Annotated in this window: 53 protein-coding genes and 1 pseudogene; 26 read left to right on the top strand and 28 right to left on the bottom strand. The window is 70.9% G+C overall.

Going from position 1 to position 56,492, the window contains the following annotated elements; genetic code table 11:
- The first annotated feature begins 211 nt into the window (after positions 1–211).
- Positions 212–487, top strand: a complete 276-nt coding sequence (infA, locus tag BM396_RS22875; RefSeq protein ID WP_012320343.1) for a translation initiation factor IF-1 — start codon at positions 212–214, stop codon at positions 485–487.
- On the top strand, positions 484–1,452 hold the full coding sequence (locus BM396_RS22870) for a DMT family transporter (protein WP_051976076.1): 969 nt from the start codon (positions 484–486) through the stop codon (positions 1,450–1,452). Before infA ends, BM396_RS22870 begins: the two co-directional genes overlap by 4 nt.
- On the opposite strand, the gene BM396_RS22865 is transcribed toward BM396_RS22870, so the two are convergent.
- Complete coding sequence (locus tag BM396_RS22865; RefSeq protein ID WP_043382873.1) at positions 1,422–1,724, bottom strand: hypothetical protein; 303 nt, start codon at positions 1,722–1,724, stop codon at positions 1,422–1,424. The genes BM396_RS22870 and BM396_RS22865 overlap by 31 nt on opposite strands.
- Positions 1,725–1,883: 159 nt before the next feature.
- Between BM396_RS22865 and BM396_RS22860 the strand changes: the two genes are divergently transcribed.
- Positions 1,884–2,489, top strand: coding sequence for a sulfite oxidase-like oxidoreductase (locus tag BM396_RS22860; protein WP_043346730.1), 606 nt, complete (start codon positions 1,884–1,886; stop codon positions 2,487–2,489).
- Entirely contained in the window at positions 2,464–3,213 is a 750-nt protein-coding gene (locus BM396_RS22855; RefSeq protein ID WP_081948670.1) for an FAD-binding oxidoreductase, read from the top strand. The genes BM396_RS22860 and BM396_RS22855 overlap by 26 nt, the downstream gene beginning before the upstream one ends.
- 133 nt (positions 3,214–3,346) lie before the next feature.
- On the opposite strand, the gene BM396_RS22850 is transcribed toward BM396_RS22855, so the two are convergent.
- Positions 3,347–4,444 (bottom strand): calcium:cation antiporter, encoded by a 1,098-nt coding sequence (locus BM396_RS22850; protein ID WP_043346728.1) that lies wholly within the window; start codon positions 4,442–4,444, stop codon positions 3,347–3,349.
- Positions 4,445–4,793: 349 nt separating this feature from the next.
- Between BM396_RS22850 and BM396_RS22845 the strand changes: the two genes are divergently transcribed.
- Positions 4,794–6,545: a DEAD/DEAH box helicase gene (locus BM396_RS22845; RefSeq protein WP_043382876.1), complete on the top strand. Its 1,752-nt coding sequence runs from the start codon at positions 4,794–4,796 to the stop codon at positions 6,543–6,545.
- A 53-nt stretch (positions 6,546–6,598) separates the two neighbouring features.
- Here the strand turns inward: BM396_RS22845 and BM396_RS22840 are convergent, their stop codons facing one another.
- A complete protein-coding gene (locus BM396_RS22840) occupies positions 6,599–7,486 on the bottom strand; it encodes a hypothetical protein (RefSeq protein ID WP_043382878.1) in 888 nt (295 codons plus the stop codon).
- A 277-nt stretch (positions 7,487–7,763) separates the two neighbouring features.
- Here BM396_RS22840 and BM396_RS22835 point away from each other — a divergent pair, with 277 nt between their 5' ends.
- The 7 genes and pseudogenes from BM396_RS22835 to BM396_RS22805 all read left to right on the top strand — a co-directional run bounded on the left by BM396_RS22835 (position 7,764) and on the right by BM396_RS22805 (position 13,159).
- Entirely contained in the window at positions 7,764–9,245 is a 1,482-nt protein-coding gene (locus BM396_RS22835) for an ATP-binding protein (protein WP_043382949.1), read from the top strand.
- Positions 9,242–9,916: a response regulator gene (locus BM396_RS22830; protein ID WP_012320334.1), complete on the top strand. Its 675-nt coding sequence runs from the start codon at positions 9,242–9,244 to the stop codon at positions 9,914–9,916. Before BM396_RS22835 ends, BM396_RS22830 begins: the two co-directional genes overlap by 4 nt.
- 3 nt (positions 9,917–9,919) lie before the next feature.
- Positions 9,920–10,618, top strand: a complete 699-nt coding sequence (locus BM396_RS22825) for a TenA family protein (protein WP_170867495.1) — start codon at positions 9,920–9,922, stop codon at positions 10,616–10,618.
- 16 nt (positions 10,619–10,634) lie between these two features.
- A complete protein-coding gene (locus BM396_RS22820; protein WP_043382881.1) occupies positions 10,635–11,444 on the top strand; it encodes a DJ-1/PfpI family protein in 810 nt (269 codons plus the stop codon).
- Between the two features lie 114 nt (positions 11,445–11,558).
- A complete protein-coding gene (locus BM396_RS22815; RefSeq protein ID WP_043346719.1) occupies positions 11,559–12,020 on the top strand; it encodes a tellurite resistance TerB family protein in 462 nt (153 codons plus the stop codon).
- Positions 12,021–12,035: 15 nt separating this feature from the next.
- Positions 12,036–12,440 carry a CidA/LrgA family protein gene (locus BM396_RS22810; protein ID WP_043346716.1) on the top strand — a complete coding sequence of 135 codons (405 nt, stop codon included), beginning with the start codon at positions 12,036–12,038 and terminating at the stop codon, positions 12,438–12,440.
- 3 nt (positions 12,441–12,443) lie between these two features.
- A pseudogene (locus BM396_RS22805) lies at positions 12,444–13,159 on the top strand (LrgB family protein).
- Between the two features lie 4 nt (positions 13,160–13,163).
- Here BM396_RS22805 and BM396_RS22800 read toward each other — a convergent pair.
- Positions 13,164–14,261, bottom strand: coding sequence for an NAD(P)/FAD-dependent oxidoreductase (locus BM396_RS22800; protein ID WP_043382883.1), 1,098 nt, complete (start codon positions 14,259–14,261; stop codon positions 13,164–13,166).
- Between the two features lie 312 nt (positions 14,262–14,573).
- Here BM396_RS22800 and BM396_RS22795 point away from each other — a divergent pair, with 312 nt between their 5' ends.
- Positions 14,574–14,981, top strand: coding sequence for a Ros/MucR family transcriptional regulator (locus BM396_RS22795; RefSeq protein WP_043346732.1), 408 nt, complete (start codon positions 14,574–14,576; stop codon positions 14,979–14,981).
- A gap of 39 nt (positions 14,982–15,020) precedes the next feature.
- Here BM396_RS22795 and BM396_RS22790 read toward each other — a convergent pair whose 3' ends face one another.
- The 3 genes from BM396_RS22790 to BM396_RS22780 all read right to left on the bottom strand — a co-directional run bounded on the left by BM396_RS22790 (position 15,021) and on the right by BM396_RS22780 (position 19,354).
- Positions 15,021–17,693, bottom strand: coding sequence for an MGH1-like glycoside hydrolase domain-containing protein (locus BM396_RS22790; RefSeq protein ID WP_043382885.1), 2,673 nt, complete (start codon positions 17,691–17,693; stop codon positions 15,021–15,023).
- A 103-nt stretch (positions 17,694–17,796) separates the two neighbouring features.
- The gene (locus BM396_RS22785; protein ID WP_043346708.1) at positions 17,797–18,579 is read right to left on the bottom strand and encodes a fumarylacetoacetate hydrolase family protein; all 783 of its coding nucleotides are present in this window, start codon (positions 18,577–18,579) and stop codon (positions 17,797–17,799) included.
- Positions 18,580–18,688: 109 nt separating this feature from the next.
- On the bottom strand, positions 18,689–19,354 hold the full coding sequence (locus BM396_RS22780) for an HAD-IA family hydrolase (protein ID WP_043346706.1): 666 nt from the start codon (positions 19,352–19,354) through the stop codon (positions 18,689–18,691).
- Positions 19,355–19,564: 210 nt separating this feature from the next.
- On the opposite strand from BM396_RS22780, the gene trpA reads away from it, so the two are divergent.
- The 4 genes from trpA (at position 19,565) to BM396_RS22760 (ending at position 23,847) form a co-directional block, all read left to right on the top strand.
- Entirely contained in the window at positions 19,565–20,404 is an 840-nt protein-coding gene (gene trpA / locus BM396_RS22775; protein WP_043382887.1) for a tryptophan synthase subunit alpha, read from the top strand.
- A gap of 80 nt (positions 20,405–20,484) precedes the next feature.
- Complete coding sequence (gene accD, locus BM396_RS22770) at positions 20,485–21,381, top strand: acetyl-CoA carboxylase, carboxyltransferase subunit beta (RefSeq protein ID WP_043346702.1); 897 nt, start codon at positions 20,485–20,487, stop codon at positions 21,379–21,381.
- Between the two features lie 7 nt (positions 21,382–21,388).
- Entirely contained in the window at positions 21,389–22,714 is a 1,326-nt protein-coding gene (locus BM396_RS22765; protein WP_043346700.1) for a bifunctional folylpolyglutamate synthase/dihydrofolate synthase, read from the top strand.
- A 233-nt stretch (positions 22,715–22,947) separates the two neighbouring features.
- On the top strand, positions 22,948–23,847 hold the full coding sequence (locus tag BM396_RS22760; protein ID WP_043346698.1) for an outer membrane protein: 900 nt from the start codon (positions 22,948–22,950) through the stop codon (positions 23,845–23,847).
- A gap of 120 nt (positions 23,848–23,967) precedes the next feature.
- Here the strand turns inward: BM396_RS22760 and trxA are convergent, their stop codons facing one another.
- Both trxA and addA read right to left on the bottom strand, forming a co-directional pair.
- A complete protein-coding gene (trxA, locus tag BM396_RS22755) occupies positions 23,968–24,291 on the bottom strand; it encodes a thioredoxin (protein WP_010682902.1) in 324 nt (107 codons plus the stop codon).
- Positions 24,292–24,495: 204 nt separating this feature from the next.
- On the bottom strand, positions 24,496–27,993 hold the full coding sequence (addA, locus tag BM396_RS22750; protein WP_043382927.1) for a double-strand break repair helicase AddA: 3,498 nt from the start codon (positions 27,991–27,993) through the stop codon (positions 24,496–24,498).
- Between the two features lie 115 nt (positions 27,994–28,108).
- Here addA and minC (BM396_RS22745) point away from each other — a divergent pair, with 115 nt between their 5' ends.
- The 5 genes from minC (BM396_RS22745) (at position 28,109) to BM396_RS22725 (ending at position 32,020) form a co-directional block, all read left to right on the top strand.
- Positions 28,109–28,873, top strand: coding sequence for a septum site-determining protein MinC (gene minC, locus BM396_RS22745; RefSeq protein WP_081948672.1), 765 nt, complete (start codon positions 28,109–28,111; stop codon positions 28,871–28,873).
- Between the two features lie 198 nt (positions 28,874–29,071).
- Positions 29,072–29,800, top strand: a complete 729-nt coding sequence (minC, locus tag BM396_RS22740) for a septum site-determining protein MinC (RefSeq protein ID WP_043382925.1) — start codon at positions 29,072–29,074, stop codon at positions 29,798–29,800.
- Positions 29,801–29,813: 13 nt separating this feature from the next.
- Positions 29,814–30,629: a septum site-determining protein MinD gene (gene minD / locus BM396_RS22735; RefSeq protein WP_043346690.1), complete on the top strand. Its 816-nt coding sequence runs from the start codon at positions 29,814–29,816 to the stop codon at positions 30,627–30,629.
- On the top strand, positions 30,626–30,967 hold the full coding sequence (gene minE / locus BM396_RS22730; protein WP_043346685.1) for a cell division topological specificity factor MinE: 342 nt from the start codon (positions 30,626–30,628) through the stop codon (positions 30,965–30,967). Before minD ends, minE begins: the two co-directional genes overlap by 4 nt.
- Positions 30,968–31,135: 168 nt before the next feature.
- Positions 31,136–32,020: an alpha/beta fold hydrolase gene (locus BM396_RS22725; protein WP_043382924.1), complete on the top strand. Its 885-nt coding sequence runs from the start codon at positions 31,136–31,138 to the stop codon at positions 32,018–32,020.
- On the opposite strand, the gene BM396_RS22720 is transcribed toward BM396_RS22725, so the two are convergent.
- Positions 32,010–33,446, bottom strand: coding sequence for a cytochrome P450 (locus BM396_RS22720; RefSeq protein ID WP_051976078.1), 1,437 nt, complete (start codon positions 33,444–33,446; stop codon positions 32,010–32,012). The two genes, BM396_RS22725 and BM396_RS22720, sit on opposite strands and share 11 nt — an antisense overlap.
- A 77-nt stretch (positions 33,447–33,523) precedes the next feature.
- Positions 33,524–36,172, bottom strand: a complete 2,649-nt coding sequence (locus BM396_RS22715; RefSeq protein ID WP_043382920.1) for an ABC transporter transmembrane domain-containing protein — start codon at positions 36,170–36,172, stop codon at positions 33,524–33,526.
- 429 nt (positions 36,173–36,601) lie between these two features.
- Between BM396_RS22715 and typA the strand changes: the two genes are divergently transcribed.
- Positions 36,602–38,425, top strand: a complete 1,824-nt coding sequence (typA, locus tag BM396_RS22710) for a translational GTPase TypA (RefSeq protein ID WP_043346753.1) — start codon at positions 36,602–36,604, stop codon at positions 38,423–38,425.
- A gap of 422 nt (positions 38,426–38,847) precedes the next feature.
- On the opposite strand, the gene BM396_RS32900 is transcribed toward typA, so the two are convergent.
- The 5 genes from BM396_RS32900 to cysK form a co-directional block, all read right to left on the bottom strand.
- Positions 38,848–39,006 (bottom strand): hypothetical protein, encoded by a 159-nt coding sequence (locus tag BM396_RS32900; RefSeq protein WP_164706369.1) that lies wholly within the window; start codon positions 39,004–39,006, stop codon positions 38,848–38,850.
- Positions 39,003–39,317: a hypothetical protein gene (locus BM396_RS22700; protein ID WP_043382916.1), complete on the bottom strand. Its 315-nt coding sequence runs from the start codon at positions 39,315–39,317 to the stop codon at positions 39,003–39,005. Before BM396_RS22700 ends, BM396_RS32900 begins: the two co-directional genes overlap by 4 nt.
- Positions 39,317–39,496 (bottom strand): hypothetical protein, encoded by a 180-nt coding sequence (locus tag BM396_RS22695; RefSeq protein WP_043382914.1) that lies wholly within the window; start codon positions 39,494–39,496, stop codon positions 39,317–39,319. The genes BM396_RS22700 and BM396_RS22695 overlap by 1 nt, the downstream gene beginning before the upstream one ends.
- Positions 39,497–39,587: 91 nt before the next feature.
- Positions 39,588–40,085: a hypothetical protein gene (locus tag BM396_RS22690; RefSeq protein WP_043382913.1), complete on the bottom strand. Its 498-nt coding sequence runs from the start codon at positions 40,083–40,085 to the stop codon at positions 39,588–39,590.
- Between the two features lie 304 nt (positions 40,086–40,389).
- Positions 40,390–41,364 (bottom strand): cysteine synthase A, encoded by a 975-nt coding sequence (cysK, locus tag BM396_RS22685; RefSeq protein WP_043346761.1) that lies wholly within the window; start codon positions 41,362–41,364, stop codon positions 40,390–40,392.
- A gap of 338 nt (positions 41,365–41,702) precedes the next feature.
- On the opposite strand from cysK, the gene BM396_RS22680 reads away from it, so the two are divergent.
- Positions 41,703–42,593, top strand: a complete 891-nt coding sequence (locus BM396_RS22680) for a TAXI family TRAP transporter solute-binding subunit (protein WP_051044653.1) — start codon at positions 41,703–41,705, stop codon at positions 42,591–42,593.
- A gap of 12 nt (positions 42,594–42,605) precedes the next feature.
- On the opposite strand, the gene BM396_RS22675 is transcribed toward BM396_RS22680, so the two are convergent.
- Positions 42,606–43,133 carry a GcrA family cell cycle regulator gene (locus tag BM396_RS22675; protein ID WP_091994958.1) on the bottom strand — a complete coding sequence of 176 codons (528 nt, stop codon included), beginning with the start codon at positions 43,131–43,133 and terminating at the stop codon, positions 42,606–42,608.
- A 438-nt stretch (positions 43,134–43,571) separates the two neighbouring features.
- On the opposite strand from BM396_RS22675, the gene BM396_RS22670 reads away from it, so the two are divergent.
- Positions 43,572–44,759, top strand: a complete 1,188-nt coding sequence (locus BM396_RS22670; protein ID WP_043382908.1) for a patatin-like phospholipase family protein — start codon at positions 43,572–43,574, stop codon at positions 44,757–44,759.
- Positions 44,760–44,855: 96 nt separating this feature from the next.
- On the opposite strand, the gene BM396_RS22665 is transcribed toward BM396_RS22670, so the two are convergent.
- The 3 genes from BM396_RS22665 to BM396_RS22655 all read right to left on the bottom strand — a co-directional run bounded on the left by BM396_RS22665 (position 44,856) and on the right by BM396_RS22655 (position 47,126).
- Entirely contained in the window at positions 44,856–44,984 is a 129-nt protein-coding gene (locus tag BM396_RS22665; RefSeq protein WP_043354815.1) for a hypothetical protein, read from the bottom strand.
- Between the two features lie 95 nt (positions 44,985–45,079).
- Positions 45,080–46,492, bottom strand: coding sequence for a pyruvate kinase (gene pyk / locus BM396_RS22660; RefSeq protein ID WP_043382905.1), 1,413 nt, complete (start codon positions 46,490–46,492; stop codon positions 45,080–45,082).
- Between the two features lie 139 nt (positions 46,493–46,631).
- Positions 46,632–47,126, bottom strand: coding sequence for an SRPBCC family protein (locus BM396_RS22655; RefSeq protein ID WP_051976077.1), 495 nt, complete (start codon positions 47,124–47,126; stop codon positions 46,632–46,634).
- A 134-nt stretch (positions 47,127–47,260) separates the two neighbouring features.
- Between BM396_RS22655 and BM396_RS22650 the strand changes: the two genes are divergently transcribed.
- Positions 47,261–48,556, top strand: coding sequence for a lytic murein transglycosylase (locus BM396_RS22650; protein ID WP_081948671.1), 1,296 nt, complete (start codon positions 47,261–47,263; stop codon positions 48,554–48,556).
- A gap of 7 nt (positions 48,557–48,563) precedes the next feature.
- Here BM396_RS22650 and BM396_RS22645 read toward each other — a convergent pair whose 3' ends face one another.
- The 8 genes from BM396_RS22645 to BM396_RS22610 form a co-directional block, all read right to left on the bottom strand.
- Complete coding sequence (locus tag BM396_RS22645) at positions 48,564–49,352, bottom strand: aldolase (RefSeq protein ID WP_043382902.1); 789 nt, start codon at positions 49,350–49,352, stop codon at positions 48,564–48,566.
- A gap of 94 nt (positions 49,353–49,446) precedes the next feature.
- A complete protein-coding gene (locus tag BM396_RS22640) occupies positions 49,447–50,463 on the bottom strand; it encodes a 5-oxoprolinase subunit C family protein (RefSeq protein ID WP_043382899.1) in 1,017 nt (338 codons plus the stop codon).
- Positions 50,463–51,194 carry a 5-oxoprolinase subunit B family protein gene (locus BM396_RS22635; RefSeq protein ID WP_043354799.1) on the bottom strand — a complete coding sequence of 244 codons (732 nt, stop codon included), beginning with the start codon at positions 51,192–51,194 and terminating at the stop codon, positions 50,463–50,465. The genes BM396_RS22640 and BM396_RS22635 overlap by 1 nt, the downstream gene beginning before the upstream one ends.
- Positions 51,191–51,952 (bottom strand): LamB/YcsF family protein, encoded by a 762-nt coding sequence (locus tag BM396_RS22630; protein ID WP_043382896.1) that lies wholly within the window; start codon positions 51,950–51,952, stop codon positions 51,191–51,193. The genes BM396_RS22635 and BM396_RS22630 overlap by 4 nt, the downstream gene beginning before the upstream one ends.
- Before the next feature lie 28 nt (positions 51,953–51,980).
- Entirely contained in the window at positions 51,981–53,252 is a 1,272-nt protein-coding gene (locus BM396_RS22625) for an MFS transporter (RefSeq protein ID WP_043382894.1), read from the bottom strand.
- Positions 53,253–53,295: 43 nt separating this feature from the next.
- Positions 53,296–54,111 (bottom strand): putative hydro-lyase, encoded by an 816-nt coding sequence (locus tag BM396_RS22620; RefSeq protein WP_043382891.1) that lies wholly within the window; start codon positions 54,109–54,111, stop codon positions 53,296–53,298.
- A gap of 165 nt (positions 54,112–54,276) precedes the next feature.
- Positions 54,277–55,170, bottom strand: a complete 894-nt coding sequence (locus BM396_RS22615; RefSeq protein WP_043382889.1) for a LysR family transcriptional regulator — start codon at positions 55,168–55,170, stop codon at positions 54,277–54,279.
- Positions 55,171–55,674: 504 nt separating this feature from the next.
- Positions 55,675–56,492 (bottom strand): outer membrane protein (locus BM396_RS22610; RefSeq protein ID WP_091955457.1); only part of this gene is annotated, 818 nt, incomplete at its 5' end.

The raw sequence follows: 56,492 nt of genomic DNA, 5'->3' as shown, positions 1-56,492 counted from the left end.
AAACCGGCGAAACGTGTCGATGACGGAACGGGTTCGGCGTCCGTGACTTGCGGCGGGTTCCCGCGGGGACTACATGCGGGCGGTGCTGCTGAGCTGGCGCGGGCGGTCCACCGGATCGGATCCGCGCCCTGCGGCGTTTCCCGAGCTCGATGACAGCTGAACACGCATTGCCGGAACGCCTGCTGCCGGACGGTCCGACTGGAGAAGGTGCATGGCGAAAGAAGAATTGATGCAGTTCGACGGTCTCGTGATCGAGATCCTGCCGGACGCGCGCTACCGCGTGCAGCTCGACCAGGGCCACGAGATCGTGGCCTACACGGCCGGCAAGATGAAGAAGAACCGCATCAAGACGCTGGCCGGCGACCGGGTCACGGTCGAGATGTCGCCCTACGACCTTGAGAAGGGGCGCCTCGTGTTCCGCCACAAGGACGAGCGCTCGTCCGGCCCCCGTCCGCCCGTGCGGGGCGGCCAGTTCCGCCGCCGGTGAGGATCCGGGGCGCGAGCCGGGCTTCCCCGGCCGCGTCCGCCTACCTGCTGCTGACCGTCACGGCGCTCCTCTGGGCCGGCAACGCCGTCACCAGCCGCTGGGCGCCCGGCCACGTCTCGCCCCAGGTCATCACGACGCTTCGCTGGGCGGTCGCCTGCCTGGTCCTCATGCCCTTGGCCGGCACCCGCCTCCTGGCCGCTTGGCCGGAGCTTCGGCCCCACTGGCTGCGCATCCTGCTGATGGGCGGCCTGGGCTACACGGCCTTCAACTGTCTGTTCTATGCGGCCGGCGTTCATACCGGCGCGATCAACCTCGCCCTGTTCCAGGGGGCGATCCCGGTCCTGGTGATCGTCCTGAACCGGCTCGCCTACCGGGTGCCGGTCACGCCTGGGCAGGTGCTCGGCGTCGTTCTGACGCTGATCGGCGCGGGGCTCGCCGCCACCCATGGCGACTGGTCGGTGCTGACGAACCTCGCCTTCAACCGCGGCGACGTGCTCGTCTTCGCGGCCTGCCTGCTCTACGCGGGCTACACGGTCGTCCTGCCGACGCGCCCGAAGGTGCCGGCGCTCGTGTTCTTCGCCGCGATGGCCATCGCGGCGTTCGTCACATCCCTGCCGCCCCTGGCCGTCGAGTGGGCGACGGGGCACGCCGTCTGGCCCAACCGCGCGGGCTGGATCATGGTCGCCTTCGTCGGCCTCGGGCCTTCGCTTCTGGCGCAGCTCTTCTTCATGCGCGGCGTCGAGCAGATCGGCCCGAATCGCGCCGGCCTGTTCGTCAACCTCGTGCCGATCTTCGGCGCGATCCTCGCCGTCCTGCTGGTCGGCGAGCCGTTCGGGGCGACGCAAGCGCTCGCCCTGGCCCTGGTGTTGGCCGGGATCGCCTGCGCCGAGCGCCTGAAACCGGCGCTCGCCGCGGAGGCGACTCCGGAAGCCGCTTATTCGCAGACGCGAACGCGGCGGATGTAGACGTCGCCGTAGGGATCGATGGTCCGGCGGCGCTCGAAGTGGCAGACCGGGCCGTAATCCTCCTCGACGTAGACCGGCGGCGGGGCGCGGTAGACCGGGCGGCCCGGATAGTAGCCGTTGTTGGCCGACGCGATGGCGCCGCCGACCGCCAGGCCGCCGAGCACGCCGAGGGCGGCCGCGCCGCCGGCACCGATCCCGTCGCGGGCCTGGGCGGCCGGTGCGAGGGTGGCGAGGCTCCCGACGACCAGGCTCGTCGCGAGAAGGTACTTCATGACATCCCCCTGAAAGCAGGCGATTCGCGCCGATCGATCGGCACAGTCCTGCTAGCACACCCGAGCTTTGGGGCGTTTGTTCGGCCGCACATGCCGGCTTGACGCGAGGTGCTCCGCCGCACCAAACCCGGGGGGAGAGCGAGAGGGGCGGCGACCGGCATGGTGACACGGGGCTTCGTCGGACGCAGGCAGCCGCCGGAAACGGGCGCGCGCCTGCCGCCGGGTCAGTATCTCACCGACGATTTCCCGATCCTCCAGATCGGCCCCAACCCGACCGTTGACCTGGCCACCTGGACGTTCACGCTGCGCGCGGGATCGCGGCCGATCAAGGCGTGGAGCTGGGCGGAATTCGAGGCGCTGCCTCGCACCACCTGGAAGGGCGACATCCACTGCGTCACCAAGTGGTCGAAGTTCGACACGACCTGGGAAGGCGTCAGCTTCGACGACCTGCTGGCGGATGCCGGGATCGAGGCGCCGACGAACTTCCTGCTCGCGGAATCCCACGACGACTACACCACGAACGTGCCGGTGGCCGACCTCGTGGGCGGCCGGGCCCTGGTGGCGACGCGCTACGAGGGCCAGCCGATCCATCCCGATCACGGCGGCCCGGCGCGGCTCTTCGTGCCGCACCTCTACTTCTGGAAGAGTGCCAAATGGGTGAAGGGCCTGCGCTTCACCCAGGTGGACACGGCCGGCTTCTGGGAGCTGCGCGGCTACCACATGTACGGGGATCCATGGCGTGAGCAGCGCTACATCGGTGATTGAGTCGGTGATCGAGCCCGTCGTCTTCCGCTGGCACGAGGCGGAGATCACCGCGCTCTCGCCGGTCACGCCGCACGTGAGGAGCGTCCGTCTGCGCTGCAGCCTCGCCGAGGCTTACCGGGCCGGGCAGCACGTCGATGTCCGCCTCACCGCCGAGGACGGCTACCAGGCGCAGCGCAGCTACTCCATCGCCTCGGCCCAGGACGGCAGCGGCACACTGGAGCTGATGATCGAGGCCCTGCCGGACGGCGAAGTCTCGGGCTGGTTCTCGCATTTGGCCGAAATCGGCGACCGGGTCGAGCTGCGCGGGCCGATCGGCGGCTCGTTCTCCTGGGACGGCCCCGATGGCGGGCCGCTGCTCCTGGGCGGCGGCGGGTCGGGCGTGGTGCCGCTCCTGGCGATGCTGCGGCGGCGGGCGCAGGGCTGGCGGCAGATCCCGGCGGCGCTGATCTATTCGGCCCGCACCCGGGCGGAGGCCATCGCGGTGGCCGAGCTGGAGCGGCTCGCGGAAGCCGATCCCAACTTCTCCCTGCATCTTGCGACGACGCGCGAGCCCGGCGGCAAGCGGATCGACGCGCCCCTCGTCGCCGATGCCCTCGCGCGGATCGGGGCGCCCGGGAAGGTCTTCCTCTGCGGCTCCAACCGGTTCGTGGCCGCAGCCTCGGACCTGATCCTGGCGGAGGGCGTCGCGCCGGGCCTGATCCGCACCGAGCGCTTCGGCGCCTGAGCGCCGGGGCCCCGCGCCGGCATGGCGGGGCGAAGGCGGAGTCGATCGGGTCCCCGTCTGCAGGACCTGACGGAGCCCGTCTCGAAGTGCGCAGAGGAAAGGCCGTCGGTGACGAACCCGATTCCTAAGAGGATCACGGGCTGAAGATCAGCACGAGGTAGACGAAGAACAGCACGAGATGCACCGCGCCCTCCAGCACGGTGGTGCGCGAACCCGAGAAGGTCTGCGCGCTGAGGATCAGCGTGACGGCGAGGAGGGTCATCTCGGTGGGCTTGAGGCCGAGCACCACGGTCTGGCCGGTGAGCAGCCCGATGGTCAGGATCGCCGGCACGGTGAGGCCCACCGTCGAGGTGGCTGCGCCGAGGCACAGATTGATCGCCCGCTGGAGTTCGTTGCGGGCCACAGCCTTCAACGCCGAGATCCCCTCCGGGGTGAAGACGATGGCGGCGATCAGCACGCCGCCCAGCGCCGAGGGCGCGCCGAGGGCCGCGATGCCGTGGTCGAGGATCACCGCGAGGCTCTTGGCGAGGATCACGATCGGCAGGACGTTGGCGAGCAGCAGCCCGATATGCTTGGCGATGCCGCCCCCCGAGATCGAGTCGGCGCCGTGGGGCGCCTCGGCGCTCTCGCGGGCTTCCGCATCGATGAAGAAGTCGCTGTGGCGGCCGGTCTGGATCAGCAGAAACACGCCGTAGAGCGCGAGGGTGAACACCGAGAACGTCACCGCCTGCAGGATCGTCAGGGTGCCGTCGCTGGTGGAGCTGGTGAAGTTCGGGATGATCAGCGCGATGGTGGTGAGCGGGATGATCACCGACAGGAAGGCCGAGGCGCCCTGAAGGTTGTAGCGCTGCTGGTGATGGCGCAGGCCGCCGACCAGGAGGCCCAGCCCGACCACGCCGTTCAGCACGATCATCAGGACCGCGAACATCGTATCGCGCCCCAGCGTCGGCGCGTCCTTGGCCGACAGCATCACGGCGGAGATCAGCGCCACCTCGATGATGACGATTGAGAGGGTCAGCACCAGGGTGCCCAGGGGCTCGCCCAGACGGTGGGCCAGTTCCTCGGCCTCGTGCACCACCCCGAAGGCCGCCCAGACGATCACCGCGAGCAGCCACGCGAACAGGCCGCCGGCGAAGAGCGGCCGCGACAGGTCTCCGAGCCAGTCCTTGCCGAACCACGCGAAGGCCAGAACCGTCGCCCAGGCTACCGCCACCCGCAGGGCTGCCATCATGATGAACGTGTACTCCGGTCGGGGCGCGTCGCGGCTGCGACAGGCGAAACTTGACCGTGCCTTAGCAGGTCGCCGCACCAGAGTCGGCCCTTCGTCCCGGCTTCGTCCCGGCTTCGCACCGCTCGCAAGGACGCGGTCCACGGCCCATCGTGAGGGCGGAGGTTCGAGCACCCCGCAACCGGCGCGTCCCGGATTGAGCGCCTGCAACCGCCCCATGCTGCGGCGGGAGTGGTCAGGCGGCTCGCGACGCGTTACCGTCTTGGCACCCGAATAAAGTCCGGCGCCTGATTCCCCCGCCGCGCGATGGCGCGCTGCCGGGCGCGGCACGGCCGTTGAGAGTTTCCGAAGCTTGCCTTTCCCGACCCTGCCCGCCCCCCTCGCGCGGGCCCTGAGCGACCGCGGCTATGCCGATCCGACCCCGGTCCAGGCCGCCGTGCTTGAGGCCGCCGCCGGCTCCCGCGACCTCCTCGTCTCGGCCCAGACCGGCTCCGGCAAGACCGTGGCCTACGGCCTCGCCATGGCCAGTATCCTGATCGGGGAGGCCGACCAGTTGCCGCCCCCGGCGGCGCCCCTGGCCCTCGTGATCGCCCCGACCCGGGAACTCGCCCTGCAGGTGCAGCGCGAGCTGTCCTGGCTGTACGGACCCGCCGGCGGCCGCGTCGCGGCCTGCGTCGGCGGCATGGACCCGCGCCGGGAAAGCCGGATGCTGGCGGAGGGCACCCACATCGTGGTGGGCACGCCGGGGCGCCTGCGCGATCACCTCGAGCGCCGCAACCTCGACCCGACGGCCCTGCGGGCCGTGGTCCTCGACGAGGCCGACGAGATGCTCGATCTCGGCTTCCGGGAGGATATCGAGTTCATCCTCTCGGCGACGCCGCCGGAGCGGGCCACCTACCTGTTCTCCGCGACCCTGCCGAAGGCGATCGAGACGCTGGCCGAGCGCTACCAGCACGGCGCGCTCCGTCTGGCGATCAAGGGCGAAACCAAGGGACATGCCGACATCGCCTACCGGGCGGTGCGGATCATGCCGCGGGAGACCGAGCACGTCGTGCTCAACCTCCTGCGCGAGGCCGATGCCGCGACCGCGATCGTCTTCTGCAACACCCGCAACGCCGTCCGCCATCTCCAGGCCAGCCTGACCGAGCGGGGTTTCTCCGTGGTGGCGCTGTCGGGCGAACTCGGCCAGGGCGAGCGCAATGCCGCGCTTCAGGCCCTGCGCGACGGCCGCGCCCGGGTCTGCGTCGCCACCGACGTGGCCGCCCGCGGCATCGACCTGCCGTCCCTGAGCCTCGTCATCCACGCGGACCTGCCGCACGATGCCGAGGTGCTCCAGCACCGCAGCGGCCGTACCGGTCGCGCCGGCCGCAAAGGCACCTCGGTGCTGCTCATCCCCAATTCCCGGCGACGCCGCGCCGAGCAGATGTTCGCCATTGCCAAGGTGAGCCCCGAATGGTCGGGGCCGCCCTCGGCCGACGAGATCCGGCGCCTCGACGGCGAGCGCATGCTCTCGGATCCGCTCTTCGCCGAGCCGCCCGCCGAGGAGGATGTCGCGCTCGCCGAGACGCTGCTCGCCGGCAAGAGCCCGGAGGAACTGGCTGCCCTGCTGGCCCGCGTCTACCGCACCCGCCTGCCGGCTCCCGAAGAGGTCAGCGATCCCGGAGAGGGCCGCGCTCCCCGGGGCGAGCGGCCGCCCTACGACCCGATGGATCCGGAGCGGATCGCCGCCATGGGGCCGGCCGTCTGGTTCCGCCTCAACCTCGGCCGCCGCGACAACGCCGACCCGCGCCGTCTGCTGCCGATGCTGACCCGGCGGGGCGGCATCGGGCGCCAGGAGATCGGTGCGATCCGGATCTTCGACCGCGAGACCAAGTTCGAGGTGCGGGGCAACGCGGCGGCACGCTTTGCCGAAGCGTTCGCCCGGAACGGCTCGCCGGATATCCAGGTCGAGGCGCTGGTGGGCGATGCGGGGCCGGATGAGCGCAGGGACCGACCGGGTGGTCCGAAGGGTTTTGCGAGCCCGCGCGCCGGGAAGCACCAGCGCAAGGTGGATCGCACCGGGCCGAAGAGCGATAAGGCCGGGCGCCATTCCGGACGGGCCTGAGCGCCGGATCGGAAGACTTGTCCGGCCCCCATGCGCGGGGCCGGAGCCTCGGGTCAGAACACGTTCTTCACGGCGTTGCCGAGAGCGTCGACGCTTTCCTTCAGCTTCCGACCGGCCGGTGCGAGGGACGGGAGCTTGATCCCGAGCACCTCGGTGTCCTCCGCCTCGGCGGGTTCTGCCTGAGCCACGGTCGCGGGCGCAGTGCCGGTGGCCTTCTCGGCCGCCCGCGCCGGCGCAGGCGCCTTGCGGGTCGCCACCGCCTTCGAGGCGGGCTTCTCGGGGCGCTCGATCTTCTGGGCGCGCTCGACCTTCTCGGCGCGCTCGACCGGCGCCGGGCGCTCGGTCCGCTCGGTCGCGGGAGCCGGATTCGGCACGGCCGGTTCAACGAGTTCGCGGGCCCGGACCGTCTCGGACGCGCGGGGCGTCTGGAGCGATGCCGTGCGGGTCGACGCCAGCGGCGCGACCTCCCGCGTGGCCGCCACCGGCATAACGGGGGTCGGGACCGGGATGCGCTGCGTCGGCGGGACCGGTGCCGCGGCGACCTTGGCGGGCTGTGAGGCGGCCGAGGGCGGGGCGGCGGGGGCCTTCGCGGGCGTCACGATGGGCGAGAAGGCCTCGGGCAGCGCGACCATCCGCAGGGCCGGCGCCTCGGGCTTGGCGGGCACCGCCGCCGCCGGCGCTGCCTGGACGGAGCCCTTGATCACGGGCAGCCCGTCCTTCAGCTCTGGCCAATCGGCGGCCTGCTTGGACGCGACGATCCGCACCGGCGTCGGCGCCGCGAGGCCGGCCATCACCGTCGAGGCGGCAACGCCGAAGCCCACCAGCGCGCCCGCGCCGGCTACGCCGAACAGCACGACCTTGAGGTTCAGCGACGGCCCGGGCTTGGCCGACGGCCTCCGGTCGGGCCGGGTCTCGGACGGGTCGAGGTTGAGATCGATCATGGTCCGGGGTCTCTCACTCGATACACGCCGCGCGCGACCGGGCTCCCCATGACCGGCCGCCACTCTTCGAGGATTCGAAGCTGGTTCGACTCTGTTGGCGATAGAGAAGCTGCAATACGGCGCAATGATGTCGGCCCGAATTGCCAGCCCAGCCAGTCGTGACCCGGCTATCCACAACATAACGCGCCGCCGCTTAAGAATCGGTATTCGGACCGCCCGTGCCGAAGCGTGCGTCGGGGTCCGCGCGGCCATGGCCCGGTCGGCCGCGGGGCGCGGCATGGACTTCGCCGGCACGGTCGCTATGCGTCACGGTGTGGATACGAGCCCGACCCTGACCCCGAGATCCGCGGTACCCGCCGCGCCGATCAGACCCCGCGCCGGCCTTTGGCCCTGGTCCGGCTGGTCGACGCGCGCGCGGCTCGTCGCGGTGGTGCTGCTCATCGATGCCTTCGCGGCTTTGATCTCCTGCGCGGTCATCGTACTGAACGCCCGGTCGGCGGTGCGCGTCGAGACCCGCGCCTCCCTCGCCACCGTCGAGTCGCTGGTGGCCGACACGATCCGCCTGTCCGACACGGCCTCCCCCGACACGCTGCTCCAGACGCTCGACCTCCGCTTCAAGGTCCTGCGGCATGTCCGGGTCGCGGTGCTCGATGCGGATGGCGACCAGATCGGCCGGCCGTTGCCGCCGACCCGCGCGGACCGGGAGGCACCCCACTGGTTCGCCGACCTGATCATGCCGCCGATCGAGCGCCACGCCCTGCCGATCGTCGTCGACGGGCGTCGGCTCGGCACGGCGCAGATCACCACGCAGCCGATGGACGAGATCGACGAGATCTGGGGCTATGCCCGTGCGCTCTCGCTGACCACCCTGGCGATCAATGCCGCGATGCTGATCGCCCTCTACATCGCCCTGGGCCGGATCCTCGCGCCGCTGCGGCGGCTCGGCGCCGGCCTGACCCAGCTGGAGCATCACGACTACACGGCCCGCCTGGAGCCGCCCGGTGCCCGGGAGCTGGCGGTGATCGCCGAGCGGTTCAACAAGGTCGCCGAGGCCCTGGGCGAGGTCCGGGCCGCCAACGGCCGCCTCAACCGCCAGCTTCTGACCGCCCAGGACGACGAGCGCCGCCGGACAGCCCTGGAGCTGCACGACGAGTTCGGCCCCTGCCTGTTCGCCCTGGAGGCCAACGCCGCCTCGATCGGCCGTATCGCCTCCGGCTCCGCCGAGCCCAGCCGCGAGAAGCTCGCCGCCCGGGCGGCCGAGATCAGCGCCATCGTCGGCCAGGTCCAGACGGTCAACCGGGAGCTTCTGAACCGCCTGCGGCCGCACGGGCTCGGGCAGGCGCCGCTAGCGACCTGCCTGGACCTGCTCCTGCGCGGCTTCGGGCAGCGCCACCCCGGCCTCAGCTTCGTGGGCCGGTTCGACGGTCTGGCCAAGGGCTACGGCGACCTCGTGGACCTCACGGTGTTCCGCTGCGTGCAGGAGAGCGCCACCAACGCCGTGCGGCACGGCGCCGCGACCCGGGTGGAGGCCGAGGCGACCGAGGCCGAGGGCCGGCTCGACCTCACCATCCGCGACAACGGCACCGGAATCCCCCCGGAACACGGCACCGGGCTCGGTCTGTCGGGGATGCGCGAGCGCGTGGAGGCCCTCGGCGGCACCTTCGCCCTTGACAATGCCGGCCCCGGGGCGATCGTCCGGATCATGATCCCCGTTCCGCCTGACCGGGGCGACGAGACCAGCACCGCGCCGAGCGCATGAACGCCATCGCATCCCAGATCGACGCCGCCGCCACCCGCCTGCCGGTCCTCGTCATCGATGATCACCCCATCGTCCTGCAGGGCTGTCGACGCGTCCTGGAGGATTCCGGCGTGGAGACCATCGCGGAGGCGACGACCGTCGTCGGCGGCTACCGGATCTTCCACCGGCTCCGCCCGCCGGTCGTGATCTGCGACCTGACCTTCCAGGGCAGCGGCATGGCCGGGCTCGGCCTGATCCGGCGCATCCGGGCGGTCGCACCCGAGACGCGCATCCTGGTCTTCAGCATGCACAACGACCCGGTGATCGTCGCCCGCGCCCTCGAGGCGGGGGCCCTCGGCTACGTCCTCAAGGACCACGCCTCGGCCGAGCTGTTCGAGGCCTTCGCCAAGGTCCGCGTCGGCGAGGTCTACCTCGACCGGCGCCTGGCGACCGAGGTGGCGATGCTGCGCGCCGATGCCCGCCGCGCGCCGGAATCGCAGCTAACCCCCCGCGAGCAGCAGATCCTGGCGCGCCTCGCGCAGGGGCGCTCCTACGGGGCCATCGCGGCCGACCTGTCGGTGAGCTACAAGACCGTGACCAACGCCTGCTCGCAGATGCGCCAGAAGCTCGGCGTGCGCACCCTCGCCGAGCTGATCCACGTCGCCGTCACCCACGCGCAGCGGCAGGGCTAGGCCGTGGCGTCTCTCGGACTGGCCGAGGCGGGCGCGCCGGTCTCGTTCTCGCAGGAGGCCTGGGCGCGCAACGCCGCCGCCTACGAGACCATCCGGTCGATGCCGTTCAATGCCGAACTCGCCGCCGGAACGCTGCCGCAGGGTCGGTTCCGGCACTACATCGTGCAGGATGCGCACTACCTGATCGGCTTCGGCCGGGCGCTGAGCCTCGCCGCCGCGAAGGCGCCGGATCCCGACGCGATCGTGCAGTTCTCCCGGGCCGCGCAGGAAGCGATCGTCGTCGAGCGCGCGCTCCATGGCGGCTTCTTCCGCGACTACGGCATCGGCCCGGAGACCTTCGCGGCCACGCCCCTGACGCCGGCCTGCGATCATTACGTCTGCTACCTGCTCGCCACCGCCTATGCCGAGCCCTTCGCGGTGGTCTGTGCCGCGCTGCTGCCCTGCTTCTGGATCTACAAGGCGGTGGGCGACGACATCTTCGCCCGCGCCGCGCCCGGCAACCCGTACCGCGCCTGGATCGACACCTACGCAGGGTCTGACTTTGCCGAGGCGGTGGCGGCCATGATCGCCGCCACGGATCGGGCCGCGCGGGACGCGTCGGCGGCCGAGCGCGCGCGGATGCATCAGGCCTTCACGCAGGCCACCCGGCTGGAATGGCAGTTCTGGGACAGCGCCTACCGCGACGCGGCCTGGTCCCTGTGACCGGCCCGGCGCGCCCGTGACCGCGCCGGAGGCTCGCCGCCGGGATCTCGTCGCCGCGGCACTCGCCGCCGCCCTGGTCTGGCCGCTCCGTCCGGCGCAGGCCGCCGGCTCTGCAGACGCGCCGGACCCGATTTCGCCGGAGCCGATCCCGGCGGACCGCCCCGTCCGGATCGCCATGCTGCTCTATCCGGGCCTGACCGCCCTCGATCTTGTGGGCCCGCAGACCTTCCTGGCCGGCCTCGCTCCGGGCAGCCTCCACCTCGTCGGTGCGGAGACCGGTCCCGTCACGAGCGATACCGGCCTCGCCCTGGTGGCGACCCACAGCTTCGCGACCTGCCCGGCGGATCTCGACGTCCTGTTCGTGCCCGGAGGCGACGGCACGCCCGCCCAGATGGGCCATGCGGCGCTCCTCGCCTTCCTGCGCGACCGCGCCGCCCGGGCCGGCTGGGTCGTCAGCGTCTGCACCGGATCGTTGATCCTGGGGGCGGCCGGCCTCCTGCGGGGCTACCGCGCGACGTCGCACTGGAGCGTGCGCGACGCGGTGCTGCCGCTCCTCGGCGCCGAACCGGTGGCGGAGCGCGTCGTGTTCGACCGCAACCGCGTCACCGCGGCCGGGGTCTCGGCGGGGCTCGACCTCGGGCTGGCGCTCGCCGCCCGCCTGCGCGGGGCCGACTACGCCCGCACCGCGCAGCTCGTCGCCGAATACGCTCCGGCACCGCCGTTCCGGGCCGGCACACCGGCGGAGGCCGGTCCGGCCGTGGTCCGGGCCGCCGAGTCGATTCTCGCGCCGCTGGTGACGGGGGCCGAGGCCGTGGCGCGCCGTTGAGGGCCGCGCCGGCGATGCAACTTCGCCACGGTCGGGCGCCACGTGCGGCGCCGTGCTTGACGGAGCGACGCCGGGGACCGAACTGTTGCGCTGCACGATCCCCCCGGAGCCGCCATGTCCCTGATCGCACGCCTGCGCGCCTACGCGGCCGAGGCTCTCGGCGTCGGCAACCCCGAGACCGTGGACGAGACGCATCTCGCGGCCACGGCGCTCCTCGTCCACGTCGCCCGCGTCGACGGCATTCTGGCGCCCGCCGAGAGCGAGCGTCTGTCGCGCCTCGTCCAGGGTCATTACGCCGACGGGCCGGATGCGGCACGGGCCCTGATCGAGCGGGCCGCCGCCATGGACTCGGAGGTGCGCGACGTGGCGAGCCTCGTGGAGATGATCCCGCATGAGGCCGACCGGGCCGAGCGCGAAGAGCTGCTGACCATGGCGTGGTCGGTCGCGGCGGCGGACGGCAACGTCGACGAGTTCGAGGAGGCCCTGGTCGAGCGCCTCGGCCGCCTGCTCGGCTTCGACGAGGCCGCCATCTCGGCTGCCCGGCGGAGCGGTCAGCAGGGTGTCGCAGCCGCCTAGCCCTCGCGTCCCGCCATGATCGCCAGTCTGGCGCTGATCCTGCTCGCCCAGCTGCTGGGCGAGGTTCTGGCGCGCGGCGCGGGCGTGCCGGTGCCCGGGCCGGTGATCGGCATGGGCTTGATGTTCGCGTTCCTGCTGCTGCGCGACAGCGCGGGGCTCGGCCTGTCGCGCTTCCTGCCGAAGCCGCTCACCGATGGGACGCTCGAAACGACGGCGCGCGGCCTGCTGATGAACCTGTCGCTCCTGTTCGTTCCGGCGGGGGTCGGCGTCGTCGGCCGCCTCGACCTGCTGCGGGCCCAGGGTGCCAAGCTCGCCCTCGTGCTGATCGTCTCGACGGCGCTGTCGCTGCTGGTGACCGTCCTGGTCTTCCGTGCCGTGGCCGCCCGGGTCGAACGGCGTCGACCCGACGGAGAGCCCTGACGCATGGGCGGCGATTTCTCGCTCTGGGTCTATCTCGCCAAGACGCCGCTCCTGTGGCTGACGGTGACGCTGACCGCCTACGTCTGGCGGACCGGATCGCCGCGGCCACGGGCCGGCACCCGATCGCCAACCCCGTGCTCATCACCGTGGCCCTGGTCGGTGCGGTCCTGGCCATCACGGGCACGCCCTACGGGACCTATTTCGAGGGCGCGCAATTCGTCCACTTCCTGCTCGGACCCGCCACCGTGGTTCTGGCCATGCCCCTCTACGAGCGGCGTGCCACGGTCCTGCGCGCCCTCGCGCCGATGCTCGCGGCCCTCGCCGCCGGCTCGGCCACCACGCTCGCCGTGGTCATCGCCCTCGCGCGGCTCCTCGACATCCCGCAGCCGGTCCTCGTCTCGCTGGCCCCGAAATCCGTGACGTCGGGGGTGGCGATGGGTATCGCGGAAGCGCTGGGCGGCGATCCGACGCTCACGGCCATCCTGGTGATCCTCACCGGCATCATCGGGGCGATCCTGGTCACGCCGATGATGAACCTCCTGCGCATCCGCGACATGCGCGCCCGCGGCTTCGCGGCCGGGCTCGCGGCCCACGGCATCGGGACGGCGCGCGCCTTCCAGGTCAGCGAGGTGGCCGGGACCTTCGCGGGCATCGCCATGGGGCTCAACGCCTTCGTGACGGCGATCCTCGCCCCCCTGGCGCTGCACCTGCTGTTCTGAGGCCTCAGGCGTCCAGACGGTCGGCCACCGCCTCGGCGAGCGACAGGCTGGAGGTCAGCCCCGGGCTCTCGATCCCGAACAGGTGCACGATCCCGGGCAATCCGTGCTCCGCCGGGCCGTCGATCCGGAAGTCGGCCGCCGCCTCGCCCGGCCCCGTCAGCTTGGGGCGCAGGCCCGCATAGTCCGGATACAGCGCCCCGTCCGGCAGACCGGGCCAGTACCGCCGGATCGCGCCGTAGAAGGCCTCGGCGCGCCGGGGATCGACCCGGTAATCGAACCCGTCCACCCATTCCACGTCGGGCCCGAAGCGGGTGCGTCCGGCGAGGTCGAGGGTCAGGTGGATGCCGAGGCCGCCGTCGATCCGCGGCGCCGGGTAGATCAGCCGCGAGAAGGCCGGCCTGCCGGTGCAGCCGAAGTAGTTGCCGCGGGCGAGGCGCAGCCTCGGGACGCGCTCGGCCGGGTAGCCCTCCGTGCGGGCGGCCAGGGCCGGGGCGCCGAAGCTCGCGGCATTGACCACCGCGTCGAAGGCCATCGTCCCCGGCTCGGCACCGCCGAACGCGGCCTGCCATTGCCCGTCCCGCTGCGTCAGGCCCTCCACCGGGGTGCGCAGGGCGAGGGCGCCGCCGTGGTCCTCGATCTCGCCGAGCAGGGCGAGCATCAGCGCATGGCTGTCCACGATGCCGGTGCGCGGCGAATGCAGCGCCACCGTGCAGGTGAGATTGGGCTCCAGGCGCCGGGCCGTATCGCCGTCGAGCAGCTCCAGGCCCGCCACGCCGTTGGCCTCGCCCTGCCGGCGGATCGCCGCGATGGTCTCGGCCTCGGCATCGTCGGACGCGACGATCAGCTTGCCGCAGGCGCGATGCGGGACACCATGACTCGCGCAAAAGTTGTATAGTCGATGCGAGCCCGCGACGCAGTGATGCGCGCGTTCCGAGCCGCTTGGATAGTACATGCCCGCATGGATCACCTCCGAGCTTCGGGCCGACACGCCGGTTCCGAAGGCCTCCTCGGCTTCCGCCACCACGATGGCGTGTCCGCGCAGCGCGAGCGCCCGCCCGATGGCGAGGCCGACGACGCCGGCTCCGACGACCAGGACCTCCATGTTTTCGGGCTCTCCATCGCGCCCCGACGGGCAGGTGAGTCTTCAATACCGCACTTCAATCGGAACCACGACGCGTCCGTTGATTCGTCATTGACCCTAAATCTCAATCCTAAGTAGAAATATCGGCGTCACAAATGCGCGTCTCGGTTGTGGCGACGGTGATCTGGCGCATAATGGGTCATTCACCGCCTCCGGCCGGGGCCGAAACCGTCTCACGAACATAGATCCGGCCGTCGGCGGCGAAGCATCCGACGGAAGCCACGAGAGCCACAACCGAACACAACCGAACAACGTCGAACCGAGGTGATGACCATGCCGACGACATCGCCGAGCGTCGAACTCGCCGCAAAGATCCTGAGCGCCTACGTCACGCGCAACAGCGTCCCGGCGGGAACGCTCCCCGACCTGCTCTCCGAGGTTCACCGCTCCATCACCGCCCTGGACCAGCCGGTCGAGCCGCAGGTGAAGCGCCCGACCGAAGCACAGATCCGCGCCTCGATCCGGCCGGACACGCTCATCAGCTTCGAGGACGGCAAGCCCTACAAGGCCCTGCGGCGGCATCTGACGATGCGCGGCCTCACGCCCGAGGCCTACAGGGCCAAGTGGGGCCTGCCGGTCGATTACCCGCTGGTCTCGGCGGTCTACAGCGCCCGCCGCTCGACGATCTCCCGCCAGATCGGGCAGGGGCAGCGCCTGCGGATGCAGCAGGCCGCGGAGTAGCCGGCGCGATCCCTCGCCGGTGCCGACGAGGGGCGACCGTCACGTCCAGTCCAAGGCCGGGACCTCGGCGCCCGCGGTCGCCACCTCCTGGATCAGCAGGGCCACGAGCCCCGACCATCCGGTCTGGTGCGCGGCGCCGACCCCGCGACCCGTGTCGCCGTGGTAATATTCGTAGAACAGGACCAGATCGCGGAAATGCGGATCCTCCTGTTCGATCCGGCTGTCCCCATAGACGGGCCGTCGCCCGTCCGGGCCGCGGGTCGAGAGTCCGATCAGACGCCGTGACAGGTGGGCGGCGATCTCGCGCAGCGAATAGGTCCGTCCGGAACCGGTCGGTGCCTCGACCCGGAAATCCGGGCCGTAATAGTCGTGGAAGCGGTTCAACCCGGCGATCAGCAGGTAATTGACCGGCATCCAGACCGGGCCCCGCCAGTTCGAGTTGCCGCCGAACAGGCGCGAGCGCGACTCCGCCGGCTCGTAGGCGAGGCCGAGGTCGCTGCCGTTCCAGGCGAAGCAGAACGGCGCGTCCGCATAGACGCGGGAGACGGCCCGCAACCCGTGCTTCGAGAGGAACTCGTTCGGGTCGAGGGCGCGCTGCAGCAATGCCTTCAGCCGGTGCCCGCGCAGCAGCGAAAGCAGCGCGGTCTGGCCCGCGCCGGGCTCGCTCCAGCGCGAGACCAGGGTCGCAAGGTCCGGGCGGTTCTTCAGGAAGAACAGCATCCGGTCGCGCAGCGATGGAAGCCGCTCCAGATCGCAGGCATTGATGACCGCCACCGCGAAAATCGGGATCAGACCGACCATGGTCCGGGCCCGGATCGGGAGGCGCTGTCCGTCACGGGTCTCGATCACGTCGTAGAAGAAGCCGTCCGGCTCGTCCCAGACACCGGCGCCGGTGGCAGCCGCGATGAGCAGGAAGTGCTCGAAGAACTTCTCGGCCATGTCCTCGTAGGTCGGGTCCTCGAGGGCCAGCTCGATGGCGATCCGCATCAGGTTGAGAGCGTAGGTCGCCATCCAGGCCGTCGCGTCGGACTGGGTCAGCGAGGCGCCGTCGCCCACCGGCTTCGACCGGTCGAAGATGCCGATGTTGTCGAGGCCGAGGAAGCCGCCCTGGAACAGGTTGCGGTCGTCGGAATCCTTGCGGTTCACCCACCACGTGAAGTTCAGGGTGAGCTTGTTGAAGATCCGCTTCAGGAAGGCGTGGTCCGGCGTGCCGGTCAGCGCCCGATCCAGCTCGAAGACTCGCCAGGCGGCCAGCGCGTGGACCGGCGGATTGGCGTCTCCGAAGCCCCATTCGTAGGCCGGCAGCGCGGCGTTCGGATGGGTGTAGGCCTCGTCGACCAGGAGCAGGAGCTGGTTCTTCGCGAAATCGGGATCGATCAGCCCGAACACGATCGCCTGGAGGGCCAGATCCCAGGAGGCGAACCACGGATACTCCCAGGCATCCGGCATCGAGATGATGTCGTTGGCCCGCAGATGGGCCCAGTCGCTGTTGCGGCCGTGCCGCCGCTCCGGCGCCGGTGCGGGCTGCGCCGGGTCGCCGGTGAGCCATTCGCGCACGTCGTAGTGGTAGAGCTGCTTCGACCAGAGCATGCCGGCGAGGGCCTGCCGTTGCACGAGCCGCATCTCGGGATCGGCGATCGGCGCCTGAAGCGCCCCGTAGAAGTCGTCGGCCTCCGCCTCCCGGTCGGCGAAGACGGCGTCGAAATCCGCGAAGGGCTCGCCCGGCGCGGTCTCGGGGCGCAGGCGCAGGCGCAGGATCCGCGTCTCCCCGGGGCCGAGATGGAGATCGTAGCGGGCGGCGCACTTGGTGCCCGACAGGGCGTTGGCGGCGGCCCGGTTTCCGCCCGCGACGCACCGGTCGATCCCGTCCTTGTAGAAGCCCTCGGCCGAACCGGTGCCGAACAGCCGATGCGTGTTCGTCTCGTTCTCGGTGAACAGCAACTCGCCCGCGCCCTCGGCGAAGAAGCGCAGGCCCGGCATCTCGGGGTGGCGCGCCCAGACCGAGCCATCCGAACCGGCCATCAGCTCCGGCTTCTGGACGCCCTGCTTCCAGGACCATGTGTTGCGGGCCCAGAGCTGAGGCAGAAGCGTTAGGTCGGCGGGGTCCGGACCGCGATTGGTGGCGGTGACCCGCATCAGGATGTCGTCCGGAGACGCCTTGGCGTAGGCGATCGCGACGTCGAAATAGCGGCCGGCGTCGAACAGGCCGGTGTCGAGGAGCTCGTATTCCGGGTCGTCGAGACCGCGCCGCGCATTCTCCTCGACCAGCCGCTCATACGGAAAGGCCGCCTGCGGGTACTTGTACAGCATCCGCATGAAGGCGTGGGTCGGGATACCGTCGAGGTAATAGTAGAGTTCCTTGACGTCCTCGCCGTGGTTGCCTTCCTGATTGGTCAGGCCGAACAGGCGTTCCTTGAGGATCGGGTCCCGCCCGTTCCACAGGGCGAGGGACAGGCACCAGTTCAGATGCCGGTCGCCGAAGCCGCCGATCCCGTCCTCGCCCCAGCGGTAGGCGCGGGATCGGGCGTGGTCGTGGGGCAGGTAGTCCCAGGCGTCGCCGCCCGGGCTATAATCCTCCCGCACGGTGCCCCATTGCCGGTCGCTGAGATACGGCCCCCAGCGGCGCCAGGCCGGGTCGGAGCGGGCCTCCACGAGACGGCGTCCCTCGGCGGTCTCGAAGAGGTTGCGCGGCACGCCGTTGGGCTTGGTCATAGGCTCGCTGCTCCTGCCCCCGCGGTCGCATCAACCGATAGTGCCGCGCCGCCGGCAGAGAAAGTCCGGGCCCGCGCCGCGGCCCGATCCGCGCGGGATCGGGTCACACGATGCGGATCGACAGGTCCGGCAGGCCCTCGATCGAGCCCGCGAGGATGTCTCCCCGCACCACCGGCCCGACATTCTCGGGCGTGCCCGAGTAGACGATGTCGCCGGCCTTGAGCTCGAAGGCTTTCGACAGTTCGGCGATCTGCTCGGCCACCGACCAGATCATGTCCGACAGGTCCGCGTCTTGCCGGAGCGTGCCGTTGACGGAAAGCCGGATGCGCCCGCGCCCCGGATGCCCGACCCGTGCGACGGGCAGGATCGGCGTGATCGGCGCGGCGTGGTCGAAGCTCTTGCCGATCTCCCAGGGCTTCTTCTGGTTGCCCATGCCGCGCTGGAGATCCCGGCGGGTCATGTCGAGGCCGGTGGCGTAGCCGTAGACGTGATCGAGCGCCTGCCCGACCGGGATGTCCCGGCCGCCCGATTTCAGCACGGCGACCAGCTCGATCTCGTGGTGATAGTTCTGCGTCAGCGACGGATAGGGATGGTCGGCGAGGCCGTTCGCGACCACCTGCACGGCGTCTGCGGGCTTCTGGAAGAAGAACGGCGGCTCGCGGGACGGGTCGGAGCCCATCTCGCGGGCATGGGCCGCGTAGTTGCGGCCGATGCAGTAGATCCGCCGGACCGGGAAGACCTGCGCCTCGCCCAGGATCGGAATGGTGACCTGTGGCAGCGCGAACAGTGTGCCCGGCTGCGCCTCCCCTGCAGCGGCCTGACCGAGGGTCCCGGCACCGCCCACGGCGACCGCCCCGAGCACGTGACGCCTGTTGATCGTGGCCATGACCTTCGTCCCTCTGCCCGGCTGCGTGCTGCCGCGGACCGCACAACTCGGTCGGCGATACGACGGGGCTGCCCCGGCCGCCAGCGGATGCGGGCCTGGTCGGGGATCCTCAGCCGGCCCGTGTCACCCGGATCCCGCTCCGGTCTGCCGCGACGCGTAGCCGGGTGTAGTCCGCGATCGCGGGATGGCCGGTCGTCACCGGCTCGTGATGGGTCGCGGTGACCACCACGATGCCTGCGCCCGCGGCTTCGGCCGCCCGGATGCCGGCCGGGGCGTCCTCGAAGACGAGGCACTCCGACGCCGCGGCACCGAGGCGTTCGGCCCCCAGCAGGAAGCAATCCGGCGCGGGCTTGCCCTGCGCCACGTCCTCGGCGGCGACCAGGAGGTCGGGGACCGGCATGCCGGCCGCCGCGAGCCGGCGTTCGGCGAGCCGCCTGGGCGCCGATGTGACGATCGCCCAGCGCTCGCGCGGCAGCGCCTCCAGGAACGACCGCGCGCCCGGGATCGCGATGATGTCGCCGACATCCTCCATCTCGGCCTCGGTGATCGCGGCGGCCTCGGCTTCGGGATCGACGCCGGGCAGGTTCAGCCGCCGGATCGTCTCCACCGAGCGCACCCCGTGGATCGTCGGCAGGAAGGCGGCCACGTCGAGGCCGTGCGCCTCGGCCCAGCGCGACCAGATCCGCTCCGCCGACGCAATCGAGCTGATGATCGTCCCGTCCATGTCGAACAGGAGCGCGGCCAGGGGACGGGTCGGGAAAAATGTCTCGGGCATGGGGGACCGCTAGGCCGCCGCCGCCGCCCCGGCAACCGACCCGCGCGCATGGCCGCCTCACGCGGGCTGGCGAGCCTCCGGGACCGACTCGGCGCGCGAGCGGCGCGCTGTCGCGGGAGCCCGGCCCGCTTCACGGGCCGATGCCTTTGGTGTAGCGCGGGTGCAACCCCGGGCCGTCGGCGGCCCTGCAACCGCGAATATCATCCGACCATGCCGAGCCGCATCGACGCCACCTTTGCCCGCGCCCGCGCGGAGAACCGGTCCGTTCTCGTCACCTACGTGATGTCGGGCGATCCCGATCCCGAGACCTCGCTGGAGGTGCTGTCGGCGCTCCCGGGCGCCGGCGCCGACATCCTGGAATTCGGCCTGCCGTTCACCGACCCGATGGCGGACGGCCCTGCGATCCAGGCCGCCGGCCTGCGGGCCCTGAAGGCGGGCCAGACGGTCGCGGGCACCCTCGACCTCGTGCGCCGCTTCCGCGCCGGCAACGACACCACGCCTATCGTGCTGATGGGCTACTACAACCCGATCCACACCTACGGCGTCGACCGCTTCCTCTACGACGCGGTGGCGGCCGGCGTCGACGGGCTCATCGTCGTCGATCTCCCGCCCGAGGAGGATTCCGAGCTGTGCCTGCCGGCCCTCGGCAAGGGCCTCGCCTTCATCCGGCTCGCCACGCCCACCACCGACGAGCGGCGCCTGCCGGCGGTCCTCGCGAACACGGCGGGCTTCGTCTACTACGTGTCCATCACCGGCATCACCGGCACGGCGACACCGGATTTCGGCAAGGTCTCCGAGGCGGTCGCCCGCATCCGCCGCCACACCGAGCTGCCCGTGGTCGTCGGCTTCGGCGTCAGGACCGGCGCCCATGCGACGGCGATCGCCAAGGGCGCGGACGGCGTCGTGGTCGGCTCCGCCCTCGTGGACGCCCTGGTGCGCTCCCTCGACGGCGAGGGCCGGCCTCAGGCCGGAAGCGTTGCGGCGGTGACGGAGCTGGTGCGGGAACTCGCCGCGGGCGTGCGGGCGGCGGGCGTCGGACGGGCCGCCTGACGGCCGGATCGGGGACCCCTGGCGGCGGCGTGCGCCGCACCTGATATCTGCGCGGGCTTGAAGCGGACGGACGCAAGTCGATGGTCGAACCGATGAACTGGATCTCGGAGGTGGTGCGCCCCCGGATCAAGACCCTGTTCAAGCGCGAGACGCCCGAGAACCTCTGGGTCAAGTGCCCGGATACGGGGCAGATGGTGTTCCACAAGGAGGTGGAGGCCAACCACTGGGTCATTCCCGGCTCCGAGCATCACCTGAAGATGGGCGCCCAGGCGCGCCTGAAGATGATGTTCGACGAGGGCACCTGGATCGACGTGGCGCTGCCGGAGGTCGCCACCGACCCGCTGAAGTTCCGCGACGAGAAACGCTACGTCGACCGGCTCAAGGAGGCCCGGGCCAAGACCGGCCTGCAGGACGCGTTCAAGATCGGGTTCGGCCGGGTCGGCGGCCTGCCGATGACGCTCGCGGCGCAGGAATTCGGCTTCATGGCGGGCTCCCTCGGCATGGCGGCGGGCGAGGCCTTCGTGCGCGGCGCCGAGACGGCGCTGGAGAAGCGCACGCCCTACGTGCTGTTCGCGGCGTCGGGCGGTGCGCGGATGCAGGAGGGAATCCTGTCCCTGATGCAGATGCCGCGGACCACGGTGGCGGTGCGCCGGCTCAACGCGGCGCGGCTCCCCTACATCGTGGTGCTGACGAACCCGACCACCGGCGGCGTCACCGCCTCCTACGCCATGCTGGGCGACGTCCACCTCGCCGAGCCGGGCGCCCTGATCTGCTTCGCGGGACCCCGGGTGATCGAGCAGACCATCCGGGAGAAGCTGCCGGACGGCTTCCAGCGGGCGGAGTACCTGCGCGAGCACGGCATGGTCGATCAGGTGGTCCACCGGCACCAGCTCAAGGAGACGATCACGCGTCTCTGCAGCCTCCTGACCCAAGCGCCCCAGGCCGCCGCGCCGGCGGCACCCTCCGAGGCGGCCTGACCCGGCGATGGCCTCGTCCGATGCCCTGATGGCGCGTTTCCTGGCGCTCCACCCCCGCACCATCGACCTGTCCCTGGGCCGGATCGAGCGGCTGCTCGCGCGGCTCAACCATCCCGAGCGTCGCCTGCCGCCGGTGATCCACGTCGCCGGGACCAACGGTAAGGGCTCGACCATCGCGTTCATGCGGTCGATCCTGGAAGCCGGCGGGCTGGCTGCGCATGTCTACACCTCGCCGCACCTCGTCCGTTTCCACGAACGGATACGCATCGGCGGGATCGGCGGCGGCCACTTCGTGGACGAGGATCGTCTCGCCGACGCGTTCGCCCGCTGCGAGACGGCCAATGCCGGCGAGCCGATCACGATGTTCGAGATCACCACGGCCGCGGCCTTCCTGCTGTTCTCCGAGAGCCCGGCCGACGTGCTGCTCCTGGAGGTCGGCCTCGGCGGCCGGCTCGACGCCACCAACGTGATCGACCGGCCGGCCTGCGCGGTGGTCACGCCGATCGGCCGCGACCACGCCGAGTATCTCGGCGACACGGTCGAATCGGTCGCGACCGAGAAGGCCGGGATCTTCAAGCGCGGCTGCCCGGCGGTGATCGCCGCCCAGGATTACGCCGAGGCCGATGCCGTCCTCTGCCGGCGTGCGGAAGCCGTCGGCGCCGGGCCGGTGTTCGTCGGCAACCAGGACTTCTCCGTGCACGAGGAGCGCGGCCGCCTCGTCTATCAGGACGAGACCGACCTGTTCGATCTGCCGCGGCCGCGCCTCGCCGGGCGCCACCAGCTGGTCAATGCCGGCACGGCGATCACCGCGCTGCGCGCCGCCGGATTCGGCGATATCGGTACGGCGGCCCTGGAGCGGGGCCTCACCGAGGTCGATTGGCCGGGGCGTCTGCAGCGTCTCGGCCGCGGCCGTCTGGCCGCCCAGCTCGATCCCGGCACCGAGCTGTGGCTCGATGGCGGCCACAACATCGACGGCGGCCGGATCCTCGCGGCCGCCATGGCGGATCTCGGCGAGAAGAGCGACGTGCCGCTCGTCCTCGTGGTCGGCCTCCTCGGCACGAAGGACGCCGACGGGTTCCTGCGCAATTTCGTCGGACTGGCCCGCGCCCTCGTGGCCGTCCCGATCACCGGGACCATGGCCGCGCGCCCGGCCGAAGAGGTCGCGCGGATCGGCGAGGAGGTGGGTCTCTCCACCTACGCGGCGCCGAGCATCGAGGCAGCCCTCGCCCTGGTGCGGGACATCGCCTTCGAGCGCCCCCCGCGAATCCTGATCTGCGGATCCCTCTACTTGGCCGGCATGGTTCTCGCCGCCAACGACACGCCGCCGGTCTGAGTCGTCTCCAGTGCGGCCGACCTGCGCGCGGCCGCCGTATCAAGTGGCGGGAACGCCGGACATCTGTGAAGTCCGGATTTTGCATTCGAAAATCCGTCGAATCGCCGCAATCGCGCGGATGGAAACCCGTCCACGGCCACGCTTTCCTCCCGCTGTGGCAGCTAAGCTACATCCTCCCGGGGCTCGATCGCATAATTTCATCGGCGATCGGGCTTATGCTGGGGATCACAGTAATGAAGAAGCTTCTCACGTCTCTCGCGGCTTTCACCGCACTCACCGCTGCCGCTTCGGCCGCCGACCTTCCGCGCCGCGCTGCGCCGCCGCCGGTGTTCACGCCCGTTCCGGTGTTCACCTGGACCGGTGCCTACTTCGGTATCAACGCCGGCTACGCGTTCGACGCCAGCAGCAACTCGACCCGCGGCTTCGTGCAGACGCCCGGCAACCCGGTCGCTCTCGTCCCGGGCGGTCTCGTTCCCTACCAGGCCCTGCTGCCGAACGGCTCGTCGCTGATCTACAGCAACGACAGCCGCGAAGGTTTCTCGGGCGGTGGCCAGATCGGCTACAACTGGCAGCTGACCCCGGGCTCCGGCGCCGTGATCGGCTTCGAGGCTGACGCCCAGTACCTCGACTTCGGCCGTCGCGCTCGCTTCGCCACCAACGCCGTGGCGATCAACCCGGGCTTCATCCCGGTCAACGGCACGCTCAACACCATCGACTTCTTCGGCACCGTCCGCGGTCGTCTCGGTTGGGCCTTCGACCGGACCCTGGTGTACGCCACCGGCGGTTTCGCCTACGCCACCGGCACGGATGACGGCGCTCGCGTCGGCCTGCAGAACTTCGCTGGCCGCCGGAACGACTTCAAGACCGGCTGGACCGTCGGCGGCGGTGTCGAGTACGCCCTGCCCACCGACTCGTTCCTGAACTTCTTCCGCTCCTCGGCCGTCACGCTGAAGGTCGAAGGTCTGTACGTGAACCTCGACAACAACAACGGCCGCGCCCAGGCGCCGCTGGTTGGTGCTGCGATCTCCCCGGTCGGCCTCGTGCCGGTGTACTCGCTCTCCGGCATCAGCCGGAACGAGAACGCCTTCGCCGTCGTCCGCGCCGGCCTGAACTACAAGTTCGGCTCGTACTAAGACCTGATACCGGATCCCGGGCTCGACCCCGGGATCCACCAATAATCTTGGGCTCGAAACCGAGAAAGCCCGGCCTCGCGGCCGGGCTTTCTTTTTTATCGTCTAGGTCTTGGGAGTGGCTCAGGCGGTCTGGGCGCCGATCCAGCGCGACAGGTCGCCCTTCGGGGCCGCGCCGACCTTCTGGTCCACACGCTCGCCGTTCTTGAACAGCAGCAGCGTCGGGATCGAGCGGATGCCGTACTGGGCGGCGATCTGCGGATTCTCGTCGACATTGACCTTGGCGATCTTCACCTTGCCCTGCAGGTCGGTGGCGATCTCCTCGAGCGCCGGACCGATCTGACGGCACGGGCCGCACCACTCCGCCCAGAAATCCACCACGACGGGCTCGGCGGACTTGAGAACGTCCTGCTCGAAGCTCGCGTCGGTTACCTTCACCGTCGCCATAACGTTACCTTTCGGAAGCCGCCGTCCGTCGGACGGCGTCGAACGGGCAGGGGCCCGTGCGGTCCCGCCAGAATTGGCGACGCCCCGGCGCGCGGTCAAGAAGTCCGACCGACCCGGCCCGGGGGCCGTCGCGGTGGGCGCGCCACCCATGTGCGGTGCCGCATGCCGGTCGCCGTGTTCGCCCGGACGGCCGGAACGGACCATTCACGCCTCGATACCGACCCGGTCCAGTGCCGCCGCAACGTCGTCGGGGCCGAGGGTGCGAATCACCGGGCCCGAGGTCCAGACGAGGATCGGCTGGATCGTCCGGCCCGGATAGATCTGCGCGAGAAGGCGCGCATAGAGGGCGATCTGGCCGGCCTCTGCCGCGGGGAGGGGGGCGTCGGGTTCGGGCGGGCGGCCGGTCTTGAAATCCGCGATGCGGACGACGTCCGCCGTCACCGCGAGGCGATCGACGCGTCCCTGAACCGCGCGCTCCGCGCCGGCCGCCCGGACACGCCCCGACAGGGCCACCTCGGCGCGGGCATCCGGGCTGAAGAGAGGCGCGAGATCCGGGTCATCGATGATTCTAAGGACCGACCGGACGATCGCGTGCGGGGCCGCCCGCGGGAGGCCGGGCGCCCGGGACCGCACGAAGGCGAGCCCGGCCGCTTCCCGGCGGGCGGGCTCCACGCGGGGCAGGTGCTGGAGCAGGGCGTGGATCAGGATCCCGCGCCGCCGGGCCTGCGCGTCCGCGAGGCGCGGCGGCGGTACGCGCGCGCCGTCCGCCGCCTGGAGTGCGCCGGACGGGCTCAGGGCCTCGACCTCCGGTTCCGACGGGACCGGGCTGCGCAGCCAGTCCGGCTCCGGCTCCGGAGACCGCGCAGCCGCGGAGGCCGCCGCCGCCGGGGCCGGCATCTGCGGGGCGCCATCCTGCCAGAACGTCGCGGGTCCGTAGGACAGGTCCAGCGTCCGGCCGGCCCCGAGCGCCGCTTGCAGGCCGGCATGGATCATCCGGCACCACGCCGCCTCGCTCTCGCGCTCGTGGCCGCGGAAGGGCGCGACGATGAGCCGGTCGGCGGCGCGGGTCATGGCGACGTAGAGCAGGCGGTTGTGCTCCTGCCGGGCCTTCGCGAGCAGGGCCGCCCGCGCGGCGTCGGTGGCGGCGCAATCCTGGGTCCGCCCGCCCGACCAGACTGGCGGCAGGGCGATCTCCGTCGCCGGGAGCGGCAGGAGGGGCGGATCGTTGCGGCCCAGGGGCTCGCAGCCGTCGAGGATCACCACGACCGGCGCCTCCAGACCCTTCGCGCCGTGGACCGTCATCACCCGGACCTCGTCGCGGCCCGATTCGAGGTCGCGTTTGACGGTGTGACCGGCCTCGGCGCCGACGTAGCGGGCGAGGAAGCCGCCGAGGGACGGCGCGTCCTCGCCGGTCTCGGCCTGGGCGGCGGCTGCGAGGAACACGTCGATAGCGTCCCCCGCCTCGCCGCCGAGGCGGGCCACAAGCTTCGCCCGGCCCCCCTGCGGCCCGAGGAGCCGCGCGTAGAAGCCGAACGGGCCGTGGAGCCCGGCCAGCGCGATCCACCCCGACAGGGCCTCGAGCCCGCGCCTTGCGGCCGGGTCGCCGGAGGCGGCATGGCGGTGCAGGGCGTCCTCCAGAGTCTCTGCGAGGTCGCGGCGGGTGGCGATCCGCACGAGGTCGTCGTCGGTCAGCCCGACGAGCGGCGTCTTGAGGGCGGTGGCGAGGGTCAAGTCGTCGGCCGGCAGGAGACCCGCCCGCCCGGCGGCGACCAGATCGGCGACCGCGATATGGGCGGAGACCTCCAGCCGGTCCTGCCCGGCGACCGGAACGCCCAGTCCCTTCAGGGCGCGGATCACCTCCTCGAAGGCGGGCCCGCGCTTCCGGACCAGGATCAGGACGTCCCCGGGGCGCCAGATCCGACCGGTGGCGTCCCCCGTCGTGGTCCAAGTCCGCACCGCCTGCGCAACCCGGCGGGCTGTGACGATCGCCGGGGCGCTGGTCTCCGGCGCGTCGACGGGAGCGGTCCAGGCATCCGGCTCGGCGGCGGGCTCCGGCTCGGCGATCGGCCACAGCTCCACGGCGCCGGGCGCCCCGGGTCGGGCGCTGGCATGCACGGTCGTGCGCACCGTGTCCTCGAAGGACAGGCCGTCATTGTGCGCATCGATGGCGAAGACCGCGTCGACGGCGCGCAGCACGAGGTCGGTCGAGCGGAACGACAGGGTAAGCGGCACGTCCTCGAAGGTCAGCCCGGCCGAGCGCGATTCCGCGATCCAGGACGCGCGGGTCAGGGCGAATTCCCGCGGCTCGGCACCCTGGAAGCCGTAGATCGACTGCTTGGGATCGCCCACCGCGAAGCGCGTGCGGCTGCCGGTCCGAGCGCCCTCGCCGGCGGCGAATTCCTGCGTGATCGCCCGCAGGATCGCCCATTGCTCCGGATTCGTATCCTGCGCCTCGTCGACCAGGACGTGATCGATCCCGCGATCGAGCTTGTAGAGGACCCAGCCGGCCCCGACCCGTTCGAGCAGATCCAGCGCCTTGTGGATCAGGTCGTCGAAATCGAGGGCGCCGAGGCGCGCCTTCTGGGCCTCCACGCGGCGGTGGATCTCGGCGGCGATCCGGAACAAGGCCTGCGTCCGGGCATGGGCCCGGGCGGCGCGCAGGCGGTCGAACAGCGGCTCCAGCCGATCCCGCTCGGCGAGCAACGCCGCCTTGGCATCGGCCGGCACGCTCTTGGTCCCGAGGCTGCTGTCGGCCTTGGGCTCGTCCTTCTGGGTGAAGAAGACCGCGCGGTAGAGGGCCAGGGCCTCGGACCGGTCGGGAAGATCCGCGGAGCCGGCCCGTTCGGCCTCGGCGGCCGCCAGGGCGTCGGCGAGCTTCTCGTCGTTGGCCTTGCCGGTGCGGAGTGCCGCGATCAGCGCTTCCCGATCCTCCGGACGGCACCCGGGGCCGCCGTCCAGGATCCCGGCCTCGATCCGTTCGGCGGAATCCTCCGGCGCCAAGCCCAGCGCCCCGTGCAGCCGCCCGAAGGCCTTCTCAAGACCTGCCGCGTCGCCGATGAAGCTCCGGGCCTGCATGGCCGAACGGATCGCGGACCGCAGGGTGTCGCCTGTCGCCTCGGGCGTGACCCGCGCCAGGGCGGCGCTGAGCGGCGTGTCGCCGTTCGCCACGGCATCGGCCAGCACGTTGGCCATCTCGATGTCGAACAGCTCCTGGGCCTTGGTCTCGTCGAGCACCACGAAGCGGGCCGGCACGTTCGCCTCGAAGGGGAACATGTGCAGCAGCCGCTCGCACAGGGCGTGCAGGGTCTCGATCTTGAGGCCGCCCGGCGTCTCCACCGCCCGGGCGAAGAGGCGGCGCGCCAGCCGCAGGCGCTCGGGCCCGGCGCGCTCGCCGGTGAGGTCGGCGAGTTCGGCGGCGAGGGTCTCGTCGTCGAGCGTCACCCAGCGGCCGAGGAGCCGGAAGACGCGGATCGCCATGTTGGCCGCGGCGGCCTTGGTGAAGGTCAGGCAGAGGATCCGCCCGGGCGGGGCACCGTCGAGGAGCAGCCGCACCACCCGGTCGGTGAGGACCTTGGTCTTGCCGGCGCCGGCATTGGCCGAGACCCAGGCGGAGGCGCGCGGATCGGCCGCCCGCCGCTGGTTGGCGCGGGTGAGGTCATCGACGACGAAAGGGGCGGGGGCGTGCGAAGTGGAGCTGCTCAACGGTCCAATCCGGCTCGGCTGCCGGGTCTCTCTACAACAGAAACGCGCCTGCGGGCCCGCCAAGGCGTCACAGCGGGCATTGCGGGATTGCCCCCGGCGCGGCGCCGTCCCATGGATGCGGACGATCCTGTCCGTGACACCGAACACGCCCGTGACCCAGCCGACATCCGAGCCGGCGCGCCCGCCGATCCGCTTCCGCGGCCGCTCCTTCATGGCCACCGTCCTGGCGCCGATACCCCCGGTGGCCGAGTGGTTCGGCGACCTGGACGCCCTCAATCGCCGCGCCCCGAACTTCTTCGCCGGCCGGCCCGTGATCCTCGACCTGTCCGGATTGCGGCTCACCCGCGAGGATCTCGACGGGCTGCTCGCCGAACTGGCTGCGCGCAACATCGCCGTCCTGGGGATCGAGGGCGCGGCGCCGTCGCTCCTGGGGGCGGGCGCCCCGCCGGCCCTCGCGGGTGGCCGGCCCGCGGGCGAGGTCGCCACGCCGGACGAATCCGCCTCGGACGCGTCCACGGCGACCGAGCCCCAGCCCAAGGAGACGGCCCGCTCGCTGATCCTCGACGCCCCCGTGCGCTCCGGCCAGACCGTGCTGCATCTCGAGGGCGACGTCACGGTCCTGGGCGCCGTCGCCTCGGGCGCCGAGGTCATCGCCGGCGGCTCGATCCACGTCTACGGCGCCCTGCGCGGCCGCGCGATCGCCGGCGCGGCCGGAAACCCGACGGCGCGGATCTGGTGCCGCCGGTTCGAGCCGGAGCTGGTGGCGATCGACGGCCTGTACCGCGCCGCGGACGACCTCGACCCGGCCTTCAGAGGGCAGGCCGTCGAGGTGCGGCTGCTGGAGGATGCGATCAAGCTCAACCTGTTCGAGCGGGGTTGAGCGGCGTTTCCCCGCGGACGTTCGGGCCGTCGGTCGAAGGACGGGGCGCCTGACTCCGCTCGCGGTCGAGCCGTGAAAGCGTCCTCCGCTGCTCCGATACAAGGATCCCGGCAGAATTTGCCGACCGGATCAGAAACTTAACCCTTCGGTAACCATACCCGCCGTCAATGGTCCGGTAAGGACTCTTAACGGGCGGACATGAGCGAGACCCACCCCGAGCCGATCGATCCGGAGACCGCCCCCGCGGCGGCTCCTTCCGCGCCCCGGCCGCTCAGCCTGCGCGGACGGGCCTTCAAGGCCCTGGCCCTCTCCCCCGAGCCGCCGCTTCCCGAGTGGCTCGCGGGCCTCGACGCGGCGCTCAAGCGCTCGCCGACCCTGCTGAAAGGCCGGGCCGTCATCCTGGATTGCGCCCAGCTCAAGCCCGAGCCGGACGCCCTCGAAATGTTAATGAACGAACTCAAGGCCCGCGGCATCGCGGTCCTGGGCATCGAGGGCGCCGACACGGTCCTGGACGGCCTGCCGCCGCTTCTCGTCAAGGGACACCCGTCCGAGAAGGTCGAGATCCCGAGCGTCCCGGCCGAGCCGGAGCCGCAGGTGGTCACCTCGATCACCGTCGAGGGCTCGGTCCGCTCCGGCCAAAGCGTCATCAATCCCACCGGCGACGTGACCGTGATGGGTTCGGTCTCCTCGGGGGCCGAGATCCTGGCCGGTGGTTCCATCCACGTCTACGGCGCCCTGCGCGGTCGCGCGATCGCCGGAGCCGCGCGCAACCCGCGCGCACGAATCTACTGCCGCAAATTCGAACCCGAGTTGCTGGGGATCGACCGCCTTGTGCGGACGGCGGAGGACATGGGCACGGCCCTGCGCGGCAAGGCCGCCCAGGTCTGGCTCGACGGCGGCAACATCCGAATGGCAAGCCTGGATTAAGGGAGATCGACGCGTGGCAAAGGTTCTCGTCGTCACATCGGGCAAGGGCGGCGTCGGCAAGACGACGACGACCGCAGCCCTCGGAGCGGCCCTCGCCCAGGGCGGGCAGAGCGTGTGCGTCGTCGACTTCGACGTCGGCCTGCGTAACCTCGACCTCGTCATGGGCGCCGAGCGCCGGGTCGTCTACGACCTCATCAACGTGGTCAACGGCGACGCCAAGCTCCCTCAGGCGCTCATCAAGGACAAGCGGCTGGAGACCCTGCACCTGCTGCCGGCCTCCCAGACCCGCGACAAGGACGCGCTCACCGACGCGGGCGTCGCCCGGGTGATGGACGAGCTGCGCGACAAGTTCGACTGGGTCATCTGCGACTCCCCGGCCGGCATCGAGCGCGGCGCCCAGCTCGCCATGCACCACGCCGACGTGGCGGTGGTCGTGACCAACCCCGAGGTCTCCTCGGTGCGCGACTCCGACCGGATCATCGGCCTCCTCGATTCCAAGACCGCCAAGGCGGAGAAGGGCGAGGACATGGAGAAGCACCTGATCCTCACCCGCTACGACCCGATGCGGGCCGACCGCGGCGACATGCTCAAGACCGAGGACGTGCTCGACATCCTGTCGATCCCGCTGCTCGCGATCATCCCGGAGAGCCAGGAGGTGCTGCGCGCCTCGAACCTCGGCTGCCCGGTGACCCTCAACAACCCGCTCTGCGCCCCGGCGCGGGCCTATGCCGACGCGGCCCGCCGTCTCAAGGGCGAGACCGTTCCGATGAGCCTGCCGGTCGAGCGCAAGTCCTTCCTCGACAAGCTGTTCATGCGGAGGGCGGCGTGAGCATCCTCGGACTGTTCCAGAAGCGCAGCTCCGGCGCGGTCGCCCGCGACCGCCTGCAGCTGATCCTCGCCCACGAGCGCGCGGAGTCGGGTCGCCCCGACCTCGTGATCCAGCTCCGGGAGGAGATCCTGGCGGTGATCGCCAACCATGTCGCGGTCGAGCCCGACAAGGTGAAGGTCACCCTGGAGCGCGGCGAGGGCGTCTCGACCCTCGGCCTCGACATCGAGCTTCCGCTCGGTGCCTCGGCCAAGCTCGACGCCAAGCTGGCGGCCAAGCTCGCCGAGGTCGCGGCCAACAAGGGGTCGGCCAAGCCGGCCTCCTCCAAGAAGGCCGCTTGAGCCGGGCGGGGACCATCCCCGCCGGCACGGTAGACCGCAAGCCGCGCCCGGCCCGCCGGGTGCGGCTTCGTCGTGCCGGTCCCCTGTCGATCCGCGGCCTCGGCTCTCGACCGGGCGCGCCGTCGCACCATGTCGCAAATCTCGGGGGAGATTGGTGAAAGGGTAGCCATGCCGAGCGCCGCGACGGATGACGGGATCCGGCTCCACTACGAGGAGAGCGGTCGGGGTACGCCGCTGATCTTCGTGCATGAATTCGCCGGCGACCATCGCAGCTACGAGGCGCAACTGCGCCATTTCGGAAGGCGCTACCACGCGATCGCGTTCAACGCCCGCGGCTACCCGCCTTCCGACGTCCCGGAGGCCGTCTCCGCCTACTCGCAGGCGCGTGCCGCCGACGACATCCTGGCCATCCTCGACCATCTCGGCGCGCCGAAGGCCCATGTCGCCGGCATCTCGATGGGCGCCTTCGCAACTTTGCATTTCGGCCTCCGGCATCCCGACCGCGCGCTGTCGCTCTGTCTCGGCGGCTGTGGCTACGGCGCCGAACCCGAGCGGCAGGCGATGTTCCGCGCCGAGGCCGACGCCACCGCGGCGATGCTGCGTCGTGACGGCATGGCCGCTTTCGCCGAGCGCTACGCCGTCGGGCCGACGCGGGTGCAATTCGAGGCCAAGGATCCGCGCGGACATGCCGAATTCAAGCGGATGCTCGCAGAACACTCGGCCCTCGGCTCGGCCAACACCCAGGCCGGCGTGCAGAAGGGCCGCCCGTCGCTCTACGATCTCACGGACGCCTTGCGCCGCATGACCGTTCCAACCCTGATCGTCGCCGGCGACGAGGACTGGCCCTGCCTCGCCCCGAGCCTCATGCTGAAGCAGGTGATCCCGTCGGCGGCCCTCGCGGTCCTGCCCAATACCGGCCACGCCCTCTCCGTCGAGGAGCCGGATGCCTACAACCGACTCCTCGACGAATTTCTGGCGCAGGTGGAGAGCGGCCGCTGGCCGATGCGCGATCCCCGGGCGATCTCGGCGACGATCACCGGGATCAAGGGCTGACCGGATCCCGGGGGATCAGACGGAATCGCGCCGGCCGGTCCGGCTGCGTCGTCACCACCGCCTGGGGCAGGACCGGTTCGCGCTCGTCGAGCACGAGCCGGAATCGCGCCAGCAGACGCGCCAGGGACAGGACGGCTTCGCTCAGGGCGAACTGCGCGCCGATGCAGACCCGGGGGCCTGCTCCGAAGGGCAGGTAGGCGAAGCGCCGCGGCGCGGGGGCGCCCGGCAGGAAGCGGCCCGGATCGAACGCGTCCGGATCCGACCACAGCGTCCGGTGCCGATGGAGCACCCAGGGGCTGACCATGACGATGTCGCTCGCCTTCACCGCATGCCCGGCAACCGAATCGGGACCGAGCGCCCGCCGGACGACCACGAACGCCGCGGGATACAGGCGCAGCGTCTCGTCGATCACCGCGCGGGTGAGCGGCAGGCGCCCGTCGCTCTGGCAGCCGGTGGGATCGGTCAGGTCGGCGCTGCGCGCCTCGGCGGCGACCCGCTCCTGCATCTCCGGGGCGAGGGCCAGCAGGTAGGCCGCCCAGAACAGCGTGCCGGCCGTGGTCTCGTGGCCGGCCAGGATCATGGTGGCGACCTGGTCGCGCAATTCGTCGGCGGTGAAGGCGGCCCCCGTATCCGGATTGCGCGCCGCCGCGAGCAGGTCGAGGAGGTCGCCCGCGTGCGGCCTGTCCCGCTCGGCGTCCCGGCGCGCCGCGATGATCCGGTCGAGGAACGGGATCCAGCGGCGGCGGAACCGCGCGCGGGACCAGTCGAGGGGCACCGGCCAGCCCGGGGGGATCACGATGTCGAGGAGATGCGGCCGGCCCATCCGCTCGGCATATTCGGCGATGAACCGGCGCAGCTCCGCGCCGTGCTCGTCCATGCCCACCGAGAACATGGCGCGACCGGCGATCTCGAGGGCGAGCCTGTAGAACGACGTGAACAGATCGACCGGCCCCGTCGCAGCCTCGGCGGCGATCCGATCCATCCCGTCCGCCACGGCGGCGTCGATATGGGGCACCAGCCCGTCGATGGCCCGTGGCGTGAAGGCGGGCGCAAGCGTCCGGCGCTGGTGCCGCCAGGCCGAACCCTCGCTGATCAGCAGTCCGTCGCCGAGGATCGGGCGCAGGATGCGGGTCGTTCCGGTGGTGCGGGCGTAGTTCGCCTGATTCTCGACCAGAACCCGGCGGATCGCCTCCGGGTCGCTCAGGACGAAGCTCGACCGTCCGAGAAGCCCACGGCGGGTGACCGGCTCCTCGAAGGCGCGCCGGGGGAACCCCTCCAGCGCGTTGTCGCGAATCGAGCGCAGGTAGGCGGCGAGCGGCAGCTCCCGCTCCGGTGGCGCACGGTGCGGCGGCACCACGCGCGGCAGGCCGGCAAGGCTCGGGGTCGTCCGGTCCGGTCTCGCGCTCGCGTCCGAAAGTATGGGCATGTGGCGCCATCCTGTGCCGAAGACGGGCAAGCCTGTAAACCGCCGCCCGCACGCCGCGCGGACCGGTCACGCCTACGTCATTCCGCGGCCGTCCGCAGGCGCGTTTCGGCACTTCCGAGCGCCAATCGCGCGGGGAAGCGGGCCGGATCCGAGTCCGTCGAGAGGCTGGCCACCAGGCTGGCCCGGGGCAGGGTGGCCTCCGTCACGTCGAGCAGCGTCCCGACGCCGCGCTCCAGATGCTCGTCCACCCGGTCGACCACGAGGATCTCCGGCTCGCGCAGGATCGCCCGGGCGAGGCCAATTCGCACCCGGACCCGCTCCGGCAGGAGCTGCCCGCGATTTCCGACCTCCTTCTCGAGGCCGCGCCGCTGGATCGGCCGCTCCAGGTCGAATTCCCGGAACACCGCGCGGGCTTCCCGCTGGATCAGCGTCTCGCCGTGCATCCGCACCGTGTCGATGCGGCCGAACAACAGGTTGTCCAGCACGGTGCTGCGCGGGTTGATCCGGTTCGGATCGTAGGATTCGACGTCGTATCCGTCGTCGCCGTGCATGAAGCCCTGCACGACACCCCGTGCGCCGACGATCCGCTTGGTCAGCGGTTGATTGAGGAGGCCGAAGCGCATCCGCGGCTCGACATAGGCCAGGGCCAGCGCCAGGAAGGCCACGCTGTCGGCTTCGCTGAGGCGCCCCGCCGCGGGCAGGCGACCGAGGCGGCGCAGGTAATCCGGCAGCGCGTCCGGGGTGATCAGCGAGAACCGCCGGAACAGCGGGTGGCCCGGCGGCACGTCGGCGAAAATGTCCTTCAGGTTGCTGGCGATGGCGACGCCCATCCGGTCGAGTTCGTCGAGGAGCTTCACCTTCTCCAGCGCCTCGCGGAACATGGGCACGCCGGCGAGACGGCGCGGATCCGTCAGCGACGTATCCCGGGGGACGCCGAACAGCAGGTTCTCCGCCACGGTCGCCTGATCGTTGTAGCGGCCCCGGGCGAACGGGATCACGAGGTCGGCGAGGCCCTTCTGGGCGAAATGCTCCCGTAGGTGCTCCCGCGCCGCGATCATCCGCTGGCCCACCGGCGTGTCGTGGGCCACCGAACTGAGGGCGCCGAGCCCGAACCTGTAGAGATCGTCGCCGAGGTCGAGCCGGCCGAGCAGGTCGAGCAGACGCTCGTCGAGATCCAGGGCGTCGCGAACCCCGAGGCGTCCGAAATCGATCCAGGGATCGTCGACGCTGTCGCAGGGATTGCCGGTCTTCACCGCCTCGTTGATCCGCGTCTTGCTGAGATCGAGGATGTGCGTGCGCAGCGGCTGGACGCGCAGCCCGTACAGGACATTGTCGCGCAGCGTTCCCGGGAACAGCACGGGTTGGATGCCGGCATACGCGATGCGGTGCGCGTGATCCCGTCGCGGCAGGGTGGACAGGTCGTGATCGCCGATCCGGATCGTGCCCCCGGGCGGTAGCTGCAGCCCGGCCAGGACCCGGGCAAATTCCTGCGCCACCGGGCCGGCCGGCACCAGGGCAAGCCGCCCCGGCAGGCGGATCTCGGCGTCGCCGACCTCGATCGGGGCGCCCCCCTGCGGATCGCGCAGGGATAGGCCTTCGAGACGCAGCGGGCTGCCGAGGCGTGGCGGCGGAAGCTCGGCTTCGCGCTCCACCGGCCGCAGGCGGTGCGGGCCGAAATGGGCCGCCACGGTCTCGTACTTGACCTCGACGTCGAGGCGCTGCTGATCCCAGTCGATCAGCTCCTTGAGGGGCGGGGGCAGATCGCGATAGGCGGCGAGCACCGCCACGAGCTGGCCGATGTCGAGCTCTCCCTTCAGGGCGAAGTACCCGCCGATCGCGTAAAACAGGAACGGCGTCACCTGCGCGAGCAGGTTGTTAAGGTACTTTACCGCGAACTTGCGGCGGTAGATTTTCAGCCGCAGGTCGTAGAGGTCGTAGAGCCGTCCACCGATCTCGGCCCGCTCCCAGCGGCCGGTATCGTTGAGCATCACCGCCTGCAGCCCGTCGAGCACTTCGGCGACGCGGCCGGCCAGGGCCCGGGAGGCGATCTGACGCTGCCGGCTCAGGCGGATGATCTCCCGTCGCAGCCGCGGAATCACGATCATCTGCACGGCGACCATGCCGCCGGCCGCGATGCCGAGCCAGATGTTCTGCATCATGATGAAGGCCAGCGCGGTGGCGGCCTGGCAGCCCTGGAACACCGGCACCACGATGGCGTCGCCGATGAAGGCGCCGATCGGCTCGACCTCGTCGCGAATGATCGTCGCCGTCTCGGAGGATTTCACCTCCCGCTGCGTCTCCGGCGAGAAGCGCAGCATCAGCGCGAAGAGCTGGAAGCGCAGGCGGCGCAGCATCCGCTCGCCGAGCATGCCCTTCTGCAGGTTGATCCAGAACTTGAACGCGCCGTTGATCAGGACGAGGCCGAGGAACAGGCTCGACAGGCTCAGGAGCAGCTCGAAGCGGTCGAGCTGGAAGCCCTCGAACAGGTGCGTCGTGCCGCCGCCGAGCGCCGCGGGCCAGTCCACGGTGAGTTCGAGGAATGGGGCGGTCGCCTCGCCATGCGCGTAGGCCTTGCCGGTGATCGCGTCGTTGACGATGCGCTTCGGCAGGTCGAGGGAGGCGAAGTAGAACGGGAGCGACGCCAGCACGACGGCGCAGATCCTGAGCTGATTGCCCTTCGAATAGCGCCAGATGTACGGGAACAGCCGCGGCTCAAGCGCGCGCATCGTGTCCTTCCGACGAAAGCCCGCCCTGGCGGCCCGAGGGCCGAATCGCCGCAGTCGGACGCTTGACCCTGGTCGATACGCTACCCGAGGGATCCGGTTTCATCCAATACACCCCGATACGGACGGCGGCGCGCCGGTCGCGGCGTGATCGCGCCGTCATATAGGGTATCCTGCGATGCGGGGGGCATGCAGATCTGCCCTGCAACGGCGGCTCGCGCCGGGCCCAGCCGCAGGCGTGGCGTCGGTGCCGCAGTCGGGAGCCGCCCCCAGCAATCCGGCCCGCGCGGTGCGCCCATGACGTCAGCGGCCTTGCTCAAGAGCGCGCGTCCTTATATTGCGACGCAACCACCACGACTCCGTACCTGAACCGGCGCGGACGGCCGCGCCGCGCGGCCGCCAGGGAGCCGGCACAACCCGTTTCGGGCCGCCATGAATCTGCGCAACATCGCCATCATCGCTCACGTCGACCACGGCAAGACGACGCTCGTCGACAAGCTGCTGGCCCAGTCCGGCACCTTCCGCGAGAATCAGCGGGTCGAGGAGCGGGCGATGGACTCGAACGACCTCGAGAAGGAGCGTGGCATCACGATCCTCGCCAAGGCGACGTCGGTCGTCTGGAAGGACACCCGCGTCAATATCGTCGACACCCCCGGCCACGCCGATTTCGGCGGCGAGGTCGAGCGTATCCTGTCGATGGTCGACGGCGTGATCGTGCTGGTGGATGCGGCCGAAGGGCCGATGCCGCAGACCAAGTTCGTGGTCGGCAAGGCGCTCAAGATCGGCCTGCGTCCGATCGTGGCGATCAACAAGGTCGACCGGCCGGACGCCCGGATCAACGAGGTGGTGAACGAGGTGTTCGACCTGTTCGCGGCCCTCGACGCCACCGACGAACAGCTCGACTTCCCGATCCTCTACGGGTCGGGCCGTAATGGCTGGATGGCCGACAGCCCGGAGGCCGACCCGTCGGTGGGCCTGGAGCCGCTGTTCGACCTCGTGCTGAAGCACGTGCCGCCGGCCAAGACCGAGGATGGGCCGTTCCGGATGCTCGGCACCCTGCTGGAGGCCAACCCGTTCCTCGGCCGGATCATCACCGGCCGGATCGCTTCGGGCTCGGTGAAGCCCAACCAGTCGATCAAGGTCCTCGACCGCACCGGCAAGGTGGTCGAGACCGGCCGCGTGTCGAAGATCCTCGCCTTCCGCGGCCTTGAGCGTGCGCCCATCGACGTGGGCGAGGCGGGCGACATCGTGTCGATCGCCGGCCTCATGAAGGGCACCGTGGCCGATACCTTCTGCGACCCGCAGGTCGACACCCCGATCCAGGCGCAGCCGATCGATCCGCCGACGGTGACGATGTCGTTCATCGTCAACGACAGCCCGCTCGCGGGCACCGAGGGCGACAAGGTCACGAGCCGCATGATCCGCGACCGCCTGTTCAAGGAGGCCGAGGGCAACGTCACGCTCAAGATCGAGGAGGCGGCCGACAAGGACTCGTTCTACGTCTCGGGCCGCGGCGAGCTGCAGCTCTCGATCCTGATCGAGACCATGCGCCGCGAGGGCTTCGAGATCGCCGTCTCGCGGCCGCGCGTCGTGTTCGAGCGCGACGAGGCCGGCGGGCTCCTGGAGCCGATCGAGGAGGTCGTGATCGACGTCGACGAGGAGCATTCCGGCGTCGTCGTGCAGAAGATGTCCGAGCGGAAGGCCGAGATGCTGGAGATGCGGCCGTCGGGCGGCAATCGCCTGCGCCTCGTCTTCCACGCCCCGACCCGTGGCCTGATCGGCTACCAGGGCGAGCTGCTCACCGACACCCGCGGCACCGCGATCATGAACCGGCTGTTCAAGGCCTACGAGCCCTACAAGGGCGAGATGCCGGGCCGGCGCAACGGCGTGCTGATCTCCAACGACCAGGGCGAGGCTGTCGCCTACGCCATGTGGAATCTGGAGGACCGCGGCCCGATGATGATCGAGCCGGGCTGGAAGGTCTACCAGGGCATGATCGTCGGCGAGCACAACCGCGAGAACGACCTCGAGGTGAACGTGCTCAAGGGCAAGAAGCTCACCAACATCCGCACCACGTCGAAGGACGAGGCCGTGCGCCTCACCCCGCCGATCCGTATGACCCTAGAGCGCTCGCTGGCCTGGATCCAGGACGACGAACTCGTCGAGGTGACGCCGAAGTCGATCCGCCTGCGTAAGGCGATCCTCGACCCGAACGACCGCAAGCGGGCGGAGCGCTCCAAGGAAAACGCCGCCTGAGCTGAACGACCGGCAACCGGGCGCTCAGGCCCGGTTGCTGATGCAGCCCTTATGTCCGGCTGATCTCGGGCCCATCGAACCCTTATGCCGGGGACAATACCTCGGTGCGGCGGACCCGAGAGGCCCGCGTGAACCCCGTGACACCGATGTCCGTCGCGTTGAATCCAATCCCGTCGCTCCCGCCTGCCGCTTCTGCGCCGCCCTCCTATCTCGTCGGTCAAGACGGCGAGGGGCATTGGGTGGCCGTGGAGGCTGGTGGGCGTGCCGGAGGCATCTTCCGCAGCCGTCAGGATGCGATCCGCTACGCCTGCCTCGAGACCGGCTGCCGCCCCGGCGACGTGCCGCTGGCGGCCGGACCGATCCCTCTCCGCCTCTCCTGAGCCGCGAGCAGCCGCACCGCGTCGCGGTGCGGCTCTGTCGCGTCAGCTGCCGCCGGGATCGGTCTCGTCGTTCTGCGTGCCTCCGGAGGGCGTGCCCAGGCCGGGCTTGCCCTCGGTCTTCTCGTTCGGGTCCTTCACCGCGTCGGGGGCGACGTTCTTCGGCTTCTCCGGCTGCGGATCGGTCTCGCGGCGCTCGGTCATTCCTGGGTCTCCTGCTCGGCGCGTGAATGGCCGCCCGCGACTTTGGTGTCCGCGGCCGGGCCCCGCGAGGCTTTCTGGTCCGAATGGCCGCCGGAAGAACCGCCGATGGCGGGCGGCGCGCGTCCGGGCTCGCCGGTCGAACCCCAGCCCTCCTTCGGCTCGCTCCGTGGCGTTTCACCGGATTCCATGTCGGTGATCGCCGCCTGCTCGGGTGTTTGGTGACCGCCCCCGGCCAGCGGGGTTCCGCGCGACCCGACCGCGTCGTCGGGCTTGCGGGTGACCGTCTCGGACTCGCTCGTCGCTCGGCTCATCAGCGCTTCCCGTCGTCCTGACCGACGGCGGCGGTGGCACGGTCGATGGCTTCGCCAAGGTCGGTGCCGCTCCTGGCCTTGTCTTCCATCTGGCCAAGCTGCTCGCGCGGGGTCCCGATCTCACTGGCCTTGTCGGTTTCAGGACTTTCCCGCGACGTCTGTCCGGTCTGCTCTGTCATGGCTCGCCTCGCTGCCTCTTCGAGGGACAACGGAGGCGGGGCAGGAGGGTTGCGGGGGCCGAGGCGATCGAGCGCCGGCGGTCCCCTAATGTCAGGGGCCGACGATCCGCGGCAGGACGGCCTCAGTCAGGCGGCGCACGGAATCCTCGGCAGCCCCGCGATCCGCCGCGCGGGCCTCGATCGTCAGCAGATCGCCACCCCGGAGGATGACGGCTGTCGCGCCCGCACCGCGTTCCAGCGCGTAGACACTCAGCCAGCCGATCGCCGGGCCGGCCGGCAGAGCCGAGAGTCGGCAATCCGGGTTCCGCCGAACGCAGAGCGTTTCGAGCGCGCCGAGGGACGTCCTGCCGGAGCGCACCCGCTCTTCCGTCCCGTCGGTCAGGCGCCCGAGCTGCAGCTCGATCGTCGGCGCACCCCTGCAGGACGAACAATTCACGCCGAGATGAAGCGGTGCGGCCTGCGCGGCGGCCTCCGGCCCGAGGGCGGTTCTGGAAGCTTCGGCCAGCCTGGTCAGGTCATGCAGCGCGAAGCCCTGCGCGAGCGCGGCCTGAGCCCAGAGGCTGAGCATAAGAATAAGGAGACCGCGCATCAGAGAATCGCCACCCGATCGACGGGTCTGGCGTTACCGGAAAGGCTTTTCCGAATCCAGATGCGGCGCTTTTCGGAGCGGCGCGAACTATACCAATTGATTTGTAGTGTTTATAGGCAAAATGGCCTGAAATGAATATTACAAAGATCAGTTTCACTATTCGAGAGTTCTCTTGGTGTGGTGGTCCCACTCAGGCGGTGCGCCAAATCCGGCCTCTGTGGGGTATATGTCTCGCGCCGAACGGTGCCGGCGCGATTCCCGGGACACCCGTGTTGGAGCGGCCCGAGGGCCGCTCCGATAGCGCCTAACCGATGCCGTCGAACAGGGCCGACGAGATGTAGCGCTCGGCGAAGGAGCAGGCGACGGTCACGATGCGCTTGCCCTGGAATTCGGGCCGCTTGGCCAGCTCCAGCGCCGCGGCGACGTTGCCGCCGGTGGAGATGCCGCCGGGGATGCCTTCCAAGCGGGCGAGGGCCCGGGCGGTCTCGAAGGCGGCCTGATTGGTGACCTTCAGGACGCCGTCGAGGATGTCGGTGTGAAGGTTGTCCGGAATGAAGCCGGCGCCGATGCCCTGGATCTTGTGCGGGCCGGGCTGGCCGCCGGAGATCACCGGGGAATCCTCCGGCTCCACGGCGAAGACCTTCAGGTTCGGCAGGCGCGGCTTCAGCACCTCGCCGACACCCGTCACGGTGCCGCCGGTGCCGACGCCGGCCACGAACGCGTCGAGCTGGCCGCCGGTGTCGCTCCAGATCTCCTCGGCGGTGGTCTTCCGGTGAATCTCGGGGTTGGCGGGGTTCGAGAATTGCTGCGGCATCACGGCACCGGGGATCTCCTTCAGGAGTTCCTCGGCCTTCGCGATCGCGCCCTTCATGCCTTGTGCGCCGGGGGTGAGCGCCAGCTCCGCTCCCAGGAAGGCGAGCATCTTGCGCCGCTCCAGCGACATGGTCTCGGGCATCACCAGGATGAGCCGGTAGCCGCGGGCGGCGGCCGTGAAGGCGAGGGCGATACCGGTGTTGCCCGAGGTCGGCTCGACCAGCGTGCCGCCAGGCTGGAGCTTGCCGGAGGCCTCCAGCGCGTCGATCATGTTGACGCCGATGCGGTCCTTGACGCTGGCGATCGGGTTGAAGAATTCGAGCTTGAGCAGGATCTCGGCATCGACCCCGTGCTCCTTGGGCAGCCGGTTGAGGCGCACCAGCGGGGTGTTGCCGATCGTCTCGGTGATCGAGCCGTAGACCCGGCCGTGGCCGACCTTCGCCGGTGCGTTGATGGTATCGGCCATCGGGGAACTCCTGCGCGTGTTGAAGGATCTGACAGATCTCGGGTCCGGGACGGGCCGCGCCAAGGGATCGCTCACGCGAGGCCGGCCCGGCCGGTTCCGGACGGGAGGCTGCGATATCGCGTTGCCGCGGCCGGAGCAATCGGGCTAAGTGCCCTTACCGAAAGTTCTTTTCATTATTTCAAGGGCATTCGGCCCCGGATGGAAGGCCTTTATCGATTGGTTCGAGCCTGATGGAATTTCATTCTCCAGCCCCCGTCGAGACGACCGGCGGGATCGGCGCGTCGTCCGCATCGGGAGGGCTGGGACGGCCCCGAGGGCCGACTCGTCGGGTCGCTCTGTTGGCTGGCTTCGGGGTGATCCTGGCACGGCCGACCTGGGGGAGCGAGGTGGTCCGCCTCGTGCTCGCCACCGCGACGCCGGGCGGCGGCTTTCCAGCCTTCGGGGAGACGCTCGCCCACGCCATCGCAGCCGTCGACCCGACTTTGGCGATCGAGCGGCGTGCCACCGGCGGGTCCGCCGAGAATGTCGGCCTCCTCCGCACCGGCCGGGTCGATCTCGGCCTCGTACAGGGTGCGTACGCCTATCCGGCCCTCGCCGAAGGCGGCGACCTGACCGTTCTGGCCCCGATGTACCCGACGCCGGGCCTGTTCGTGGTTCCGGCCGGCAGCGCGATCCGCTCCGTGTCGGATCTGCGCGGGCGCAGGGTCGTGCTCGGCACCCATAATTCGGGGCTCACCGTCATGGGCCGGAGCGCCCTCAGCGCCTCGGGTCTCGATCCCGAGCGGGACATCAGCCCGATGCTGCTCGACCGGGCCGGCGACGGTCCGGCCCTGGTGCGGGAGGGCCGCGCCGACGCGCTCTGGGGCGGCGGCCTCGACTGGCCGGGCTTCCATGCTCTGGCCGCCGATCCGGGCGGAGCCCGCTTCTTCGGGCCGTCCGAGGCGGGAATCGCGCGCCTCGCGCAGCCGGGCGCGGCGACGCGGCGCCTGACAGTCCCGGCGGGCAGCTTCGCCGGCCAGACGGACCCGATCGAGACAGTCGGATCCTGGAGCTTCGTGCTCGCGCGGCCCGGACTCCGCGAGGACGCGGCCTATCGCGTCGCGGCGGCGCTGGCGCGCACGGACTTGCCCACCGCCCAGCCGAAGAACCTCGTCGGCCTCGTCCCGGCGGACAGGATCAATCCCGGGACCGCCCGCCTCCTCCGCGAAGCGGGCGTGAGCCTGCGCTGAGTCCGCCGGGCTTCAGCGGAAGGAGGCGACGCGGCGGTCGCGTTTCCGCTCGGCTGCCGGCTGGTAGGCGATCTCGGCGTGGTGGGTGCAATAGGGCAGCCCAGTGATCGACCGGGCGCCGCAGAACCGGAATTCCGGGGTCGTCGGATCGCCAAGCGGCCAGCGGCACATGGATTCCCGCAGGTCCATGATGGTCACGCGTTGCGAGACCGCCAGAGCCACAGGCTCCGGAGCCGGCACCGGCGCGGGAAATTCGGGGGCCGGACGATGGGCGAGGATCGCCACCGGCTCGGGCGCCTGTGTCTCGACCACCGCGATGGCGGTCTCGATCTCGACGGTCTTGGACGGTGGCGCGGCGGCCGGAGCCTCCTCGCCACCCCGGGCACGCCCGGCCAGACCGAGGCGATGGACCTTGCCGATCACCGCATTGCGGGTGACGCCGCCGAGCTGCGCCGCGATCTTGCTGGCGCTCTGCCCGTCTTCCCACAACCGGCGCAGCAGCGCCACGCGATCATCCGTCCAGCCGAGAACCGGTTCCATCATCCCCTCCGCCCCCTGCGGCTCGGCTGCGTTCCCGAAAGCGAGGCCGTGTGTTCGGGCCGCCGGACGCCTTATCTCGGCCGACCGTGTCGCCGCGCAGACCGCGCCCTCGCGCGCCGGCTGCCGCACCGCGTGCGACACCCTGTCTCGCCAGGCCACGGGGGAACCCTAGCGCGGCGTTCGCGAGCGTTGCAAGGGCGGCCGGTCCCCCGATGCGGGCCGCCGCGGCGCCTGTCCACCGGCAATGGCGGCGGCCGATGGCCCCTCGGCCGTGCGATCGAGGCGGCCACGCTTGTGCCCGGATCCCGTGGAAACGTGACCCCTCCGCAACAGCGCGGCCATATCGTCCTGCTCAGCCGGCTATGGTGGAACAGGCTGTACGGCCAAGCTCGTTCCGTGTGGCAGAGTGGGCGCGTTACGCGGTTCAAGGAAGCGACGATGGGTTTTCGTCAGGTCAGCCTGCGCATGGCAGTGGCGTTCGGGCTGGCGGGGCAGGTCGCGGCGTGCGGCAGCGTCCCGCGGACTCCGTACAGCGCCGAGCAGGCCGCGCTGGCGACCATCCCCGGCGTCCCCGGTGCGCGCGTCTTCGCCGACGCGTCGGTGGACACGATCGCGGCGCTCGCCGCCAATCCGGAGCGTCGCCTCAAGGGCTTCACGTATCTGGCCCTGTCGGGCGGCGGGGGTGACGGCGCCTACGGGGCGGGCGTGCTCAACGGCTGGACAGCCTCCGGCAAGCGCCCGGAATTCACTCTGGTGTCCGGTGTCTCGACCGGCGCGCTGATCGCCCCCTTCGCCTTTCTGGGACCGGCCTACGATCCCTATCTGACCGAGTTCTACACCAGCGGCGTCGCGGGTGAGCTGGTGGCCTCGCCCAACCTGGCAAACGTGCTGTTCGGCTCCGGATTGTTCGGTGACGGACGCCTGCGCAGCCTGATCGACCGCTACGTCACGGCGGATCTCCTCAAGGCGGTTGCCGAGGAGCATGCCAAGGGGCGGCGCCTCCTCGTGGTGACGACGAACCTCGATTCCCAGCGGGCGGTGATCTGGAACATGGGCGCCATCGCGGCGAGCGGCGTGCCGAACGCCCGGGAGCTGTTCCGCGACGTGTTGGCGGCCTCGGCCAGCATTCCGGCGGTGTTCCCGCCCCAGTTCATCGACGTTTCGGCCGGCGACACGCGTTTCCAGGAGATGCATGTGGACGGCTCGGTGGTGACGCCGGTCTTCACCCTGCCGCAGAGCCTCCTGTTGCGCGACGGACGGATCCGTACGGGCGGCAAGGCCGAGATCTACGTGGTGATCAACGGCCGTCTCGAGCCGGATTTCGAGGTCACGAAGGACAACACGCTCTCGATCGTCGAGCGCTCATTCACGACGGCGAGCCGGGCGCGCTCCCGGGCCACGCTCACCGCGACCTACGCGCTCGCGCGTGCCAACGGCATCGGCTTCAACCTGACATACATTGACGAGAACGGCCCCAAGGCCTCGGCCGCCAAGGGCTTCGACACCGCCTACATGCGCGCGCTCTACGATGCGGGCCTCGAGAAGGGCCGGAGCGGCACCTTCTGGCAGCATACAGTTCCGGCTTCGCCGGTCCTCAGAGAGACCGCGAGCGTCGTGGCGCACTGATCGAACAGGTTTTTCCGCGCGCCCGGCAGGGCGCGCGGTGGACGATGTCAGGTCCCGGAGCCGGATTGCCGGCGCAGGCCCGGTCCTGCCGACCTCTTATTTGCCCAGGATCTTCGTCACGAGGCGGCCGAGCGGGGTCGCCGAGCTGGCGTTCCGGTCGTCGCGGTACACGGGACGGTTCTCGTTGCCGAGGATCTTGGTGACGATGCGTCCGATCAGGTTCATGGCTCGGCCCTCCGTTATCGCGCCCAAATGGCGCAGCTTCCTATCAACGGGTGAGATGTGGGCCGCGTTCCAGATCACGCTCCCGATCGGCCGGCTCAGATCTGCATCAGGCGGATGTTGTTGGTGTTGCCGGCCGAATGGAACGGGATGCCGGCGGTGACCACGATGATGTCGTTCGGCTTGGCGAAGCCCTCGTCCTGCGCATGGTGGCGGGCCTTCGTGGTCATTTCCTCGTAGCTGTCGACATCCTCCGTCAGGACGCTGTGCGCACCCCAGAGCAGGCTCAACCGCCGCGAGGTTGCGACGTTCGGGGTCAAGGCCAGGATCGCAGCGGCCGGACGCTTGCGCGCCACCCGTGCCGCCGTGGTCCCGCTCGCCGTGTAGGCGACGATCGCGGCGGCGCGCACGGCCTCGGCGAGATCGGCCGTGGCGGTCGCCACCGCATGCGGCGGCGTCTCCTCCTCGCCCGGCTCCGAGGCCGCGATGATCGAGTGATAGAGCTTGTGCCCCTCCACGCTGCGGATGATCCGGTCCATCATCGCCACCGCCTCGACCGGGTAGCGGCCGGTTGCCGATTCCGCCGAGAGCATCACCGCGTCGGCGCCGTCATAGATGGCGGTGGCGACGTCCGACGCCTCGGCCCGGGTCGGCGCCGGGGCGTTGACCATGGAATCGAGCATCTGGGTCGCCACGACCACGGGCTTCACGGCCAGCCGGCAGGCCCGGATCAGCTCCTTCTGCCGCGCCGGCACGTCCTCGTGCGGGATCTCGACGCCGAGATCGCCGCGGGCAACCATCACGGCATCGGAGAGCCGGATGATGTCGTCGATCCGGTCTAGCGCCTGCGGCTTCTCGATCTTCGACATGATGCCGGCGCGGTCGCCGATGATGCCCCGCGCCTCGATCACGTCGGAGGGCTTCTGGACGAAGGACAGGGCGACCCAGTCGACGCCGAGATCCAGCCCGAAGGCGAGGTCGGCCCGGTCCTTCTCGGTGAGCGGCGAGAGATCCAGCAGGGTGCCCGGCAGGTTCACGCCCTTGCGGTTCGAGATCGGTCCGCCGGTGATCACCTCGGCGGTGATGGAAGTCCGCTCGGGCCCTGTGACCCGCACCCGCACCCGCCCGTCGTCGATGAGGAGTTCCTGGCCCGGCACGACGGCGTCGAAGATCTCCGGGTGGTGCAGCGGGATCGCCTGCTTGTCACCGTCGGCGCCCTCGAGGACGAAGCGCACCGTCTCCCCGGCCTGAAGATCGAGCCGGCCGCCTTGCAGCGTGCCGATCCGGATCTTCGGTCCCTGGAGATCCTGCAGTATGCCGATCGGCCGGCCCACCTCCTTCTCCAGGTCGCGGATCGCCGCGTGGACCTTGGCGTGATCCGCCTGGACGCCGTGGCTGAAGTTCAACCGGAACGTGTCGACGCCGGCGAGGAACAGGGCGCGGAGCTGGTCCGGCGTGGAGCTGGCGGGACCGACGGTGGCGACGATCTTGGCGTGGCGGTGACGGCGCATGCGGGTCTCGCCCTCCTGGGGCTGTCTCTGGGAATCGAGCCGGGCGCTCGGTCGCGCCGCCGCCGCACACAGCGGTGCCCGGCACCGCCGCGGCTCCGGCCAGGCGATGTTTGGCGCGGCGGACTGATTCGGCCGGCGCCTATCTGGCCGTCTCCCGGGCGATCCCGGCAAGCCCGGCGTCGAACACGCCGGTGATGTCGGCGACTGCGTCGGCGTCGCTCATACCCTCGGCGTCGAAGGTCGCGCTCCAGATCACCGTGGACCCTTCACCGTTGGGGCGGACCGTCAGTGTCGCATTGTAGGCGCGCACCGGCAGGGGGCCCTGGATGAAGCTGTAGCTGTAGCTCATGCCGGTCTCGTCGCGCGCGGTCTCGACTTCCGCGATCGTACCCAGGCCGCCCTTGACGACGAGGCCGCGGATCTGCGCGCGGATGCCGTCGTCGTCGTCCTCGCCCGACAGGATGCAGCGCTGGACCTGCGGGTGCCAGTTCTGGATCGCGCAGAAATCGCCGATCAGGGCCCAGACGGCAGCCGGCGGGGCCGGGATGTCACGGCTGCGGGTGACTTCCAGGGCGCTGGCTGGTCCGGCGGACAGGAGGGCCGTACCGATCGCCGTGAGATAAGCACGTTGCACGGTTCGGTCTCCTGGCGTTCGGACTGTCATGACGCGACTTGGGGCGGAGCCGCCGTCACGGCGAGTCCCCGCTGAAGGTGCCGTCGCGGGCTCGGTGTGCTACGTCGCGCGCATCTGGATCACCGGAGATGCCCATGGACGATCGCGCTGCGCCGATGCGGCCCGCGACCTGGAGCGGCCCCCTGCGGACGGTCCTGACGACCGGAGCCTCACTTCTGATCGGTCTGGTGGCGCCGACGCTCGCCGCCGCGGGGCCGGACCAATCCCCGCCGGCCACGCCCCAGCCCTTCGAGACCTGCCGGGCCGATCTGATCGCCTGGGTCACGGCGCGGGCCGTGCCGCAGAGCCTCGCCGAGGCGCAGCTCGCCACCCTGACGCCCGATCCGGACGTGCTCGCCGCAACGCAGAGCCAGGGGGAGTTCGTCCGGCCGATCTGGGACTACATCGAGGCCAGTGTCACGCCGGCCCGCATCGAGGCCGGTCAGCGCAAGCTCGCCGAGCACGCCGACACGCTCGCGGCCATCGAGGCCCGGTACGGGGTCGACCGCCACATCCTGGTGGCGTTCTGGGGCGTGGAATCGAGCTACGGCGCCGTGCTGGACAATCCGGCGGTGGTGAAACCGGTCGTCCGCTCGCTGGCGACGCTCGGCTGCAGCGATCCCAATCGCGCCACCTACTGGCGCGACGAACTGACGGCAGCGCTCCAGATCCTGGCCTGGAACCAGGCGCCCCTCGACCGGATGCAAGCGGGGCTCACCGGATCCTGGGCCGGCGCCATGGGGCACACGCAGTTCATGCCCAGCGTCTACCAGCGCGAGGCGGTGGATTTCGACGGCGACGGACGACGCGACATCTGGACCTCGGTGCCGGATGCGCTCGCGTCGACGGCTCATTACCTCATCACCCACGGCTGGAAGCCCGGAGAAAGCTGGGGCGCCGAGGCGGCGCTGCCCGAGAATTTCGATGCGGCCCTCGCCGACGAGACGACGGTCCGCACCATCGCGGCATGGCGGGCGCTCGGCGTGAAGCCTGCGCGTGACCGCGCGATGCCGGACGAGGCCGAGGCGACCCTGGTCCTGCCCGCCGGAATCCGCGGCCCCGCGTTCCTGCTGCAGCCGAACTTCGCGGTGATCCTGCGCTACAACACGGCCCTGGCCTACGCGCTCACCGTCGCGCTCCTGTCGGATCGCCTGAGCGGCGACCCGGGCCTGGTGCACGACTGGCCGCGGGGCGACCGGCCGCTCACGGCCGACGAGCGGCGCGATCTGCAGACCCGGCTCACGGAGCGCGGCTTCGCCACCGGCGGGGTCGACGGCAAGATCGGCCCCAAGACGCGGGCGGCACTGCGCGCCTTCCAGGGGTCGATCGGATTGCCGGCGGACGGCTATGCCGACGCCACGCTGCTGGACCGGGTCCGGGCGACGCCCTGAGTGGCGTCTACGCCAGGAAGGCGGGCTCGTCCCGGGCCAGCACCCGCTTGACGCTCTCCAGGTGCAGCCGCGCACTCTCGGCGCGTCCCGCCGCCTCCTGGGCCGCCACGTGCTTGACGATCGCCTCGGGCACGGTCTTGAGCGTGCGCCCCGTGCTCATGGCCAGGACCTGCGCCTGCGCGGCGCGCTCCAGATAGTAGAGATCGTCCCAGGCCTCCGCGATGGTCTCGCCCAGCACCATCACGCCGTGGTTCTTCAGGAACACCACGTCCGCCTCGCCGGCGCTCTCGGCGATCCGCCGGCCCTCGGACGCGTCGAGCGCCAGCCCGTTGTAATCCTCGTCCACGGCGATCCGGCCGTAGAAGCGCAGGGCCGTCTGGCCCGCCCATAGCAGCGGCTCGCCCTCCAGCATGGCGAGGGCCGTCGAATAGGGCATGTGGGTGTGGAACGCCGCCCGGGCGCGGGGCTTCAGCCGGTGCAACTCGGCATGGATGTGGAAGGCGGTGGCCTCGGGCTGACCTTCGCCCTCGACGACGTTGCCGTGGAAGTCGCAGAGCAGAAGGCTCGACGCGGTGACCTCCGCGAAGGCGAGGCCGTAGGGATTGACCAGGAACAGGTCGGGCCGCTCCGGCAGCACCGCCGAGAAGTGGTTGCAGATCCCCTCTTCCAGACCGTTCCGGGCGGCCCAGCGCAGGCAGGCGGCGAGGTCGATCCGGGCGCGACGCACGCTGTCGGCGTTCAGGGGCTCGTTGCTGCGGGCGGGCGGGCTTCCCGGGGCGGTAACGGCGTGCGCCATGCGTGCGGGCTTTCCTGTGTCTCGGGATCGGGCCGGGGACTCGGCCGGTGCCGCACTCTATCTACTTGCGTCCCTGAGCGCAGCCGATCTGCGCTCAGCTGCGGCCGTCGGTGACGCCACCGACGAGGTTGAGGCCGAGCAAGAAGTCCGACGCAAAATCCGTGCGGATGACCGGCTCGCGGGGCACCGCCTCGCGCAGGAGATCGCGCTCGGCGCGCCGCGCCGCGACCGCCTCCTCCACCGACACGCGCCGGAACGACAGGCGCGCCCCGCCCCGGACCTGCGCCAGCCGCCCGAGATCCGGTCCGATGACCGTGGCGATCTTCGGGTAGCCGCCGGTGGATTGCCGATCGGCCATCAGGATGATCGGCAGGCCGTTGCCGGGGACCTGGATCGCCCCCATGGCGACGCCGTCGGAGACGATGTCGTGCCCCTTGGCGTGCTTGAGCGGCGTGCCGTCGACGAAGCAGGCCATCCGGTCGCCCCGCGGCGAGACCGTCCAGGGACCCGCCAGGAAGGCCTCGATCTGGTCGGGGGCGAAGTAATCGTCCTGCGGGCCCAGCACCACCCGGATCACCCGGCCGTCGCGGTCGAGCCAGGGGGCGACGAGCCGCTGCGGCGCCCCGTCCAGGGTCCGGCCCTCGGCGACGGGCAGGCGGTCGCCCGCAGCGAGGCCGCGCCCGTCGAGGCCGCCGAGCCCCGAGCGAGTATGGGTCGCCGCCGATCCGAGGACCGGCGCCACGTCGAGCCGCCCAGCGACCGCCAGATAGCCCCAGGCGCCCGCATCGCCGGCCCGCACGACGAGCCTCTGGCCGGGTTCCAGGGTGAGCGCGACCGTATCGGGCAACGGCACCCCGTCCAGCGCGACGCGGAAACCCGGCGCGAGCAGGACGATCCCGACGGTTCCGTCCTCCGCCGAGACGGTGACGCCGCCGGTGGAGATCTCGACGGCGGTGGCGTCGAGGGCGTTCGATGCCGCCCGGTTGGCGGCGGCGTGCATCAGCGGGTCCATGGGACCCGCGGCCGTGATGCCGTAGCGCAGGTAGCCGTGCCGGCCCCCGTCCTGCAGGGTTACGCCGGGTCCGGCGGACTCGATGACGAGGGCGAGCATCAGTGGGGCTCCCCGCGCCGGGCCACCGGCTCGCCTGCCGCCTCCCGGGCTGTCAGGGCGTCGAAGGTCGCGGAATCCACCGGTTCGAAGCGGATCTGGTCACCCGCGGCGACGAAGAAGCTCGGGTCGCGCTCGGGCGCGTAGAGACGGGCCGGCGTCGCGCCGAGCACGTACCAGCCGGTCGGCATCGGCACAGTCGCCACGGCGGCGAGACCCCCGCCGATCATGACGGCGTTGCGCGGATGCGGCGGCCGCGGGCTCGCGCGCCGGGGCACCGCCAGGGCCTCCGGCAGGCCGCCGAGATAGGCAAAGCCCGGCGCGAAGCCGTACATGTAGACCCGGAACGTCGTGGCGGAATGGGTCGACACCACCGCCTCCGGCGACAGCCCGCTGCGCTCGGCGACCTGCGCGATGTCCTCGCCATGCGGAGAAGCGTAGCAGCAGGGCAGGGTCCACAGGGTCGGACTGGACGCGCGCGCGGTCGCGCCCGACACCAGCGCCCGGACCCGTTCGGCGAGCGTCGCGCGGTCGAGCACCAGCGGATCATAGTGCAGCATCAGGGAGCGGTAGGTCGGCACGCGCTCCCGCAGCCCCTCGGGCGGATCCGCCCCGAGGGCGTCGTCCAGCGCCAGGACCCGGTCGCTGATCGCCGGGTCGACCGTGCTGCCGAACTCGACCACGAGGGCCGCCTCGCCGGCGTCGAGAAGCCGGGGCTCCGCGACCGCGCTCACGGCCGGAACGGCGCCAGCGTGACGCCCGCGCCCTCCAGTCGGGTCCGCACCGCGCGGGCTGTGGCGACGGCGTGGGCGGAATCGCCGTGGACGCAGATCGAGCGGATCGGCGTCGGCAGCGTCCGGCCGTCCGCCGTGAGGATCGCGCCCGCCTCGACCATGCGCAGGACCCGGTCGGCCGCCTCGCCGGCATCGGTGATCATCGCGCCGGGCTGGCTGCGCGGGATCAGGAGCCCGGTCGGCGTGTAGCCGCGATCGGCGAAGATCTCCTGATGCACGTCAAGGCCGCAACCCTCGCCCGCCGGCACCTGGGCGGTGAGCGCGATGGCGAGCAGCGCGAGGTCGCGGTCCACGGCCCGGACGGCCCGGGCGATGGCGTCGGCCACCGGCCGCTCTTCGGCGGCGACGTTGGCCAGCGCCCCGTGCGCCTTCACGTAGGTGATGCGGTGGCCGGCATAGGCGGCCAGCGCCTGGGCGGCGCCGATCTGGTAGGCGACGAGCCGCTCGATCTCGTCCGGGCTGAACGGCATCCGCCGCCGCCCGAAGCCCCAGAGGTCGGGGAAGCCCGGATGGGCGCCGACCGCGACGCCGCGCGCCTTCGCCAGCGCGAAGGTCCGGGCCATGATCTCGGGGTCGCCCGCATGGAGGCCGCAGGCGACGTTGGCCGAGGTGACGATCCCGAGGATCGCCGCGTCGTCGCCGCAGGCATAGGCGCCGTAGCCCTCGCCGAGGTCGGAATTCAGGTCCACGCTGGTCATCGCCGCCGCTCCGCGTGCCGATCGGGTCTCATAGGGCCGCAACGGGCTCCGGCTCGCTCGGATCCGCGCTGCAAGAATCGAGCGCGCGGCCCGCCGTCTCGGGCAACAGAAGCGCCGCGACGATCACGAGGCAATAGGCGCCCGCCGCCACGACGCCGATGGCGATGCCGAGTGTCAGCGAGCCGCTGAGATGGCCCACCACGGCCGGGCAGATCGCGCCCGTGGCGCGGCCGAAATTGTAGCAGAAGCCCTGCGCGGAGCCGCGGATCCGGCTCGGGAACAGCTCGCTCAGGAAGGCGCCCATGCCGGAGAAGACGCCGGAGAGGAAGAAGCCGAGGGGGAAGCCGAGGACCAGCATCACCGGGTCGGTGATCGGGATCAGCGTGTAGGCCAGGACGAGGAGACCGGCGCAGAAGCCGAACAGGATGAAGCCCAGGCGGCGCCCGATGCGGTCGGAGAGCCAGGCGCTGGTCAGGTACCCGACGAATGATCCGAAGATCAGCATCAGCAGGTAGCCGCTGGTGTTCAGGACCGAGAGGTTGCGCTCGGTCTTCAGGTAGGTCGGAAGCCACGTGGTCACCGCGTAGTAGCCGCCCTGCATGCCGGTCGCCAGCAGGCTCGCCAGCACGGTCCGGCCGATCAGCGGACGGGAGAAGATGTCGAGGAAGCTGCCCGTATCGCCGACGTCCCGCATGGCGGCGCGCGTCTGCCGGTAGACTTCCGGATCCTCGATGTTGCGGCGGATCCAGAAGATCAGCACCGAGGGGAGGGCGCCGAGCCAGAACAGGATCCGCCACGCCACGGCGGGCTCCGCCAGGGCGAACACGGCCCAGAAGGCGATCGCCGCGCAGGCCCAGCCGACCGCCCAGCTCGACTGGACGAGGCCCACCGCCTTGCCGCGATAGCGGGCCTGGATCGTCTCGGCGATCAGCACGGAGCCCACCGACCACTCGCCGCCGAAGCCGAAGCCCTGCAGCGCGCGGGTGACGAGCAGTTGCTCGTAGGAGTGCGTGAAGCCGCTGAGCACCGTGAACAGTGTGAACCACGCGACGGTACCCTGCAGGATGACCACCCGGCCGTAGCGGTCCGCCAGGATCCCGGCCGCCCAGCCGCCGATGGCCGAGGTCACCAGCGCGGCGGTGGCGATGTTGCCGGCCTCGACCTTGGTCAGGCCCCAGACCACGACCAGCGTCGGGATCAGGAAGGTGTAGACCATGTAGTCGAACGCATCGACGCCGTAGCCCGCGAAGGCCGCGCCCAGCACCCGGCGCTCCGCCGGACTCGTGTCTTTCACCCACATGGCGCAACTCCTTGGCGGACAGGCCGTCATGCGGCCGGGAGGGTCACAGGAACGGCAGGTCGCGGTTGAGGAGGTCGGTGATCAGCATGTGACCGGGCGCGTGGGTGATGCAGAGCGGCAGCCGCGCCGCCATCGCCACCGCCTGGGGAGTGACTCCACAGGCCCAGAAGACCGGGAGCTCGTCGGGCTCGATCGGGACCGGATCGCCGAAATCCGGCTGCGCGATGTCGCGGATACCGATCAGGCTCGGGTCGCCGAGATGGACCGGCGCTCCGTGGACCGCCGGCATCCGGGCCGTGACCTGCACGGCCTTGATGGCGTCCGCCGCCTTCATCGGCCGCATGGAGACCACCAGGGGGCCGTGGAACGGGCCCGAGGGCCGTGTGGCGATGGAGGTCCGGTACATCGCGACGTTGCGGCCGAGGGCGACGTGGCGGAGCGGGATGCCCGCCGCGATCAGGCCGGCCTCGAACGAGAAGGAGCAGCCGAGGACGAAGGTGACGAGGTCGTTCCGCCACACGCCGGTCAGGTCGGGCAGCTCCGCCACGAGTTCGCCGCCCTCGTAGACGCGATAGCCGGAAACGTCGGTGGCGAGGTCGAGATCGGTGCCGAGCGTCGGAAGCGTGCGGGCGCCGGGCTGCGAGACGCCGAGGATCGGGCAGGGCTTCGGGTTCTGCTGGCAGAAGCGGTGGAAATCCTCCGCCATGGCCCGCGGCAGGATCATCAGGTTGCCCTGCGCGTGGGCGGGCACGAGACCCGAGGTGTGGCCCCGGAACCGACCCGCGCGGATCGCGCGCCGCGCTTCCGCCGCATCGGCGAAGACAGGTGCTGCGCCGTCGGCGCCCAGGTGCTGGCTCACCGCGATGATCTCCCTGGCTGGTTGTCGAGCGCCGGGCCGGCATCGTCGGCAGCCCGGATTCCGCAAGATCCCGATCGCTTCAGCGATTCATGTCCTGCCGCAACGATTTCATCGCGCCGCAGGGCACGCCAATCGTGATTGCGAATGAGGCGCGATAAACCAGTCTTATCGGCCGGCGGCCCAGGTTTCGGCCACGTCCTGGGCGAGGCGGGCCGCATCCGCCACGAAATGGTGGGCCGGCCGCTTCATGTGCATCGCCGTGAAGGTCAGCTCCGAGAGCAGCGGCTCTGCCGGCAGGACGCGGAGGGTGCCGGCGCGGATCTCGGCCTCGACCACCGCCGGCGGGATCACGCAGATCCCGAGGCCCTCGATGCCCATCTTCACGATGGTGGCGAGCGAGGCGCTGGTGTGGATCTGGCTCGGCAGGAGGTTCTCCTGCAGGACGAGGTCGCGCAGCTCGACATAGGGGCTGGTGTTGCGCGGGTAGGTGATGAGCGGATGGTGCAGGAGCGCGCCGAGGCTCAGGGGCGCGTCGCCCGGCAGCAGGCCCGGCGCGGCGATCCACGCGACCGGGGTGCTGAACAGGGCACGGTTGACGAAGCTCGGCAGGGTGATCGGACCCACGAGGAGTGCCAGATCGATCTCGTCGGCGACGAGGGCGGCCTGCATGTTCGGCGAGATGTCCACGGTGATGTCGACGCCGATCCCGGGATGGGCGGCGCGCATGCGCTCGATGAAGCGCGACAGCCACAGATGGACGATCGTCTCGGACACGCCGAGCCGCAGGGTGCCCCGCGTGCGTCCGGTCTCGTGTAGGGCCGCGCTCATCTCGTCCTGCAGAGCCAGGAACCGCTCCGCGAAACCCAGGAGGAGACGCCCCCGCTCCGTCAGGGCGACGTCCCGGCTTCGGCGCTCGAACAGCGTGCCGTATTCATGCTCCAGGGCCGCGATGCGCTGGGAGACGGCCGGCTGGGTCGTATTCACCTTCTCGCTGGCGCGGCGAAAGCTGGAGAGTTTCGCAACCCAGTAAAACACCTCCAAGCTGCGGAAATCCGCCATCCCGCGATTGTCCCGCTCCGCCGTCGTGGCCGATCATATCGCGCCCTCGCGCGCTGGCATGCAAGCCGTCGGCCGTCGCGTATCGGCGCGGGATCACCCCGTCCCGCCGCGAGGTCCGCCCGCCCGCCCGGATGACAGGGGCGCGGTTCAGGGCGACGGAAAATCCGAAAGCCTGGCGCTCCCGTGGCGCTTCGGGCGGCACCAATCAGCGCAGGCGCGAAGCCTGAGGGCCTCGTGAAACCCCTTCCAGAAGCACCGACAAGAGCCCGACATCGCGAGGGGAATGCTCAGGTGTGGGCGCAACGGTTTCGGGTGGCCCCACACATGCGGAAACCCCGGGAGCGGAATGCTCCCGGGGTTTTGTCGACCTCGCGACCAGGTTGATCGGGCTGGGATGCAAGGGTCGAGCGAGGGGCATCGCCATCCCGCGGCGACCGGCATGCAGAGGACCAGTCCCATGCCAAGTCTCCGCGAGGGGCGATGGCCCCTCGAGTCACGCTCGGCTTAGTACGAGCCGAACTTGTAGTTCAGGCCGGCGCGGACGACGGCGAACTCGGTCTTGGCGGCGGCGCCGTTGAGGTAGGCGGTGCCGTTCGGGGGCAGGAGGTTGCCGTAGAAGACGCCGCCGGCGGAGTTCTTCTGGCGGTCGAGGCTGACGTACAGGCCTTCGACCTTCAGGGTGACGGCCGAGGAGCGGAAGAAGTTCAGGAAGGAGTCGGTGGGCAGGGCGTACTCGACGCCGCCGCCGGCGGCCCAGCCGGTGCGGAAGCTGTCGCGGAAGCGGTTGCCGGAGAAGTTCTGGTCGTCCTGGCCGGATCCGTAGGCGAAGCCGCCGGTGCCGTACACGAGGGTGCGGTCGAAGGCGTAGCCGAGGCGGCCGCGGACGGTGCCGAAGTAGTCGAGGCCGTTGCCGCTGGTGGCGACGAAGGCGGGCGGGTTGGAGAAGGCGACGCCGGGGAAGCCCAGGAAGCTGTAGTTCTGGGTGGCGTTGGCGCGGCGGGCGAAGTCGACGTACTGGGCGTCGGCCTCGAAGCCGATCACCACGCCCGAGCCCGGCGTGAACTGGTAGTTGTAGCCGATCTGGGCGCCGCCCGAGAAGCCGTCGTTGTTGTTGCGGTTGTTGACGCTGACGACGCCCGAGGTGCCGGGGGAGTTGATCAGCGAGCCGCCCGGCAGGGCGTAGCTGGTGGTGTTGCGGCTGTTGGCGTCGAAGCCGTAGCCGGCGTTCACACCGACGTAGAAGCCGGTCCAGGTGAACACCGGCACCGGCGTGAACACCGGCGGCGGCGCAGCGCGGCGCGGCAGGTCGGCGGCGGACGCCG

This window comes from Methylobacterium sp. UNCCL125, from assembly GCF_900116795.1.
Taxonomy (GTDB): domain Bacteria; phylum Pseudomonadota; class Alphaproteobacteria; order Rhizobiales; family Beijerinckiaceae; genus Methylobacterium; species Methylobacterium fujisawaense.
The sequence above is the reverse complement of the archived record's forward strand: the minus strand, read 5'-3'. Positions and strand labels throughout refer to the sequence as shown.

Excerpts from the sequence above, each read along its gene's own strand:
- infA (WP_012320343.1), top strand. The coding sequence starts at position 212 with ATGGCGAAAGAAGAATTGATGCAGTTCGACGGTCTCGTGATCGAGATC.
- BM396_RS22865 (WP_043382873.1), bottom strand. The coding sequence starts at position 1,724 with ATGAAGTACCTTCTCGCGACGAGCCTGGTCGTCGGGAGCCTCGCCACC.
- BM396_RS22860 (WP_043346730.1), top strand. The coding sequence starts at position 1,884 with ATGGTGACACGGGGCTTCGTCGGACGCAGGCAGCCGCCGGAAACGGGC.
- BM396_RS22850 (WP_043346728.1), bottom strand. The coding sequence starts at position 4,444 with ATGATGGCAGCCCTGCGGGTGGCGGTAGCCTGGGCGACGGTTCTGGCC.
- BM396_RS22840 (WP_043382878.1), bottom strand. The coding sequence starts at position 7,486 with ATGATCGATCTCAACCTCGACCCGTCCGAGACCCGGCCCGACCGGAGG.
- BM396_RS22835 (WP_043382949.1), top strand. The coding sequence starts at position 7,764 with ATGGACTTCGCCGGCACGGTCGCTATGCGTCACGGTGTGGATACGAGC.
- BM396_RS22830 (WP_012320334.1), top strand. The coding sequence starts at position 9,242 with ATGAACGCCATCGCATCCCAGATCGACGCCGCCGCCACCCGCCTGCCG.
- BM396_RS22815 (WP_043346719.1), top strand. The coding sequence starts at position 11,559 with ATGTCCCTGATCGCACGCCTGCGCGCCTACGCGGCCGAGGCTCTCGGC.
- BM396_RS22810 (WP_043346716.1), top strand. The coding sequence starts at position 12,036 with ATGATCGCCAGTCTGGCGCTGATCCTGCTCGCCCAGCTGCTGGGCGAG.
- BM396_RS22800 (WP_043382883.1), bottom strand. The coding sequence starts at position 14,261 with ATGGAGGTCCTGGTCGTCGGAGCCGGCGTCGTCGGCCTCGCCATCGGG.
- BM396_RS22795 (WP_043346732.1), top strand. The coding sequence starts at position 14,574 with ATGCCGACGACATCGCCGAGCGTCGAACTCGCCGCAAAGATCCTGAGC.
- BM396_RS22790 (WP_043382885.1), bottom strand. The coding sequence starts at position 17,693 with ATGACCAAGCCCAACGGCGTGCCGCGCAACCTCTTCGAGACCGCCGAG.
- BM396_RS22785 (WP_043346708.1), bottom strand. The coding sequence starts at position 18,579 with ATGGCCACGATCAACAGGCGTCACGTGCTCGGGGCGGTCGCCGTGGGC.
- BM396_RS22780 (WP_043346706.1), bottom strand. The coding sequence starts at position 19,354 with ATGCCCGAGACATTTTTCCCGACCCGTCCCCTGGCCGCGCTCCTGTTC.
- trpA (WP_043382887.1), top strand. The coding sequence starts at position 19,565 with ATGCCGAGCCGCATCGACGCCACCTTTGCCCGCGCCCGCGCGGAGAAC.
- accD (WP_043346702.1), top strand. The coding sequence starts at position 20,485 with ATGGTCGAACCGATGAACTGGATCTCGGAGGTGGTGCGCCCCCGGATC.
- BM396_RS22765 (WP_043346700.1), top strand. The coding sequence starts at position 21,389 with ATGGCCTCGTCCGATGCCCTGATGGCGCGTTTCCTGGCGCTCCACCCC.
- BM396_RS22760 (WP_043346698.1), top strand. The coding sequence starts at position 22,948 with ATGAAGAAGCTTCTCACGTCTCTCGCGGCTTTCACCGCACTCACCGCT.
- trxA (WP_010682902.1), bottom strand. The coding sequence starts at position 24,291 with ATGGCGACGGTGAAGGTAACCGACGCGAGCTTCGAGCAGGACGTTCTC.
- minC (WP_081948672.1), top strand. The coding sequence starts at position 28,109 with ATGCGGACGATCCTGTCCGTGACACCGAACACGCCCGTGACCCAGCCG.
- minC (WP_043382925.1), top strand. The coding sequence starts at position 29,072 with ATGAGCGAGACCCACCCCGAGCCGATCGATCCGGAGACCGCCCCCGCG.
- BM396_RS22725 (WP_043382924.1), top strand. The coding sequence starts at position 31,136 with ATGCCGAGCGCCGCGACGGATGACGGGATCCGGCTCCACTACGAGGAG.
- BM396_RS22720 (WP_051976078.1), bottom strand. The coding sequence starts at position 33,446 with ATGCCCATACTTTCGGACGCGAGCGCGAGACCGGACCGGACGACCCCG.
- BM396_RS22715 (WP_043382920.1), bottom strand. The coding sequence starts at position 36,172 with ATGCGCGCGCTTGAGCCGCGGCTGTTCCCGTACATCTGGCGCTATTCG.
- typA (WP_043346753.1), top strand. The coding sequence starts at position 36,602 with ATGAATCTGCGCAACATCGCCATCATCGCTCACGTCGACCACGGCAAG.
- BM396_RS32900 (WP_164706369.1), bottom strand. The coding sequence starts at position 39,006 with ATGACCGAGCGCCGCGAGACCGATCCGCAGCCGGAGAAGCCGAAGAAC.
- BM396_RS22700 (WP_043382916.1), bottom strand. The coding sequence starts at position 39,317 with ATGAGCCGAGCGACGAGCGAGTCCGAGACGGTCACCCGCAAGCCCGAC.
- BM396_RS22695 (WP_043382914.1), bottom strand. The coding sequence starts at position 39,496 with ATGACAGAGCAGACCGGACAGACGTCGCGGGAAAGTCCTGAAACCGAC.
- BM396_RS22690 (WP_043382913.1), bottom strand. The coding sequence starts at position 40,085 with ATGCGCGGTCTCCTTATTCTTATGCTCAGCCTCTGGGCTCAGGCCGCG.
- cysK (WP_043346761.1), bottom strand. The coding sequence starts at position 41,364 with ATGGCCGATACCATCAACGCACCGGCGAAGGTCGGCCACGGCCGGGTC.
- BM396_RS22675 (WP_091994958.1), bottom strand. The coding sequence starts at position 43,133 with ATGGAACCGGTTCTCGGCTGGACGGATGATCGCGTGGCGCTGCTGCGC.
- BM396_RS22670 (WP_043382908.1), top strand. The coding sequence starts at position 43,572 with ATGGGTTTTCGTCAGGTCAGCCTGCGCATGGCAGTGGCGTTCGGGCTG.
- BM396_RS22665 (WP_043354815.1), bottom strand. The coding sequence starts at position 44,984 with ATGAACCTGATCGGACGCATCGTCACCAAGATCCTCGGCAACGAGAAC.
- pyk (WP_043382905.1), bottom strand. The coding sequence starts at position 46,492 with ATGCGCCGTCACCGCCACGCCAAGATCGTCGCCACCGTCGGTCCCGCC.
- BM396_RS22650 (WP_081948671.1), top strand. The coding sequence starts at position 47,261 with ATGGACGATCGCGCTGCGCCGATGCGGCCCGCGACCTGGAGCGGCCCC.
- BM396_RS22645 (WP_043382902.1), bottom strand. The coding sequence starts at position 49,352 with ATGGCGCACGCCGTTACCGCCCCGGGAAGCCCGCCCGCCCGCAGCAAC.
- BM396_RS22640 (WP_043382899.1), bottom strand. The coding sequence starts at position 50,463 with ATGCTCGCCCTCGTCATCGAGTCCGCCGGACCCGGCGTAACCCTGCAG.
- BM396_RS22630 (WP_043382896.1), bottom strand. The coding sequence starts at position 51,952 with ATGACCAGCGTGGACCTGAATTCCGACCTCGGCGAGGGCTACGGCGCC.
- BM396_RS22625 (WP_043382894.1), bottom strand. The coding sequence starts at position 53,252 with ATGTGGGTGAAAGACACGAGTCCGGCGGAGCGCCGGGTGCTGGGCGCG.
- BM396_RS22615 (WP_043382889.1), bottom strand. The coding sequence starts at position 55,170 with ATGGCGGATTTCCGCAGCTTGGAGGTGTTTTACTGGGTTGCGAAACTC.